The 57,671-nt window shown below is 59.5% G+C and carries 48 protein-coding genes, 2 tRNA genes and 1 riboswitch (1 of these 51 running past the window's edge); of the genes, 27 read left to right on the forward strand and 23 right to left on the reverse strand.

Translation table 11 applies throughout. The annotated features are described in order from the left end of the window. Positions 1–431: 431 nt before the first annotated feature. The 5 genes from deoD to GJE22_RS09125 all read left to right on the forward strand — a co-directional run bounded on the left by deoD (position 432) and on the right by GJE22_RS09125 (position 4,987). Positions 432–1,154, forward strand: coding sequence for a purine-nucleoside phosphorylase (deoD, locus tag GJE22_RS09105; RefSeq protein WP_144688795.1), 723 nt, complete (start codon positions 432–434; stop codon positions 1,152–1,154). A 66-nt stretch (positions 1,155–1,220) separates the two neighbouring features. Continuing rightward, positions 1,221–1,652: a cytidine deaminase gene (gene cdd / locus GJE22_RS09110; protein WP_144688796.1), complete on the forward strand. Its 432-nt coding sequence runs from the start codon at positions 1,221–1,223 to the stop codon at positions 1,650–1,652. A gap of 40 nt (positions 1,653–1,692) precedes the next feature. Then, entirely contained in the window at positions 1,693–3,021 is a 1,329-nt protein-coding gene (locus GJE22_RS09115) for a pyrimidine-nucleoside phosphorylase (protein ID WP_186297453.1), read from the forward strand. Positions 3,022–3,116: 95 nt separating this feature from the next. After that, positions 3,117–3,788 (forward strand): deoxyribose-phosphate aldolase, encoded by a 672-nt coding sequence (deoC, locus tag GJE22_RS09120; RefSeq protein ID WP_144688797.1) that lies wholly within the window; start codon positions 3,117–3,119, stop codon positions 3,786–3,788. Next, a complete protein-coding gene (locus tag GJE22_RS09125) occupies positions 3,785–4,987 on the forward strand; it encodes a phosphopentomutase (RefSeq protein WP_144688798.1) in 1,203 nt (400 codons plus the stop codon). The genes deoC and GJE22_RS09125 overlap by 4 nt, the downstream gene beginning before the upstream one ends. 153 nt (positions 4,988–5,140) lie before the next feature. On the opposite strand, the gene GJE22_RS09130 is transcribed toward GJE22_RS09125, so the two are convergent. Then, positions 5,141–6,100 carry an undecaprenyl-diphosphate phosphatase gene (locus GJE22_RS09130; protein WP_144688799.1) on the reverse strand — a complete coding sequence of 320 codons (960 nt, stop codon included), beginning with the start codon at positions 6,098–6,100 and terminating at the stop codon, positions 5,141–5,143. A 220-nt stretch (positions 6,101–6,320) separates the two neighbouring features. Between GJE22_RS09130 and GJE22_RS09135 the strand changes: the two genes are divergently transcribed. Beyond that, positions 6,321–6,761 (forward strand): universal stress protein, encoded by a 441-nt coding sequence (locus tag GJE22_RS09135; protein WP_144688800.1) that lies wholly within the window; start codon positions 6,321–6,323, stop codon positions 6,759–6,761. A gap of 607 nt (positions 6,762–7,368) precedes the next feature. Here the strand turns inward: GJE22_RS09135 and GJE22_RS09140 are convergent. From GJE22_RS09140 to purH, 4 genes are all read right to left on the reverse strand, one after another. After that, positions 7,369–8,439, reverse strand: a complete 1,071-nt coding sequence (locus tag GJE22_RS09140) for a sensor histidine kinase (protein WP_144688801.1) — start codon at positions 8,437–8,439, stop codon at positions 7,369–7,371. A gap of 9 nt (positions 8,440–8,448) precedes the next feature. Next, a complete protein-coding gene (locus GJE22_RS09145; protein ID WP_144688802.1) occupies positions 8,449–9,114 on the reverse strand; it encodes a response regulator transcription factor in 666 nt (221 codons plus the stop codon). A gap of 154 nt (positions 9,115–9,268) precedes the next feature. Further along, entirely contained in the window at positions 9,269–10,033 is a 765-nt protein-coding gene (locus tag GJE22_RS09150) for a hypothetical protein (protein ID WP_186297454.1), read from the reverse strand. Between the two features lie 217 nt (positions 10,034–10,250). Beyond that, on the reverse strand, positions 10,251–11,885 hold the full coding sequence (purH, locus tag GJE22_RS09155; RefSeq protein ID WP_144688803.1) for a bifunctional phosphoribosylaminoimidazolecarboxamide formyltransferase/IMP cyclohydrolase: 1,635 nt from the start codon (positions 11,883–11,885) through the stop codon (positions 10,251–10,253). A gap of 235 nt (positions 11,886–12,120) precedes the next feature. On the opposite strand from purH, the gene GJE22_RS09160 reads away from it, so the two are divergent. After that, entirely contained in the window at positions 12,121–12,771 is a 651-nt protein-coding gene (locus GJE22_RS09160) for a GNAT family N-acetyltransferase (RefSeq protein ID WP_144688804.1), read from the forward strand. Positions 12,772–12,979: 208 nt separating this feature from the next. On the opposite strand, the gene GJE22_RS09165 is transcribed toward GJE22_RS09160, so the two are convergent. Further along, the gene (locus GJE22_RS09165) at positions 12,980–14,995 is read right to left on the reverse strand and encodes a DUF2207 domain-containing protein (RefSeq protein ID WP_144688805.1); all 2,016 of its coding nucleotides are present in this window, start codon (positions 14,993–14,995) and stop codon (positions 12,980–12,982) included. Between the two features lie 298 nt (positions 14,996–15,293). Between GJE22_RS09165 and GJE22_RS09170 the strand changes: the two genes are divergently transcribed. The 3 genes from GJE22_RS09170 (at position 15,294) to GJE22_RS09180 (ending at position 17,340) form a co-directional block, all read left to right on the forward strand. Beyond that, positions 15,294–15,812 (forward strand): ferritin, encoded by a 519-nt coding sequence (locus GJE22_RS09170; protein ID WP_019128820.1) that lies wholly within the window; start codon positions 15,294–15,296, stop codon positions 15,810–15,812. Positions 15,813–16,177: 365 nt separating this feature from the next. Then, positions 16,178–17,140 carry a tRNA glutamyl-Q(34) synthetase GluQRS gene (gene gluQRS / locus GJE22_RS09175; protein WP_144688806.1) on the forward strand — a complete coding sequence of 321 codons (963 nt, stop codon included), beginning with the start codon at positions 16,178–16,180 and terminating at the stop codon, positions 17,138–17,140. 109 nt (positions 17,141–17,249) lie between these two features. After that, positions 17,250–17,340 (forward strand) — tRNA-Ser (locus tag GJE22_RS09180). Positions 17,341–17,617: 277 nt separating this feature from the next. Here the strand turns inward: GJE22_RS09180 and GJE22_RS09185 are convergent. From GJE22_RS09185 to murQ, 4 genes are all read right to left on the reverse strand, one after another. Continuing rightward, on the reverse strand, positions 17,618–20,029 hold the full coding sequence (locus GJE22_RS09185) for a tetratricopeptide repeat protein (protein WP_144688807.1): 2,412 nt from the start codon (positions 20,027–20,029) through the stop codon (positions 17,618–17,620). A 189-nt stretch (positions 20,030–20,218) separates the two neighbouring features. Beyond that, positions 20,219–20,295: transfer RNA gene (locus GJE22_RS09190), tRNA-Arg, on the reverse strand. Between the two features lie 172 nt (positions 20,296–20,467). Next, entirely contained in the window at positions 20,468–20,818 is a 351-nt protein-coding gene (locus GJE22_RS09195; protein WP_144688808.1) for a hypothetical protein, read from the reverse strand. Positions 20,819–21,027: 209 nt separating this feature from the next. Beyond that, positions 21,028–21,924, reverse strand: a complete 897-nt coding sequence (murQ, locus tag GJE22_RS09200) for an N-acetylmuramic acid 6-phosphate etherase (protein ID WP_144688809.1) — start codon at positions 21,922–21,924, stop codon at positions 21,028–21,030. Positions 21,925–22,166: 242 nt separating this feature from the next. Here murQ and GJE22_RS09205 point away from each other — a divergent pair, with 242 nt between their 5' ends. The 3 genes from GJE22_RS09205 (at position 22,167) to GJE22_RS09215 (ending at position 25,655) form a co-directional block, all read left to right on the forward strand. After that, positions 22,167–23,012, forward strand: coding sequence for a MurR/RpiR family transcriptional regulator (locus GJE22_RS09205; RefSeq protein WP_186297455.1), 846 nt, complete (start codon positions 22,167–22,169; stop codon positions 23,010–23,012). A 185-nt stretch (positions 23,013–23,197) separates the two neighbouring features. Continuing rightward, complete coding sequence (locus GJE22_RS09210) at positions 23,198–24,592, forward strand: PTS transporter subunit EIIC (protein WP_144688811.1); 1,395 nt, start codon at positions 23,198–23,200, stop codon at positions 24,590–24,592. A 214-nt stretch (positions 24,593–24,806) separates the two neighbouring features. After that, complete coding sequence (locus tag GJE22_RS09215; RefSeq protein ID WP_144688812.1) at positions 24,807–25,655, forward strand: HAD-IIB family hydrolase; 849 nt, start codon at positions 24,807–24,809, stop codon at positions 25,653–25,655. A gap of 82 nt (positions 25,656–25,737) precedes the next feature. Here GJE22_RS09215 and GJE22_RS09220 read toward each other — a convergent pair whose 3' ends face one another. From GJE22_RS09220 to GJE22_RS09245, 6 genes are all read right to left on the reverse strand, one after another. Then, a complete protein-coding gene (locus GJE22_RS09220; protein ID WP_144688813.1) occupies positions 25,738–27,186 on the reverse strand; it encodes a hypothetical protein in 1,449 nt (482 codons plus the stop codon). 36 nt (positions 27,187–27,222) lie between these two features. Further along, complete coding sequence (locus tag GJE22_RS09225) at positions 27,223–28,221, reverse strand: class I mannose-6-phosphate isomerase (RefSeq protein WP_195760776.1); 999 nt, start codon at positions 28,219–28,221, stop codon at positions 27,223–27,225. Positions 28,222–28,225: 4 nt separating this feature from the next. Next, on the reverse strand, positions 28,226–28,789 hold the full coding sequence (locus tag GJE22_RS09230) for a glucose-6-phosphate isomerase family protein (protein WP_144688814.1): 564 nt from the start codon (positions 28,787–28,789) through the stop codon (positions 28,226–28,228). Between the two features lie 94 nt (positions 28,790–28,883). Continuing rightward, the gene (locus GJE22_RS09235; protein WP_144688815.1) at positions 28,884–30,749 is read right to left on the reverse strand and encodes a class I mannose-6-phosphate isomerase; all 1,866 of its coding nucleotides are present in this window, start codon (positions 30,747–30,749) and stop codon (positions 28,884–28,886) included. 270 nt (positions 30,750–31,019) lie between these two features. After that, positions 31,020–32,564, reverse strand: coding sequence for a hypothetical protein (locus GJE22_RS09240; protein ID WP_144688816.1), 1,545 nt, complete (start codon positions 32,562–32,564; stop codon positions 31,020–31,022). Further along, positions 32,557–33,495, reverse strand: coding sequence for an ABC transporter ATP-binding protein (locus GJE22_RS09245; RefSeq protein WP_144688817.1), 939 nt, complete (start codon positions 33,493–33,495; stop codon positions 32,557–32,559). The genes GJE22_RS09240 and GJE22_RS09245 overlap by 8 nt, the downstream gene beginning before the upstream one ends. Positions 33,496–33,921: 426 nt before the next feature. On the opposite strand from GJE22_RS09245, the gene GJE22_RS09250 reads away from it, so the two are divergent. From GJE22_RS09250 to GJE22_RS09265, 4 genes are all read left to right on the forward strand, one after another. Beyond that, the gene (locus GJE22_RS09250) at positions 33,922–35,295 is read left to right on the forward strand and encodes an ISL3 family transposase (RefSeq protein WP_154324167.1); all 1,374 of its coding nucleotides are present in this window, start codon (positions 33,922–33,924) and stop codon (positions 35,293–35,295) included. A 93-nt stretch (positions 35,296–35,388) separates the two neighbouring features. Beyond that, entirely contained in the window at positions 35,389–36,183 is a 795-nt protein-coding gene (gene aph(3')-IIIa / locus GJE22_RS09255; protein ID WP_001096887.1) for an aminoglycoside O-phosphotransferase APH(3')-IIIa, read from the forward strand. A 49-nt stretch (positions 36,184–36,232) separates the two neighbouring features. Beyond that, on the forward strand, positions 36,233–37,372 hold the full coding sequence (cfr(C), locus tag GJE22_RS09260) for a 23S rRNA (adenine(2503)-C(8))-methyltransferase Cfr(C) (protein WP_186297456.1): 1,140 nt from the start codon (positions 36,233–36,235) through the stop codon (positions 37,370–37,372). Positions 37,373–37,641: 269 nt separating this feature from the next. Then, positions 37,642–39,015, forward strand: coding sequence for an ISL3 family transposase (locus GJE22_RS09265; RefSeq protein WP_154324167.1), 1,374 nt, complete (start codon positions 37,642–37,644; stop codon positions 39,013–39,015). 134 nt (positions 39,016–39,149) lie between these two features. Here the strand turns inward: GJE22_RS09265 and serS are convergent, their stop codons facing one another. Beyond that, on the reverse strand, positions 39,150–40,433 hold the full coding sequence (gene serS, locus GJE22_RS09270; protein WP_019128814.1) for a serine--tRNA ligase: 1,284 nt from the start codon (positions 40,431–40,433) through the stop codon (positions 39,150–39,152). Between the two features lie 203 nt (positions 40,434–40,636). Here serS and GJE22_RS09935 point away from each other — a divergent pair, with 203 nt between their 5' ends. The 3 genes from GJE22_RS09935 to GJE22_RS09280 all read left to right on the forward strand — a co-directional run bounded on the left by GJE22_RS09935 (position 40,637) and on the right by GJE22_RS09280 (position 42,776). Beyond that, positions 40,637–40,804 carry a DUF6724 family protein gene (locus tag GJE22_RS09935; RefSeq protein ID WP_186297457.1) on the forward strand — a complete coding sequence of 56 codons (168 nt, stop codon included), beginning with the start codon at positions 40,637–40,639 and terminating at the stop codon, positions 40,802–40,804. 197 nt (positions 40,805–41,001) lie between these two features. Then, on the forward strand, positions 41,002–42,216 hold the full coding sequence (locus GJE22_RS09275) for a hypothetical protein (protein ID WP_144688819.1): 1,215 nt from the start codon (positions 41,002–41,004) through the stop codon (positions 42,214–42,216). A 20-nt stretch (positions 42,217–42,236) separates the two neighbouring features. Beyond that, positions 42,237–42,776, forward strand: a complete 540-nt coding sequence (locus GJE22_RS09280; RefSeq protein WP_144688820.1) for a biotin transporter BioY — start codon at positions 42,237–42,239, stop codon at positions 42,774–42,776. A 455-nt stretch (positions 42,777–43,231) separates the two neighbouring features. Here GJE22_RS09280 and GJE22_RS09285 read toward each other — a convergent pair whose 3' ends face one another. The 5 genes from GJE22_RS09285 to GJE22_RS09305 form a co-directional block, all read right to left on the reverse strand. Continuing rightward, positions 43,232–44,191: an SPFH domain-containing protein gene (locus GJE22_RS09285; RefSeq protein ID WP_022348564.1), complete on the reverse strand. Its 960-nt coding sequence runs from the start codon at positions 44,189–44,191 to the stop codon at positions 43,232–43,234. A gap of 269 nt (positions 44,192–44,460) precedes the next feature. Then, the gene (proC, locus tag GJE22_RS09290; protein WP_144688821.1) at positions 44,461–45,252 is read right to left on the reverse strand and encodes a pyrroline-5-carboxylate reductase; all 792 of its coding nucleotides are present in this window, start codon (positions 45,250–45,252) and stop codon (positions 44,461–44,463) included. 137 nt (positions 45,253–45,389) lie between these two features. Further along, a complete protein-coding gene (gene glyA, locus GJE22_RS09295; RefSeq protein WP_144688822.1) occupies positions 45,390–46,649 on the reverse strand; it encodes a serine hydroxymethyltransferase in 1,260 nt (419 codons plus the stop codon). Between the two features lie 557 nt (positions 46,650–47,206). Continuing rightward, positions 47,207–48,166, reverse strand: a complete 960-nt coding sequence (murB, locus tag GJE22_RS09300) for a UDP-N-acetylmuramate dehydrogenase (RefSeq protein ID WP_144688823.1) — start codon at positions 48,164–48,166, stop codon at positions 47,207–47,209. 1 nt (position 48,167) lies between these two features. Next, a complete protein-coding gene (locus GJE22_RS09305) occupies positions 48,168–48,617 on the reverse strand; it encodes a hypothetical protein (RefSeq protein WP_144688824.1) in 450 nt (149 codons plus the stop codon). 168 nt (positions 48,618–48,785) lie between these two features. Between GJE22_RS09305 and GJE22_RS09310 the strand changes: the two genes are divergently transcribed. The 4 genes from GJE22_RS09310 (at position 48,786) to GJE22_RS09325 (ending at position 54,111) form a co-directional block, all read left to right on the forward strand. After that, a complete protein-coding gene (locus GJE22_RS09310) occupies positions 48,786–50,192 on the forward strand; it encodes a hypothetical protein (RefSeq protein ID WP_022348569.1) in 1,407 nt (468 codons plus the stop codon). Between the two features lie 232 nt (positions 50,193–50,424). After that, positions 50,425–50,601: riboswitch (FMN riboswitch) on the forward strand. An 8-nt stretch (positions 50,602–50,609) separates the two neighbouring features. Further along, positions 50,610–51,194, forward strand: coding sequence for an ECF transporter S component (locus GJE22_RS09315; RefSeq protein ID WP_144688825.1), 585 nt, complete (start codon positions 50,610–50,612; stop codon positions 51,192–51,194). Between the two features lie 111 nt (positions 51,195–51,305). After that, positions 51,306–53,324 (forward strand): ABC transporter ATP-binding protein, encoded by a 2,019-nt coding sequence (locus GJE22_RS09320; protein WP_235895867.1) that lies wholly within the window; start codon positions 51,306–51,308, stop codon positions 53,322–53,324. Beyond that, on the forward strand, positions 53,308–54,111 hold the full coding sequence (locus tag GJE22_RS09325) for an energy-coupling factor transporter transmembrane component T family protein (RefSeq protein WP_144688827.1): 804 nt from the start codon (positions 53,308–53,310) through the stop codon (positions 54,109–54,111). The genes GJE22_RS09320 and GJE22_RS09325 overlap by 17 nt, the downstream gene beginning before the upstream one ends. A 428-nt stretch (positions 54,112–54,539) precedes the next feature. Here GJE22_RS09325 and GJE22_RS09330 read toward each other — a convergent pair whose 3' ends face one another. After that, positions 54,540–55,100 (reverse strand): cysteine hydrolase family protein, encoded by a 561-nt coding sequence (locus GJE22_RS09330; protein ID WP_019128803.1) that lies wholly within the window; start codon positions 55,098–55,100, stop codon positions 54,540–54,542. A 605-nt stretch (positions 55,101–55,705) separates the two neighbouring features. Here GJE22_RS09330 and GJE22_RS09340 point away from each other — a divergent pair. From GJE22_RS09340 to GJE22_RS09355, 3 genes are all read left to right on the forward strand, one after another. Next, a complete protein-coding gene (locus GJE22_RS09340; protein ID WP_003431289.1) occupies positions 55,706–55,891 on the forward strand; it encodes a cysteine-rich KTR domain-containing protein in 186 nt (61 codons plus the stop codon). Positions 55,892–55,907: 16 nt separating this feature from the next. Further along, positions 55,908–56,894, forward strand: coding sequence for a 23S rRNA (adenine(2503)-C(2))-methyltransferase RlmN (rlmN, locus tag GJE22_RS09345; protein WP_102365007.1), 987 nt, complete (start codon positions 55,908–55,910; stop codon positions 56,892–56,894). Positions 56,895–57,520: 626 nt separating this feature from the next. Further along, positions 57,521–57,671: the start of a GntR family transcriptional regulator gene (locus GJE22_RS09355; RefSeq protein ID WP_186297458.1), read on the forward strand. Its footprint extends 620 nt past the window's final position; the window shows 151 of its 771 coding nt (coding positions 1–151); the start codon lies at positions 57,521–57,523; its stop codon lies beyond the right edge, outside the window.

The following is a 57,671-nucleotide window of genomic DNA, read 5'->3' on the forward strand; positions in this document are numbered from 1 at the left end:
TCCGCCGCCTCTGCCAGGCTGAACCCCAGGCGGACGGCCTCCACGGCCTCCGCCCTCACTTCATCTGGGTACACTCGGACTCCAATCCGGACACCTATGGGTGTCCAACTTTTTGTCCGAGCCCCCCGAGCGTCCGAATCTTGCCCGAGAACGCTCGTGATGTCCGAAAACCGCCCGAGAATCCCGCGGCGTCCAGATGTCGCCCAAACCTCCCGCGGCGCCCAGATGTCGCCCGGCAAATGCAGCGCAATTACCACAGTGCTATAGATACTCAGGAGAGCGCCACGATGAGCACGTCAAGAGACGCACGCCTGCCGAACGTGCGCGTGCATGCTTCCACGTTCCGAATAATTTCCTAACTCCGGAATACCCCCTGCGAAGATACACTATCGTTACATAGATACTGCCATTCACGTACGAGGAGGGCCGCTATGCCACTCACCCCAACCCCGCACAACAGCGCCGTCGCGGGCGATATCGCCAAGACCGTACTCATGCCCGGCGACCCGCTGCGCGCAAAGTACATCGCCGATACCTACCTCGACGATGTCCGCTGTGTGAACGAGGTACGCAACATGCTCGCCTTTACGGGCACCTATCAGGGCAATCCCGTTACGGTAATGGGCCACGGCATGGGCATGCCGAGCATTGGCATCTACTCGTACGAGCTCTTCAACTTCTACGATGTCGACACCATTATCCGTGTGGGCTCGGCCGGCGGCTACGCCGACGACCTGCAGCTGCGCGACGTGGTGGCCGCCCAGGGCGCATGCACCAACTCGCGGTACGCGCACCAGTTCAACCTCCCCGGCGACTTCGCGCCCATCGCGAGCTTTGACCTGCTGGAGCGCGCGGTTGCCGCCGCTCGTGCGCAGGGCGTGAACATTCGCGTGGGCAACGTGCTCTCGAGCGACACCTTCTACGAAGAGACCACCGACGCCGCGCTCGCGTGGAAGAAGATGGGCGTACTCGCCGTTGAGATGGAGGCGGCCGCGCTCTACATGAACGCCGCACGCGCGGGCAAGAAGGCGCTGTGCCTGCTCACGATCTCCGACAAGCCGCTCACCGGCGAGGGGCTTCCGGCAGATGAGCGCCAGACGAGCTTCAACCAGATGATGGAAGTCGCCCTGGCCCTCACCACTCCCGAGGCGTAGCGCTTCGCCCTACCCGCCGCGCGGCGCCCCTGAAAGCCCGAGCGGCTTCGCATGAAGGGGACCAGCATGACCGATTCCGAACTTGTTGCAGCAGCGCTCGAAGCCCGGGAACGAGCGTATGCGCCGTATTCGCATTTTACGGTCGGGGCCGCACTGCTCTGCACCGATGGCTCCGTCTACGGCGGATGCAATGTCGAGAACGCCGCCCATGCTCCGGGAACCTGCGCAGAGCGCACGGCGTTCCTCCGGGCGGTGTTCGACGGCCACCGTGACTTTGCAGCTATCGCCATCGTGGGAGGCCCTGCGGGCAAGCCTCCCGCCGCACCCTGCGCGCCATGCGGCGTGTGCCGCCAGGTGATGATGGAGTTCTGCCAGCCGAACGCTTTCCGCATCATCCTCGCCGGCAGCCCCGACCAGCCGAAGTCCTATACGCTGGACGAGCTGCTGCCCCTGGGCTTCGGCCCGGAAAACCTCTCCGGCAACCAGCCCGACTGCTGACCGAAACGCCCAAACCCGCCGCGCGGAGAAGGAGCCTCCCATGCGCATGTACGACATCATCGAGCACAAGCGCGACGGCCGCGCGCTCTCCCCCGAGGAAATCAGCTACTTCGTCCAGGGCTATGTAGCAGGCGAGATTCCCGACTATCAGGCGTCGGCGCTCCTCATGGCCATCTTCCTCCGCGGCATGGACGCGCGCGAGACAGCCGCGCTCACCCTCGCCATGGAGCATTCGGGCGATGTGGTGGACCTGAGCGGGCTCGAGGGCATCAAAGTCGACAAGCATTCCACCGGCGGCGTGGGCGATAAGACCTCGCTCGCCGTCGTGCCCATCGTCGCCTCGCTCGGCGTACCCGTCGCCAAGATGAGCGGGCGCGGGCTCGGCCACACGGGAGGCACCCTCGACAAACTCGAAAGCATCCCCGGCCTCACCACCGGCATCGACCGCGAGCGCTTCTTCCACATCGTGCGCGAGCATGGCGCGGCCATCATCGGACAGACGGGAAACCTCGTTCCGGCCGACAAACTCATCTATGCTCTGCGCGACGTCACGGCCACGGTCGATTCCATCCCGCTCATAGCATCGAGCATCATGAGCAAGAAGCTCGCTGCCGGCTCCGACCGCATCCTACTCGACGTCAAAACCGGATCGGGCGCGTTCATGAAAGACCTCGACGCCGCCATCGACCTCGCCCGTGCCATGGTCTCAATCGGCGAGGAAGCCGGGCGCGAAACGGTGGCGCTCATCACCAACATGAACCGCCCGCTCGGGCACGCCATCGGCAACGCGCTTGAGGTCATCGAGGTCGTCGAGACCCTGCGCGGCCACGGCCCCGAAGACCTCGCCCGCGAATGCTGTGCCTTGGCCGCCGAGATGCTCGTCCTCGGTGAGCGCGCGTCCACGATTGACGAAGGCCGCGCCCTGGCTGAGCAGGCCATCGCCAACGGCTCCGCCTTCCGCAAGCTCTGCGAGATAGTCGCCGCCCAAGGAGGAGACGTCGGCTATCTCGAGGATAGGAGCCGCTTCGGGCGGGACGCCATCGCCCATGAGGTAGCGGCGCCCCGCGACGGCTATCTCGGTGCAATCGACACGACCGCCGTGGGTACGGCGAGCGTTGAGCTTGGCGCCGGGCGCGAGAAAAAAGACGATCCCATCGACCACCTTGCCGGCATCACGCTCCTCAAAAACCGAGGAGATGCTGTGCGAGCGGGCGAAACAGTCGCTGTCCTGCACACCGCAGATGCGGAGCACCTGTCTCGCGCGCTCCCCACGTTCCAGGCAGCTCTCACGTTCCAGGAGAATGAGCCCGAACCCGAACCGCTCCTCTTCGCCCGCGTGACCGCACGAGGCGTCGAGCGCTTCGGCTGATCCGCGCCGCTCGCCGTTACCTCGCGCTACGGCTAGCCCACGCCACTCGCCGCCATCTCGCGCTACCATAGCCTCACCCGAATGAAAGGACCGCAATGCACCTCACCCGCGCTTCGCTCGCCACATACATGGACCACACGCTGCTCAAACCGGAGGCAACGGCAGCCGATATCGACCGCATTGTCGCTGAGGCGCGGCAATACGGCACCGCCTCGGTGTGCGTGAACCCATACTGGGTCACTCGGGTGGCGGCAGGGCTCGCAGGCAGCGGCGTCAAGACCTGCACGGTCATCGGCTTCCCGCTCGGAGCGACCTCCACGGCGTCCAAGGTTGCCGAGACGCGCGACGCCACCGCCCACGGCGCGCAGGAAATCGACATGGTCATCAACATCGGCGAGCTCAAGGCCGGCAATGACGATGCCGTTCGCTCCGACATCTCGGCAGTCGCCAACGCCACGCATGGAGCGGGCGCGCTTCTCAAGGTGATCATCGAGACCTGCCTGCTCTCCGACGAGGAGAAGCGCCGCGCCTGCGAACTCTCCGTTGCCGGCGGTGCCGACTTCGTGAAAACCTCGACCGGCTTCTCCACGGGTGGGGCCACCACAGCCGACATCACCCTCATGCGAGAAACCGTTGGCCCAGAGCTGGGCGTCAAGGCCTCCGGCGGCATCCGCACGCTCGAGGCAGCAGAAGCTATGATCGAGGCCGGCGCAACCCGTTTGGGCGTCTCGGCCGCCGTCTCCATCCTCGAGGAGGTCAACGAATGAGATACCAGCGCATCCTCGTCATCGTCATCGATTCTATCGGCGTTGGGTTCGCCCCCGACGCTGACCGTTATAAGAGCGCTGGCGCCGACACCCTCGGGCATATGGCCGAATACTTCGAGCGAGAGCTGGGCCGCCCGCTCAACATCCCCACCATGGCGCAGCTCGGCGTGGCATATACGCACCCCGGCGGCCTTGCCGGCGTGCCTGCACCCCAGGCCCCGCGTGGCGCGCACGGCCGCATGCAGGTCATAAGCCTGGGCAACGATTCGCTCGACGGCCACTGGGAGATGATGTGCCTGCCCACTCGCTTCCATGTGGATTACTTCCCCGAAGGATTCCCCGAAGAGCTCCTCGACAAGCTCCGCGCCTTCTCCGGCCGCGGCATTCTCTGCAATAAACCGTACTCAGGCACGCAGGTCATCTATGATTACGGCGAGGAGCAGTTGCGAACGGGCGACCTCATCGTCTATACCTCGGGCGATTCCGTGCTGCAGATTGCGGCGCATGAGGACGTTATCCCGCTCGATGAGCTGTACCGCATCTGCGAGTACGCCCGCACGCTCATCAATGGGCCCAAGATCACCATGGGGCGCGTAATCGCTCGGCCATACGTGGGAACCTGCAAGGAAGATTTCCAGCGCACGGCGAACCGTCACGATTACGGGCTTATGCCCACGGGCCCCACGGCGCTTACCATGCTTCAAGATGCCGGTTACGACGTCATCTCGGTTGGCAAGACATGGGATCTGTTCTGCGGCCAGGGGTTCGACCGAACCTACCACAACGAGAGCAACATGGATGGCATGGACCACGTGGACGAGGTCATGAGCCAGGACTGGCGAGGGCTGTGCTTCACCAACCTCGTGGACTTCGACGCCGTCTATGGCCATCGTCGCAACGCCCGAGGCGACGGGGAGGCGCTCGAAGCGTTCGACGAACGGCTTGCGCGCGTGATGGACGCCATGCGCCCGAACGACCTGCTCATGGTTACCGCAGATCACGGCAACGACCCCACATACACCGGCACCGACCACACCCGTGAGCTCGTACCGCTGCTCGCATGGTCGCCCTCCATGGCGGCACATGGCACCGACCTGGGACTCCGCTCCACGTGTTCGGATCTGGGGGCTACGGTTCTCGACAACTTCGGTGTCACAGGCAACGGCGAAGGAGAGAGCTTCCTTAATCTCGTGAGCTAGCAAGTAGTGAAAGCAATGATAAAACAGACCAGGTAGCTTTTATCATTTTCATAGCACACGGCCGGGCCGGGACGCTCTCAGCACGTCCCGGCCCGGCCGCTATCGAAACGAAATGACAAATGACAAAACAGACCGGGTAGTTTTTATCACACGTTACACGAGGCCGAACATCGGGCCAATAACGAAAAAGTACGCAAGCACGAGCGCGCCCAGCACGATGCGGTAGATGCCGAAGGCGGTAAAGGTGTGGCGCCGCACGAATCCCATGAGCCACTTGATGGCAACGAGCGAAACCAGGAACGCTACGACGCAGCCAACGACCATGATGGAGATCTCGTTCACCCCGAACGTGCCCCCATCGAGAAACACGTACTTGCCGAGGCGCAGGGCGCTTGCGCCGAACATGACCGGAATGGCCAGGAAGAACGTGAACTCCGCGGCAACAGAGCGCGTCGTACCCAGCAGCAAGCCGCCAATAATGGTCGATCCGGAGCGCGAGGTTCCCGGGATGAGCGAAAGCACCTGGAACACGCCGATGCCCAACGCGGTAGACCATGGCAGATCCTCGAGCCTCGTGATGGAGCCGAAGTCGCCGCCTTCCGTGGGCTCAGTATCTTCGGCCGGACGAGCGAAGTGAGCCCCTGCCGGGCGGCTACCCGGGCGCACGCCCTCAGCCGCCACGCGAACCTCGAGCTTATGAGCGCGCCACCGTTCGATCACGATGAACGCAACGCCGTAGACGATGAGAGCCGCGGCCACCACCGGAGCGTTGTAGAAATGCTCCTCCATGAAGTCGTCGAACAGGATGCCAATCACCGCTGCAGGAATGCACGCAACGATGATCTTCCCCCACAGCGTCCAGGTGGCGCGACGACCCTCCGGGCCTTTGCTCGGGCTAAACGGATTGAGCTGGTGGAAGAAGTACACGCACACCGCCAGGATGGCGCCCAGCTGGATAACGACCTGGAACATGCTCCAGAACTCTTTTGTCACGTTCAGGCTGATGAATTCATCAACGAGAATCATGTGACCCGTCGAAGAGATGGGCAACCACTCGGTGATGCCCTCGACCAGACCGAGAAACGCCGATTTGAGCAGCTCGATGATATCCAACGTATCCCCTTACCGTTCGCGAGCGCGTCAAGGTAGGCGCGCCGTAAAAGTGCATATGACTTCATGCCATTATCGGGCCGCTCGAGCGACGCAGGCGAAAAAAGCGCCGACGTTCACAGAATAATAAGAAGCCGTGCGCATGGGGCAGGGTATAACGGAAATCGAAGCAGCGCGCTCAGACCGAGCCGCTGCGCCGTGCTCGGCAAAAAGGAGGCACACGATGGTAGAAGAAGGCTATGGCAAGGTTTTCGTCGCACTCGACGGTACCGACCAGCAGGATTTTGTGCTCGCGCGCGCCATCAAGGTAGCCGCGAATAATGGAGCGAAACTCTACATCGGGCATGTTATCGACTCGACAGCGCTCGAGTCTGCCGGTGCTTACCCCGTCGACCTGATCAACGGGCTCGAGTCTGCCTTCAGGGACTCCATCGCCGTTGCGGTCGAGGAGGCCAAGGCCAACCCGGATATCCCCAGCGTCGAGATCATGGTGCGCTCCGGCCGCATCCGCGAGACGCTCAAGGATGAGATGCTCGATGTGGTAAAGCCCGACCTCGTCATGTGCGGGGCCCGCGGGCTTTCCTCCATCAAGTACGCCCTCCTTGGGTCGATCTCGACGTTCCTGCTCAGGAGCTCTGACTGCGACATCCTCGTCGTGAAGTAGCGCTGCCCCTCATAGGCGGCGAGGCGCTTGCTTCGCACTCAAACACCCCCGAAAGGCCCGGCTTTGCTGGGCCTTTCTTCGTAAAGCGAACAGGGGGGGGCATACGCTCTGTTGCCACCCCGCCGCCTTTGCAGCCGTTTGCTTGCACGGGCATTGCCTTCTCGGGCGGCATCCGGACGCCTGAGGGGTTCTCGGGCGGCATCCGAACGCCCCGGGCATTCTCGGGCGACAATCGGACGCCCCACGGATTGTCGGGCAAGATCGGTACGCTCCGAGGCCCAAAACTGGCGAGAAGTCGCCCGAAAACCCCTCAGGTGTCCAAATGCTGCCTGAAAACGCATCGGATGTCCGAATGTCGCCCGGCAACCACCCAGCGTCCACGCATTGCCCGGCAACGCCATCGGCACCGGAGCAGAGCTATCTCAAGAGGGAACGTGGCACAAATGTTCATGCCAGTTTTGGGAGCTTCTTTTTGGCGCATCGGCAAACACCCAGGCATCAACGCAGCAAAACCCCAGGATTGCACGAGGGCATCATGCGCTTACCGCCGCCAGATCAAAAAGATATTCCCACTACTGGAACGAACGCATCTCAGGCGTCGGGGGCGCTAGAGGGCTGCCCCTCCCCGATCGACATATTGGAACTTATTCGTAGAAAACGAGAACGTGATCGCGAAGCCCTCGCCCTCCACCGAATCGGCCAAGATCCCAACGCCCATCTTGTCGCACAACCGTTTAACCAGGTAAAGACCGATTCCCGTTGAGCGCTTGCCGCTGCGGCCATTCTCACCGGTAAAGCCCTTGTCAAAAACGCGGGGAAGATCCGCCGCACTCACCCCGCAACCGTTATCGCGCACGGTAAGCTCAACGCGCTCGCTCGCGTTCCCTCGGTCGCGCAGCACGCCGCTAAACTCAAGGCGTGGGTTGTCCCGCCGAGCATATTTGGCTGCGTTCTGAATCACCTGCCCGAAGATAAACTCAATCCACTTCTCATCGGTGAACACCTCGAAGTCGAGATCGTGCATCACCGGTGCCATATGCACGCCGATGAGCGTCGCCGCATTCGCCTTTACCGACGCGGCAACCAAGTCCCCCAGCCGATACTTTCGAATCAAGTAGTCGCGGTCAACGGTTTCGGAGCGAGCGTAGAAAAGCGCCTGCTCGATAAAGCCCTCAACGCGGCACAGCTCGTCGTCGAGCGCACGCAGCTTATCGACCGATTCGACGTGGTCCGCCTCGGCTCGCAGATTGTCGAGCATGAGGTGCGCAGCCGCGAGGGGAGATTTCGCCTCATGGACCCAGGTTTCGATATATTCCTGATACTCCGATGCCTGCCTGCGGTAAGCGTTCACCCCGTCGTTTGCAGCCTTCGAGATGGCGCTCAGGGCATCGTACGTGATGGCACCCTCCAGGTAATCGGGGCGCTCGACCACCTCGGACAGCCAGAGCGGCCGCTGTGCATCGTCGGCACACGAAGCAAGGTCATCGTAGAACGGACGCTTGCGCACCCAATCTGCGGCGAGCGCGAGCGCCAAGCCCAGGCACGAGATGATGGAAACGAGCACGATGACCGCAAGCCCCGCGCCCGAAACAGCGAGGATGAATGCCGAGAGCGCGACCGCCGCAACGACAAGCGCGATGGTGGGCAGGCAGGAGCGGAGATAACCGAGCAGCTTCATAGCATCCGCCTACACCGAGTATCCGCGGCCGCGATGCGTGGCCAGATAATCTTTGACGCCGATCTTCGCGAGCGTCGCCCGTAGGCGGTTGATATTGACCGTAAGCGTGTTGTCGTCGATGAACGCGTCCGAATCCCACAGGTCACGCATGATGTCCTCGCGCGAGACGATGGTGCCCGCCCGTTGCATGAGCAGCGCGAGGATGCGCATCTCGTTCTTGGTGAGTTCGACCGTACCGCCCACCGCCGTTGCCGTGGAACGAGAGAGGTCGAGCGCAACGCCATGGTGCTCGAGGATGCTGCGATCGGCCGCGCCCGTTGTACGCCGCAGCAGTGCCTGGATACGCGCCACGAGCACGCGGGAGCTGTAGGGCTTGGGGATGAAGTCGTCTGCGCCCATGGTCATGCTCATGACCTCGTCGATCTCGGTTACGCGCGAGGTAAGCACGATGATGGGGACCTCCGAAACGGCGCGGAGCTCGCGGCAGATGAACTGGCCGTCGGTGCCGGGCAACGTCAAATCGAGCAGCACGAGATCCGGGCCAGCAGCTTGAATGTCCTCAACAACGTTTTCGAAGGTTTCGCAAAATGCCGCTTCGAAGCCGTTGCGCTCGAGAACCTGCACGAGCTCTCCGCGAATGGACGCATCGTCTTCGACCACATAGATAAGGGGCATGGGGCACACCTTTCTGTAAGCGCCTTCGCCCCGGCAGGATGCGGGAGCGGCTTTGTCCCATTATGCCCCAAGCGCGAACCCCAGGCACGGGCTCGCACCTCGAAAGGCCGAATTGCGCCCGCCCGCCTTTAGTGCGCTCACGAGCATGGCAGCCTTAGCGAGCCCTGTCGCGCAGGGTCTCGAAAGCGTCGCCGAAAAACGCTATATATGCCGTATCGCTGGAAGCGTCGCCGCGCGAATCCATATCTTCGGAAGCATCAGTGTCCACTGGCCGGCAGCTTGGGACCTCGGTCACCGACACCCCTTCCTGCGCACTGCATGCATCGGATGCCCCGCGAGAAGCCGAGGGCAGCGAACCCACTACACCGTGCTCATCGGAAACAAGGAAAGGCACACCCGCGCACCCAGATGCCACGCGGCCAAGGTCGGGCTCGTAGGCAACGGCCAGGCCCTTGGTTTCGGCGAGTTGGCGCACAAAGGTCATGGCCCCACATAGATGCTCCCCGGCGGGAGCCCCTATGGTGAGCGTTCCGGCGCGCATCGCGCAGAGCACCTCGGGAGCGACGCCGGTTTCGGCCGCCTCGTCGCGAGCCTCCCTAGCGCGCGCCGCAAGAGCGACAGCCGATGTATCTGCCAGTGGCTCATACGCGCCCGAGCTCATGGCCGCCTGGCCCTCAACGTCTACGACAAGCATGAGCACGCCGTCGGCAGCAACCGTCACGTCTTCGGCGAGCGACCACTCAATATGCTGCTTGACCCATCCGAGCATGTTTGTCGTGAGCGGCTTTCCCGCCACGCTTCGTTGAGAAAGCGCGCGCATATGCCGGTTGAGCAGGGGCACGTGCCGCCCCGCCAATCGCCAACGGCACACAAGCGCTGGCTCTGCAAGGTGGAACTCCTGCGTTGCGGTATCGCTCATACATCCTCGCATCGTTTCGTCATACACAATGAGACAAAGAAACCTGGCACAACTGTCTCATATATCGCCGAATGGCACAAAGGAAAGGGCAAGGGGCCCAGCATCTTTATCCCAAAGCCAGCGGGAATGAAGAAACCTGGCGCCCTTGCCCCAAATCACCTCAGCGAGTAACTCCGAGGTTCAAATATCGGATTGGGAACAACCCCAATCCGACATGTTAATGACGGAAGTGACGAGTGCCGGTGAAGATCATCGCGATGTCGTGATCGTCGCAGGCCTTAATGGACTCGTCGTCGCGCACCGAACCGCCCGGCTGGATGATCGCGGTGACGCCATGCTCCGCCAGCACGTCAACGTTGTCGCGAAACGGGAAGAAGGCGTCGCTCGCGGCAACGAAGCCCGTAGGCTCAACACCCATGCGCTCGCAGGCGTCCTCGGCGCGCTCGCAGGCGAGGAGCGCCGAATCCACGCGGTTGGGCTGGCCCGGCCCCATGCCGATGCCCGCCTGGTCCTTTGCCACAAGGATGGCGTTGGACTTCACGGTCTTCACCACGTTCCAGGCAAAGAGCAGGTCGCGCATCTCCTGATCGGTCGGCTTACGCGAGGTGGGACAGGTGAACTCGGACGGATCCTCATCGACCGTGTCCACGCACTGCACCAGCATACCGCCGTCGACGGAGCGCAGCTCGAGCTTGGCGTGGCCCTCGGCGCCGCCGGTGGCGAGCACGCGCAGGTTCTGGCGGCGGCTCAGGCGCTCAAGCGCCTCGGGGGTATAGCTCGGCGCGATGAGTACCTCGACGAACTGCTTGTTCACGTCGGCGAAATGCTCGACGAGCGAAAGCGGCACCTCGCGGTTCACAGCGATAATGCCACCGAAGGCACTCTTGGGGTCGCACGCAAACGCGCGATCGTATGCGGTCGTCACGTCATCGGCAACAGCGGAGCCGCAGGGGTTCTGATGCTTCAAGATCACCACAGCGGGCTCATCGAACTCGCGCACCGCGTTCCATGCCGCATCGGCGTCGAGGAAGTTGTTGTACGAGAGCTCCTTGCCTTGGATCTGCTCAGCGCCCACCAGCGGATTGGGCGAGCTGCCGAGCTGCTCGAAATCGCTCCCGAAGCGGAAGACCGCTGCCGTCTGGTGCGGGTTCTCGCCATAGCGCAGATCCTGCACCTTGGTGAGCTGCATGCCGAACACGCTCGGGATATCGAACGGATCATCCGGGTCGATGGCCTCGTCCTGCAGCTCAAGATAGGTGTTGAGCCACATGGAGATGGCGGTATCGTACGCAGCCGTACGCGTGTAAACCTTCGCTGCAAGGCGACGGCGCGTGTTCTTGGTGGTCGCGCCACCATGGACGTGCATCTCCTCGAGGATGGCATCATAATCTGCCGGATCGCACACCACGGTCACGGAATCGTTGTTCTTCGCGGCCGAGCGAAGCATGCTGGGGCCGCCGATATCGATATGCTCGATGGCATCTTCGAAGGTCACATCGGGCTGGGCGACGGTCTTCTCGAACTCGTACAGGTTCACGCAGACGAGGTCGATCATCTTGATGCCGTGCTCTTCCGCCTCGGCCATATGCTTCTTGGAATCGCGACGCGCGAGCAGACCGCCGTGAACCTTGGGGTGCAGCGTCTTGACGCGCCCGTCCATCATCTCGGGGAACCCGGTGAACTCCTCGATTGGCGTAACGGAGATGCCCGCCTCCTCGAGAACCTTTGCCGTGCCTCCCGTCGAGATAACCTCGACGCCGAAGTTCTCGACGAGCGCATGCGCGAACTCGACGATGCCCGTTTTATCGGTCACCGAAATGAGCGCACGCTCGATCCTGCCTTCTGAACCCATTAGCCCTCCTTGCCGCAGCGCCGATTGCCCAGGCAACCATGCAACAGTAGATATCCCAATAATGTAGCGCAACGAGCGGACGTTAGCGTACTCATATGGCGTTGTTCTGAAGAAAAAGCCGGGTAACCGGGAAGCGAAACTACCTCTGTCGGCAGGGTATGTATCAACATGCTGCGCCCTGACCCAGTATCCACTTCGCAACCGCAGGTCAGGGCAGGTAAAGAAGGAGCCACCTGTGGTTTCACACGTTCAATACCGGTCATTCATGGATGAGGATTTTGAAGATATCGCCGAGATGCTCCGCCGCGTCTGGCACGACCGTTCCCGCAACGAGCTCTATAACACCCTCGAAGCGCGCTGCGATTTAGCCCACTGTCTCTCCATTTCGACGTTTTCGCTGGTAGCGGTGGTAAACGACGAAGCCATGGGTATCGTGCTTGCCCGGGATCCCCATGGTAGCCAGGCCCGCTATAGCGCCATCGACGCCAGCGCATGGGAACGGCTTGAGAACGACCTGCACCACGACATGGCACGAATCGATCCTGTGGCCATCCGTGAATTTGATGCCGCGATCAAAGCCGAGCAACGTGCGAACGAAAAGCTGGCCGCCGCTTGCTCCGTTGAGCAAGCGGGGCAGATCACGCTCCTTGCCGTGAGCCACCGGGCCCGCGGCTTAGGGATAGGCAGCGCGCTGCTCGATGCGGCATGCTCCTTCTGCCAAGATGCCGGTGCCGAACAGGCATACCTCTTCACCGATACCGATTGCTCTTGGCAATTCTATGAGCGCCACGGCCTCAAGCGAGCCGCCGCGCACCAACCAGAACAAAGCGAACGAGCACTGCTTCCCAGCGAGATGTATCTCTATACCGCAGACCTTGCCCATTAACCAAGCGCAACAGACAGAGGGCGGAACAGGCAAGCGCGCTACGGAGCACCAAGACCTCACGAGATATCGCCGCCTCGCAAGACACCAACACTTCGCGAAACGCCGCTGCCGCCGCAAGGTACCGCTCTCGCAGGGTGCCGTCCCAGCAAAGCGCCGTTCTCCGCCGAGCGCCGGCACCCTGCAGAGCACCGCCAGCCGCGTGACGCCGCTAGAACGAGCCGCCTCCGCCGCCGCCAACGCCGCCTCCGCCGCCGCCCGAAAATCCTCCGCCAAATCCCGATCCAGAACTATTCGCGCTGCTTGCAAGCGCCGCCGGGCTAATGGCGCTATTCGTATCTGCACGGTCAAGAGGGCTCGTATGGTGCCGCCCGTGCGGGATGTACCACCAATACATGGGGTAATATCCGCCGGCAACCACCGCTTCGGAGGGGATGAGCCGAGCAAGGTCCCTCACGAGCTCGGAGTCGAGCCCAAGCGCGACGGCATAGACCAAGATGTCGCCCCACTGCGCCGGATCGGAAGGGGCGGCGCAATCGCGCGCCTCATACTCTTTGAGCCACCGCACGAAAGCGTCGCAGCGAGCCCGGAGCTCAGCGCCCTCGGGCGTCAACCGTTTAAGCGTGCACCCCAACACCATGCCGATAAGGGTGAGCACCACCGAGATGGCCATAGGAATCCACAACTCGCCAACGACGCCAACAACAAGAACGCCCACCAGAATCGCTCCGCCGGCAACCAGCGAGACCACCGATCCGGTCTTGCCGGTCGATGCGATGAGCGCGCGCTCGCTGAGCGCGGCATCCACCTCACCAGTGAAATCGTCCACGAGCTCTCGATAGCGCTCAGGATTATCGCCCGCGTAGTCGGACATCGAATCGAAGCTCACCGCGGGCCGGTTGGAACGGAAGAAGAGCCGCAACGCCGCGCCATCGATACTCGCCTCCTCACGGCGAGCGGGATCGAGAAGCCTGAGGCCATATGCCCGCGAAGGGGGCCGATCGCCATTCTCGGGTTCATCTTCCGCGATAGGACCGTCTTCGGCAGCAGGCGGTTGAGAACCGGGGCCGTCGATACCTACCGCACCCTCAGCGGTTAGCTTGATAAGCGTCGAAGCGAAGGCCCGTTCGTTCACGGTCCCTCCCTGATCGAACGCGGCGATGACCGCAGGATGATCATGGCTCGGAAGCTCGTCGAGGTATGTATCGCCGAAATGGGGCGTGGGCGAGCGATGGGTCGCCTTGACGACCGCGAGCACCAGTGCGAAGGCGCCCGATACGACCACCATCACGATGCTTTGCACCATGCGCTCGAACCGTTGCTGCTCACGACGCTCATTGGCCTCCCGTGCCCATGTCTCCTCCTCGGAAACGATGGTCGAAAGCCGCTCTTCGCTGGACCCTGTTCCACTCGCCACCAATTCGGGCACCCACGCGAGGGGGAACGCGATCCGCGCCTCGGCATAGGTGCCACTCGACACGACCGGAACACTGTAGCGAACCTCGGGCACCGTTGCGTCGGGTTCGACGGTGCCGTCGAGCGGGCCATGCCCCCACGCGCGGAAGTTTTCTCCACGAACCGCCCGCTCCGCATCCTGCGAGCCGTTAGGGAAGGAAATGACGAGCATCACGTCCTGCGAGTTCTCCTCCCAATCGGGGCCGATAAACTGCCAGTACAGCTCTGCGGTATCGGCCCATGCCATCACTGCCCCTTGGAGCGTATAGCTCACCGTGACCTGCTGCACGCCATCTTCGCTATGGGGCTCGTAGACCATGAGCTGGACCGTGCCATCGCTGCGCTCGACCGTATACACCCCGCTATCGCCGAGCGAGGCGGAGGAGACTTGGCTAAAGGACGTCCCCCGTGCATCGCCCTCTGCGCCAACGCGAACATCCGTCACGGTAATGCGCGAAAGACCGCCCTGCTCGTTATACGATTCCGGAATATTCCAGTAGACGCCGTTGCCGTCGTCGCTAAACTCGAATACTCGCGTCTCGGTCACGTACACATCGCCTGAGGCCTGCACGTCGGCAGAAATGCGCACGTGAGGATAGCTGTCCGCAAAAGCCAGCGCTGGGAGCGCCAAGATGATCGCACAGACAATTGCACATGCCGTCATGGCAAGCGCTACCGCCTTGTGACCCTGCCCGGCTCCGTGCCGGTGCCCCCGACCGGCCCCGTATCTCACGATAGCTTCGCGCTTCACCATGATGTTGATAGGTTCCATGGCACCGCCCCACACGTGTCCTACAGTTGGGCAAAGTATAGCAAGGCAACCGGACAGAAACGTCCCGTCTGCGGCGAGCGGACATGCGCCGGTGAGTTGGCGTGTGCCAACAGGAAACAGGTGCGTGCTGGCTACGGAGCGCTGCCGTGCAGGTCAAGGCGACCACAAAGCTCCCCGGGGGCCAAGATGTGTTGGAGTTGAGGGGGACCGCGGCACGCGTATGGATTCGACCGTTTGGGTATATCTTACGCGACAGCATACGTACCCCTCCCCACAGGGCGAGCAGAAAGAGGCAGCCATGGCCATGAACGAGAGCGTCTCGTCGGTCCTCAACGAGCAGATCAACAAGGAGCTTTACTCCGCTTACCTGTACCTGACCTTCGCCGATTATTACGAGGACCGCGGCCTCAAGGGCTTTGCCAACTGGTATGAAATCCAGGCGAAGGAAGAGATGGATCATGCCATGGCCATCCGCCGGTACCTGCTCGACAACGACTTCACGCCCACCATGGAGGCCATCGCCAAGCCGGACAAGACGTTCCAGAACGATCTAGAGCCGCTTGAAGCGGGCCTGGAGCACGAGGAGTACGTGACGAGCCTCATCCATCACTGCTATGAGGTGGCTCATGAGGTCCACGATGTGCGCACGATGAAGTTCCTCGATTGGTTCGTATCCGAGCAGGGCGAAGAGGAGACCAACGCGCGCGACATGATCACGAACATGAAGCTCTTCGGCAGCGATCCCAAGGGCCTCTACGACCTCGATCGCGAGTACCAGGCACGCGTCTACACGCAGCTTACGGCGCTGCCGCTGTAGCGCACCCGGTTGCGCCCTTGCCCCGAACGCAACTCGAGGGGCAGGTCGTGCGAACCTGAACGAGCAGGAGCAGCTCGTTACCGCCAGCAGGCGCACACTCCGCGTGAGATGCCATCGTCTGGTAGCTTTCATTGCCCCCCTTTTCCGAAGGGCCCCGCATCGCAAGGTGTGGGGCCCTTGTGGTTGCAGTAACATCGACGCCTCGTGATTACGGAGAACACCAAATGCCGAGGGCATTGCGACATGGAGCGTCACAGCCCCCTTGTGGATGCGGAACTTCACGGGTCTTGCGTGCGCATCTGCACCCTTATGGCTTTGGAACGTCGCCTGCCCGCCCCCGACCGCAGTCGCGTATACTCGTGCGCATGGATATCGAACATGGACAAAGCAAACTCGTCGGACGCTTCGCCCCGACCCCGTCGGGACGCATGCACCTCGGCAATATATATGCCTCGCTGCTCGCCTGGCTTTCCATCAGGAGCGCAAACGGAACGCTTCTCCTGCGCATCGAAGACCTAGACGAACGCACCCGCAGCGGCCCTTGGACGAGCCTACTGCTCGACGATTTGCGCTGGCTGGGGCTCTATTGGGAAGGCGAACCCGTCTTTCAGCACGATCGAGAAGAGCTATATCGCAACGCGGTGGAGCGCCTTACAGCAGCCGGCCTCACCTACCCGTGCTTCTGCACCAGAGCCGAGCTCCACGCCGCAAGCGCACCCCACGCGAGCGATGGAACCCCGGTATATGCGGGAACGTGCAGGAATCTCACCCCTGCGGAAGTTGCCGCCCGAAGCGCCGTAAGGCCGCCCGCAACGCGCCTTCGAGTTCCTGCGTGCGAATCACCCGAAGGGACCATCTCGTTTGCCGACCGCGTCTTCGGACGGCAACGGCAGATCCTCGCCCTGGATTGCGGAGATTTCCTCATTCGGCGCAGCGACGGGGTCTTCGCCTATCAGCTTGCCGTTGTGGTTGACGATGCAGCGATGAAAGTGAACGAGATCGTTCGCGGGTGCGACCTGCTAAGCTCCACGCCGCGGCAAATCTACCTTCAGCGTCTGCTCGGATACGATGAACCGAGGTATGGCCATATTCCCCTTCTGCTTGCGTCAGACGGAAGGCGTCTCGCCAAGCGCGACCACGATCTCGATATGGGAGAGCTTCGCCAGCGCTTCGGTACAGCCGAGCATCTTCTGGGATGGGTCGCCCATCTGGCCGGAATCACCCCCGATGACAAGCCGCGTAGCGCCGAAGAGTTGGTCGCCTTCTTCTCATGGGATAAGCTACGGGAACACCATGAGAATATCGTGATCAGGCGCGCAAGCCTCTAGACCGCCACGCAGCACCCCTGCGCATTCCGTTTCTTGCGCAATTCTCAAGAGGCTGAAGTTCATCCTTGTCTTCAGGCCTGAAGATACGCTAGTATAGTTAGCTGCTAACGGAGAGCTGACCGAGAGGCCGAAGGTGCTCGCCTGCTAAGCGAGTATTCCCCACAAGGGAATCTGGGGTTCGAATCCCCAGCTCTCCGCCAGCCGAATCGCAGAGCCCGTGTCCCTAGGGATACGGGCTTTTTGCTGCCGAATGCGGGGATTCGAACCCCGAGAGGGCGCGGAGCTGAGGAAACGCGGGGCGTTTTCCAGCGGAGCGCGCAAGGTGCCGCAGGCGCCGCAGCGGCGGGCGGCGCGAAGCGCCGCCTCGAATCCCCAGCTCTCCGCCAGTCAAACAAGACAAGCCCGGTTTCCTTTGGGAGCCGGGCTTCTTGCTATCGAGCGCGTTGGGCGGGGGGCGCTTGGATATGGCTAAACTCGCTACGGCAGTAGCGACCGATGCACAGCACTGAGCTCGTCGCGCGCCGTGATGCGCCACATATGGTAGACGCAGCGACTAGCAAGGTAGTGAAAACCGTTATCTGTAAGAAGCACCGTCGCATCGGCAACCTGGCTTGCCGTCTCGGGGCTCGGAGGCACGGGAACACCCATCTGCTCGGCCCGAGCTGCTGCCTCGCGCAACGTCGGACGCTCCGAGCGGCCCATTTCCGCCAACAGCTGCGAAAGCTCTTCATCGGCCATGGGGGTGATGTGTTCATCGCGCGGCACCAACCGATAGCACGCCATTGCCGTCTCACGATCCCCCAGCACCCAATAGGCAAAAGCCACACGATAAAAGAGGTACGCAATGGAGCTTCGATCATAGGCAACGCGCAAGCCATTCTTGGCCACGTCGATAACCTCTTGGAAGCGCTCAAGCCGTGCAAGCACGTTCACCAGCATTGAATATGATTGCATCGAGGTCGTCGCCAGGTCGAGAAGCTTTCTAGCCTCGGGCAGCGCGCGCTCGAACGCCCCTGCGCCCATATACAGGTCGCAAAGTTCATACCGAGCGAAGAACAGGGCATCGGGGGCACGGTTGATGCGCACGGAGCGGTCTTCTTCGAGCACGGGCAGAAGGATGCGCCCGAGATGGTTCTCGCAGAACCGTGTGATGATTGGCCGGTCGCTCATGAACTCCACAGCGGCACACCGCGCCTCGAGCTCTTCGATGAGCTCCGTATAACCCCGCTCCGCGCGAGCAGGGTCAGACGGCGCAGATGCTCGCAGCTCGTTACATCGAGCCATATATGGATCATCCGGCACCTCCATGACCTCGAGCTCGTCAATCGAATCGGCGAGCAGCAAATCCTGTAGGGCACGGGGCAACGGACGCGTGTCCTCACGTGGAGCCGCCTGCAGAGAAGCCGGGATATCCCGCTGCATGCGTTCGGGAGTAACCGAACGAGACAACCGCTCCGTTGCCGTTTCGCATGAAAGCGGGGCACCGTCGAGCTCACTTGCAAGCGGCATAAGGTGCGTTGTGAACTCCGTACGGTCGAACGCAACGGAAAGCGAGGCGTCGCGCATGGCGTCCCACTTCTCTACCACGAACCGCCTCATGCTCAAGCTCGACGAAAATGCTGCAGCAGCTAGCACCAGCGCCATTCGATTGGCGTACTCGGTGGCATATCGAGCCCGTTCATCGTTGTCGATGGACACCCAAGCACCCTCGAGCACATCGAATCGTGATGCCGGCATACTCGAAGCTTGAGGCACACCGAACCGAACGCGGAGCTCCCGGGCAGCACTATCGAAGCGGTAATCGTACTCAAGGCGCACAATGAGCCCCAAGCGCTCGCATGAAGAGGCGAAGCGCGTCCGCACGTCCCATTCCCCTCCAGGCCGCGCGGCGATATGCCCCGGCTGAATCCATGCATTTGCAGAAATCGCATCATCCATCAGCCGCTTGACCCACGATGTAATACCGGAGAACGCCGCCTGGTCGTAAGCGGAGCAAGCTTCTTCCGAGGGTGATGCGCTCGCTGCGCAATGCGCAAACCCCAGCATCCCCAGCACGCGATGCAGGCGGTTGATAGCCGCCTCAACCGCATAGATGGCATCTGCTTCCCCCGCAGAAAAGGCCGTATGATCGAAGTTGATGTAATAGGCGTCCATGCGCTCGATATACGCGAGCGCAATCGAACTCCGCTGCATAAGCGTCCGGAGGAAATCGACATCAATCTCGCCGAAAACGCGGCGCGCAAAGCGCTCGATGCCCGAGGACCGATCATGTTCGCCTATCTGATACACCACGGCGTCGATGGCATCTGGAAGGGGTAGCCGGGAAAAGGCCCCCATGATGTCAACGGGCTCGTCGAGCGGATATGCCCTCATGTCGATAGAGATGGAAGGGCCTTTTCCTACATTCCGCCGCTCAGAATCAAACACGCAATACCGTAGGTACATCGATGCCATAAACGGACGATACGTTAGGCTGCGTGACGTGTTCCATGTCTCGGAGTCACTCACCTCGCGCATGGTCCCTTTAAACGAACCGCGATACTTGCTCAAGGGTTGTAGCGAAGCCCCTTCCCCGCGTATGAGCACCGTTCCAGAATACCCACGCTCATCGGGTGTAACGGCGAAATCCGGGCACGCTGCAGGCGCAAGCGTGATGGGCTGATCCACAGGAAACACCGCGCCCTGGTCATCGATGTAGGCAAGGAACGAGATGCTCCGCGCGTTGTTGAACTTCACGACATAACACGATCCGTGCGCCGGCATGGGAAAGGAGCTCCACACAACCCCGTACGTCGTACCCTCTTCCTGCCCAGGAAGCGAAGGCAGATGCTGACGCTGTGCCAAGACAGAAAGCTTGTAAACCTGTGTCTCCGATGCTTGTTCTGCCATGGCAACCTCCTCGCCTCACGGCCACCAAGGCACGCGGGCACGGATGCCTCCCAAGATGGCTTGTCATCTTTCATTGTGAGCACATGGAACACGAAGCGATGCGACGTTTTCGTATCAGGTCGGTTTAAGCCGCCGAACGTATGCGCTAACAGAAAAAGGGCGCTCCGAGGAGCGCCCTTCAATCTCAACTGGTGCGGCGTATAGGATTCGAACCTATGACGTTCTGATTCGTAGTCAGACCCTCTATCCAGCTGAGGTAACGCCGCAACGCGCTAACTATAATGGCATTCTCCCCCGGGTGCGTCAAGAGATTTTTTTAAAAAAGTTATCTCCTGCATGATGTTGCATTGTCAAAGTACGAAACTCGCTGGTAGATTACGCGGGACCCGCGATAATGATTAGAATCGGCGCATATTCGGCACGCGCCCATCCCCTTTTCTATCGAACGATGGGGTGCTCAGATACCTCATACGCCACCCCTAAGCGCCGCATGAGGGCACGGATGCGTATAGATGCGTCGTATCCGCTGTATGCCGCCGCAAGCAAGTTGCTAAGTTGCTGCACGTCCTCTGCATGGAGATACTCCAGCATGGGCGCGATGGCCCGCGGCGAAACGGTCACCTCCACTTTATGCGGAGACTCCTCGAAGCACCACGCCGTAAGCTCGCCCTCGCTCATCTGGTGAATTACCAGCCCGCCCTCCTTCGTCGCCCTGCAGGAGATGCGCAGCGCCTCTTCATCTTCTTCGCTTTCGAACAGCAGAACCTCATCGTTGCCCTCGTGCCTCATAGCGTCCATCTCCTTTCTCCAGCTCCCTTCCCTGGTTCCATTTTAATGATTAATTAGAACATTTGTTCGTGGAACTTTTGTTCGTATATTTGGGAGATGTCCGCACGATGTGCTATAGGAAAAACGGGCCTCCGGCAAACCTCGAGCAGCCGAAGGATCGTGCCGTCTCTTACTAGGCATACCCTGCTAGGAAAAACTCTTCGAATGAGCTACCTATCTATTGCCTTTCGTACGTGGCCTCCTGCCACAGCCAACTGTTCACGTGCCTGAACGGCGCTAAGCCCGCAGAGCACCATGACGATGGCGGTCTTCACCTCGCCGCCCGCTTCGTCGAGCGCATCCCAGGCCACCTGATCCGTACAGCCGGTTGCGCTCACAACGATTCCCTTGGCGCGCTCGCGCAGCTTCTCGTTGGTCTGCTGGACATCGACCATCAGATTCTGGTAGGCCTTGCCCGAGCGCACCATGCATCCGGTCGATATCATGTTAAGGATGAGCTTTTGTGCTGTACCTGCCTTGAGCCTCGTTGACCCGGTAAGCACCTCGGGACCCACCACCGCCTCGATAGCGAGGTTGGCATGTGCCCCCACCTGCGACGAAGCATTACACGCGATTCCGATCGTACGGCACCCTACCGAGCGCGCGTAGTCAATCGCGCCGATTACATACGGCGTGCGGCCGCTAGCGGCAAGGCCGACGACCAAATCTCGCGGGTCAAGGTCAATGGCTCGCAAGTCCTCAACGCCCAAATCCGCATCGTCCTCGGCCCCTTCGACGGCGGAAACGAATGCTCCGCTGCCGCCTGCCATGATTCCCACAACGGTAGAGGACGAGACGCCAAACGTAGGCGGGCACTCAACCGCATCGAGCACGCCCAATCGGCCACTGGTTCCAGCGCCCATATATATGATTCGCCCGCCCTGGGCCAAACTCTCTTGCGCCCAGTCGATAGCCTGTGCCACCAAGGGCAAAACCATCCCCACTGCCTCAACGGCATGGGCATCCTCCCGGTTCATGGCTTGTGCAATCTGAAGCGAGCTCATCTCGTCCAGATTCATGGTGTTCGGGTTACGCGACTCGGTGGTAAGCGTGGAGAGATCGACCATGATGTTTCCTCTCGATGAGAAATGTGGCAGAGAACGTGCGACCATCATGCCATGTTCTTCCAAATTGCAATTAGATTTCATTCTCTGATTTCTATAAACGGTATGCTCCCCTCCGCCTACGGGGGTATGCGATGCGCACGTCGCCAGCACACAGGCAAGCCCTTCCCCCGAGATATGCCAGCGAAGATGTTATGATTGCTGCGAAGAAACAAAAGGAAACCAGTTCAAACAATGGTGCTTGTATGGAATGTTTCGAAACGATCCAGGTAAATATGCCCACGTATTCGCGATCGCAGCGCACGATCGCCCAGTACATCATCGACCATCCTTCGCGCGCGCTCTCGCTCAGCATCCACGATATGGCCGCCGAAATCGGCACGTCTGCCTCGTCCATCACGCGCTTCTGCCGCAAACTTGGCTATGATTCCCTTCGTGACATGCGCGTGAGTCTGGCGGCCTCGTCGGACCACCGGGCTGCCGAAGATTTCCAAGAAGCCATGAGCATCGTCGGGTCGCCCGAGCGTCTTGCCTCCGATTACCTGCAGCACATTACCGACGTTTGCAGCAAGACCCTCGAGGTCAACAGCATGGAAACCCTACAGGAAGCAGCGAGGCTCATTGCTCAAGCCGAATCGGTCTACCTCTTCGGCATCGGCGCCTCGGCGCTTGCCGTAAGCAACCTTCTGGGAAAACTGGTAAAGCTCAAGGTTCGCTGCATCTACAGCGCCGATTCCGATATGAACGTCCAGATGGCGGACTCGGCCGGCGCGAACGATGTAGCCATCGCCTTCTCGTACTCAGGCTTCACCACCGACGTGGTCAAGGGCGCGCGCAACGCCCACGACAATGGATGCCCGCTGATTACGGTCACCCATCAGGGCGACTCTCCCCTGCAGTCCATCTCCGACTACGCGCTCCTTTGCCCTGCTGTCGAGCAGCTCACGCGCGTAACTACGCTTTTCTCGAATTACGCCCAGGCCATCATCGTCGACATCCTCTTCCTGCTCGTGGCGCGCCAACTCGATATCAACCCGCGCGAGCTGTTGCAGGAATACCGTTCCATCATGCAGAGCCCCGATGCCCTGTAGGGACGCAATAGCGGCACACAGCAACGCCTCTCAACGACTGCTTCAACCGTTCACAAGGAAAAATGATGCCGTTCGCCGCCTGCTAGGAAATTTCGTACTTGTGTACCAAAAATGAAATTATATTTTAGATAAGAGTTTCAGTACCGGTATTACTCTGCACACGGCTCCCGATAAAGGAGGGTTTCATGAGTCAGCCGATTGCGTCGAAGCTCCTTGAGCTTCTGGGTGGAGCAGGCAACATCGCCGAGCTAGAAAACTGCATGACGCGCGTACGTGTCCAGGTAAAGCAAGAAGATCTGGTAAATGTCGAGGAAATCAAGAAGCTGTCTGAAGTCCTTACCGTCATGAAAGACGATACGGGATTCCAAATCGTTGTGGGCCCGGGCGCCGCAAGCCGCATTTGCGACCAGATGAAGGAGCTCGGCATCGAGGTGATGGAACAGCAGACTGAGGACCATGCTGTTATCCACAAGCATGATGCTAAGGGACTCTTCGCGTACATCTCGAAGGTATTCCTACCGCTGATTCCGGTCTTTGCCGGCGCCGGTCTGCTCTTCGGCCTCAAGCAGATTTTTGTAGGCGCCTACGACGTTGCGGGCATCGAGTTCTTCAACCCGGCTAACGTTGCCGACGGCGGATCGGTGTTCATGGGCGCGCTCAACGTACTCGCCGGTACGTTCTTCACCTATCTGAACATCGCCGTGGCTATGTCTGCTTGTAAGAATCTTGGCGGCAACCCGTATCTTGGCCTTGTGGGCGGCGGCATCGTCATCAGCGTTGGCGCGCTCGAGGGCGCCGCGACCGGCATCCCGGGCGTTGTCTTCCAGAGTGGCCGCGGTGGCGTCATGGCAGCTTTCGCTGCTGGCGCACTCATGGCGATCGTGGAGAAGTGGGTTAAGAAGCGCACGCCCGATTCGCTGGCAATCCATGTGCCGAGCCTTGTGTCGATCATCGTCGTTGGCCTGCTTACCCTCTTTGTGCTGCAGCCCGTCTTCGGATTCGTCCTGGATCTCATCACCGGCAGCCTCATGTGGCTCTTTGAAAATGCCGGCCCGCTCGGCGGCGCAGCCCTCTCGTTCTCGTGGCTCTTCCTGGTCATGCTGGGCATCCACCATGGCTTTACGCCCATCAACACCGCCCTCATCCAGAGCGTTGGCTACACCCCGCTGTATCCCTTTGGATCCCTTGCGGGCGGCGGCCAGGTAGGCGCTTCGCTCGCCCTCATGGTCAAGTATCGCAGCAATAAGAACCTCGTCAGCGCCATTAAGGGCGGATTGCCCGCAGGCATCCTGGGCATCGGCGAACCACTTATCTACGGCGTCTCGCTCCCCTTGGGCCGTATCTTCCCCCTCGCCTGCCTGGGCGGTGCAGTCGGCGGCGCGGTCATGGGCTTCTTCACCCAAGGCTCGGTAGCCGTGAACGTCTCCGGTATCCTCGGCGTGCTCGTGAACATCAGCCCGCTTGTATACTTCGCAGGCTATGCAATCTCAGTTGTCGCAGGCTTTGCCCTCGTCTACTTCGTGGGCGCCAAGCAGAGCGCGCTCGATGCCTTCGAGGGGCATGACCTCGATTCGCACTAACCCGTTCATGGCACATAGGCAAGCATTCCTAGCTTCCCTCTGGAAAGGCCCCGGTTCTCCGGGGTCTTTCCCGTTGGCTTTGCCGCAGCGTAGCACGAAGATGAGCTGCGCGGGAATCTACCAGCAATGCGGCTGCCGCAGGTGAGGTTTAAGCACCCCACTAAGCCATCCGGGAATCCGCGTCCTATCCTCAACCCCATTAGAAAGGAAGCACATGGGCCAACAGGAGATCGGCTCCCCGCAGCTCATCATTGATGGGCGCGCCATCAAAGCCGCCCTCTTCGATCTTGACGGGACTCTTCTCACCAGCCAGGGTCACGCTGACCCACGCACCGTCGACTCTATCAAGCGCCTTCGCGCGGCGGGCGTGCTCACGGGCCTCTGCACGGGCCGAGGCGTCGCGAACATCGAAGCTCACCTCGAACCCTGGGGCCTTATCGGATGCCTCGATGCCTACGTTGCCTCTGGCGGCGTGGACATCGTCGATGTAACCCTTACCAGGCACGAACGCCGAGCTCTGCTGGCAGGGGCCGTCATCGATACCATCATCGAGCACTTCGCCGATGTTCCGGCAACCCCCGCAGTCACTATAGACGGCGTGGTGCATGCGCTGGAAGCGAGCCTGACCGTTTGCTGGTTCTCAGAACGCGAGCACATGCCGTATGTCGTGGCACCACGGCAACGCTTATCGTGCGAAGGCCAGCCAAAACTCACCTTCATGCTCGACCCCTCGCATATGGATGAAGTCTGCGCTGCAGCGGCAACGCTTCCCCCCGACCTAGAAGCTTCCGGCCATCCCACGGCCCCCTACCTCTTTGAATTCACCAACCCAGAGGTTTCCAAGGAAGCCGCTCTCGCGGTTCTCATGGGATGGCACGGTTGGAGCCTAGACGAGCTCCTGGTATTTGGCGATGAAGAGAACGATATAAGCATGCTCAAGGCTGCAGGGGTAGGCGTTGCTATGGCCAATGGCTGCGACGCCGCGCGCAGTGCGGCAGACTTCGTGACGCATGGTAACGACGAAAACGGAATCGGCGCCTTCATAGACCGCTATCTGCCGTAGGAATCTAGCAGGCACCAAAAAACCGCGCCGGGGCATGAGCAACATCCCCGGCGCGGTATTGCGCTTCGCTGCTTTGATGCGTCTACGGAATAGGATCGAGCACCACAAGGCAGAATGCGTTCTCGCCCAGAGGCAGACTCATCTCCCAGCAGCCATCCTGAGCCTCCACGGTTTCGCAAGCGGTCGCTTCGAGCTCTGTGCAAGCATGGTTGGCGACCCAGTTGTTATGGGCTCCATCTACCAGATAGCGCGTGCACGCATACCGCTTGGCAGGCAAGCCATTCACGCTCAGCTCGTGCACGTCCTCGCCCTCGCCAGGGTGAGAGAGCAGCACGCAGATGCGCCCTGTGGCGCTATCAATCGTTGCAACATGCCGGTTGTAGGTATATCCCTCGATCAGCAACTCGGTATCGCCTAGCATCGCGAAAAACTTCATCGTGTGGCCGCTCGGCGTTGGCACGTAGCGCCCCGCACCCTCGTCCATCACAAACATGGTACGACCCAGCTGCTGATTGGGATTATGGAAGGTACACCAAGGGAACATCCGGAGGTTCTCGCAGTACGAGCCCAAGATCATGCCCCGGATCTCTCCGCACGCGTTTTGCAAATTATGCGGACGGCCCGCATCGCCCTCGCCCACGCGCAAACCGTACTCGGTCATCATGAGCGGCAAATCCGGCAAACCCAATTCATGCACAAGCGCCTCGTGCCGCACGTAAAACTCGAGAATGCGGCAAGGGTTGGTGTGGTACTCGTGCATCGAGTAGAAATCGATCGTGCGATCTTCGTCGGCAGCAAGCCGCTTCAGGAAATCACTCCAGAAGCCCCAGTTCTTCACGCCAGCAGTAAGGCCCATGGTTCCCGTGAGCAGCGGAATCGCATAGTCGTGGCGCTCGTTAAGCCGGCGGATGGCACGATAACCGCACTGGAAGAGCGGATAGAACTCATCCACGGTAAGCTCTCCAAAGTTGGGAATATCGACCTCGTTCATAAGCTCGATGTAACGGATGTTGGGACAGAGCTCCTTGTAATGCTCGATGACCCGCTCAACCACTTCCTCATACTTCTCGTAGCTGATCACATGCTCCACAGCCACCTCGCGCTCGTAGCGCCTGATGTTGAGCATCACGCTCTCAGCGCATTCAGCGTGGCTGCGGAGGTAATCTTCCTCATGCACGCCGAGCGGCGAGGGCACCGTGAGGGGCCAATCGTAGTGGAAGTGATAATGCTCGCTATCGCCCTCGAACTTGTTGACGCCGATGAGGTAGTTCCAATCATACGTATCGGTGCGATAGTCCCACACCTCGTCAAGGGTCACGAACAAGCGAATAATCTGGAGTTTACCCAGATAGGCCTCCATCGCAGGAGGAAAATCTGGACCGGGCGTGTAGCGCAACGTGGTGTTTTGATAGCGCTCCACGTGCGGCCAAGAGCGCACGGAGCAGCTCGCGTCCACAGAAACCTGGGTCCACACGCGATCGCCGGCATTGGGCACGACGCGCCGCGGGCGGCCACTTGATGATTCGGGCATCTTTGGTCCTTTCATTGATCCAGGCGAGATGCGACCCTATTCCGCACACCTTTCCACGGGGTGCCAGCTCCTGAGGACTCGGCATGCGCCACGAACCTCATACGTGCGCACTGAAGCCGGGATGATTACCGACCGTGTATAAGGTAACGCGTACTCGCGCGCGTCAACCACGATGGTTGCATCATGCTTTACGCAGGTAATCACCTCATAGTGGTTATTCTTGTGCACGGTATAGCTTCCCACCACGTCAATCACATCGCTCGCAAACAGCCGATGCCTCACACCCGGGCGCGAAAGGCTCTCGGTGCGCTCCTCATAAGCCCCCAGGCGTACCGGCTCCGGAGCGAGCGACGTGTCCAATACGTCGAAGGCCTTGTCGATATCGAGCTTGCGCCCTCGACCGTAGTCGCAGATGCGATAGGTGATTCCGCCAAAGCTGCCCACCTCGATAGCCAGCATGTTCTTTCCGCAGGCATGCATGGCTCCGCAGGGTATGAGAATGAAGTCGCCTTCGCTCACGGGAACCTTGCGCGCATAGTCACCCACCGCATCGCGTTCGGCCGCTTCTCGCAGCACGTTGACATCGGTTGTCGTGGTGCCCGCCACCACATACGCACCTGGGTCTGCTTCGAGAATGTACCACGACTCGGACTTCTCTCGATCGCCTTCGACCTCACAAGCATAGGGCTCGCCTGGATGGACCTGGATGGACAGGTCTTCGACGGGATCCATATATGCCATGCGAATGAGCTGGTCTTCTGGGTCATCGCCCATCAGCTCTTCATGATGGTTTGCAATAGCCCAACGCAGGTCGTGCCCGGCCCACGGGCCACCCTCGATCTGGTTGCTGGGCGCCCCGGCATAGGCGCAGACCTCGCGCGCTATGCCATAGGGCTTGCCCTCTGGAGGCTCCAGCCCTCGGATACCCGATAGACGCCCTCCCGCCCAAATCGTCGATAGATAGTATGGCTCGGGATAGATGACATCGACCGGAGCATCCTCGGAAGACGCTCCCTGCGAGCGCTGATCGCCCATGGCCTTACGCCTCCTCCCACACGATCTTCCCGTCGCGCTTGAAGCAACGATACGGAAAGACCTGGGCCTCTACCACAGCGTGATCTTGCTTCGTTGCCGGAAGGCTGCACGCGGCGACCGCCAGCACGGTATCGCCCGTATTGATGAGCCTGTGCCCGTACACGCCGCTGATGTAATGAAGCGAGCCCGGATATACCTTCTCGGCGTAGAAATCGTCCTTGCCATCCCAAAACAGCAGGAAGCCCTCGCCCCCCAGCCCGTAGTAGTATTCGTCGCACGCGGGATCGATATGAAAATGCCCATGCGTCATGGCGCACTCGCCGTCGACCGTGAAGGGCTCAATATAGGTGGTTCCCCACTGAAGGTTGCCCATTACGAAATCCTCGCGATGAAAGTTCTGATTGGCAACGCGATAGGCAAGCTCGTCGCTGTCTTCGATGGAAGCGGGGTTCTTGTACACGCCCGTAAGAGCAGACTTTTTCTTCTCGCGCCAAACTACATGTTGGCCAGAGAGCTCGCACGCCCCGGTAAACTCCTGAATGCCTTTGGGCTCGCGAATGATATCCATAGTATGCCTCCTTGTTTGATGATTGAAGCAACGCCAACGTAACCCATCCGAAGGAAGCGGGCGCCCAGACGGTCCGGACGCCCGCGCAGAAACGTTACCGCTCGGCCTGCATGAGCTCCTGATAGCCCTCGCGAAGCATGGTTTTATGCACGACGCAGGGCTGATAGCCGGTATTCTCGATCACGTAATCGTCAATCGAGGCAGGCACTACCACAACGTCAAGATAGCGCTGGTCGTAGTAGAACTCGGGATGCGACTTGGAATACACGCGAATGTTCTCTCCGTCCACGAGCGTAAGCACCGTGAATTGTCCGTTGTTCGAGAACTCGGCGGTGGCGCCGGCATCCATGAACAGGTTCTTGGTCATGTAGTACATGAGGTCCGTCTTGCCTACGATGAACTGTTCCCAGCCCTCGCCCGAACCGTCGGGAATGGGCTCGATGGCAACGTTCTCATTCACCCACGAGGTATCGCGCTCGAACTTGAGCGCCTTCTCACCCATGGCGAGGTGAATGGGGCGGGGCGCGCCATCGGCATCAATGCGGTTATAGTCGTACATCTTATAGGTATACGAGCCCATGGTGAGCGATCCGAGCTCCAAGATGAGCTGGCCGCGGCCGGAGGCGTGAATGGTTCCGCCGGGAATCATCACCTGGCGTCCAGGCACGGAATCAATGTGATTCACGTAATGCTCGTAGTCCACCTCTTCGCCCGTCTCTTGCGACGAACGCGCTGCCCCGATGAACTCATGCGGATCGATGCCCTCGTTGAACCCGATGAAGGTCTTAGCGCGATGCGCGGTAGCGACCACATAGTAGGCTTCGTCTTGGCTTCCGTGCTCACCGTACATGCTACGGCACAGCTCGCCGTCTGGATGGCACTGCACCGACATGTTGCCGTTGGAGTGATAGGTGTCGTCGTAGTTGAAGCGGATGGGGAAATACGTTCCGAACGTCTTGACGCTTTCCTCGCCCACGATGCGCTCGGCCTTGGCCTGCACGAAGGTAGAGAACGGGAACTCCACCAGATGCTCGCCCGCCTCGATGAGCACGCTGACCTCCATGGGAATGAGGTCGAAAATCCATGCGATGTTCTTGGGGCCCTCGGGCAGCTTGCGCGCCTTACGCATGTATTCGCCGCCCCAGATGCCCTCAAGATAGACAGGCTTGGTACGGAAGGGCTGGTTGGCAAGGGAATCGAGCATCGCGAGAGCGGTCTCGCCCGTCATAAGCACGAAATCACGCGGCTGGTTAGCGCTCACGTAGTAATCGATAAGGCCCTGACGCAGCAGACGCTTGCGGTTTTTGACGATAACCTCGAAGTCTACGTAGTAGTTTCTGCGCATGAGCTCTTTGAAGGGGCGCGGGGAGGTGTCGCCGATATTCACCAGCCTACCCTCACGAGCGCGGACCGCCGCGTTCTTCGGCGTGACATCCAAATAGATGCGCACGTCGGTAACCTCGTCGAAGCTGGTTGCCATGCTACCCAGGCCGCTCAACAGCAGCACCGTTCCCTGGGGAACATGCGCCATGCTCTCAGTAAGCTGGGCACCTCGCACGGGATCGATAAAATCGGCGATATCGCCCTCGTACAACCGGCCGAACAGCAACACGGGGTCAAGCTCGAAATCTTGGGGCAGAGAATCGGCGACCATCTGGTCAAGCTCTTCAACAGGCTTGTAGACCTCGGACATGCTATGTTGAATGACCGGAACACCAAGCTGGAGGAGCTCTTGGGCCACAGCACCCACGAGATCGCTGAAGCCTGCGGAAGCATAGCCATCAAACGCTGCGGTCACGCCACACTCGCCGCTAGCCACGCGAGCAGCCAGGTCCGCTGCAATGCGCTTGCCAGATGCAACCGTGCCAAACGTGAGGTCGTCGACGAGAGATTCATCGAGCTGTGGGCGGTTGATCGCAGTTTGGTCGTCGTAATCGAGCGGTTTAAACATAAAGCTCATGATGCACTCCTTTTATTGCGGACTTTTGCATACTGCTCCTCTAGGAACGTAACGCTTCTCCTCCGTTCTCTCCCGCGCTTCACCGTAAGGCGTTCCAAAATTGAAATTCTTATATGTAATAATATTTCATTTTTGAATTTCACAGAGCCTCCCCTGCGATAAAACCACAAACGGTCGATTCTCCCTGCCGAGCGGCGGGCTATGCGAGCGCGGGGCCCGCAGTGATATCCAGGCTCATGGATGTAACGAGCTGAGAAGCTCTCATCTAGGCTATTTCCCGTTTTCGAGCAGAGCGATGAATGCCAGATCCACAACGACAAGGCCGTATATCACGGCTACGGGAGCCCAAAGCGCCAGCAAGCCAGCAGCGGCGAGCAGCAACACGAGCCCGACCACGGAGGTTACGCCAACGCGTATGAAGGTCACTTCGACACCGTCAAGCGCTGCAACAAGCGAAAATCCCGTACCCAAGAGCACGGAAATGGCAGCCTCCACCATCGTGAACGACCCCGGCGCACATGCATTCACCAGGAGCATAGTAATGAATGAGCATGCCTCGAGTATCCCAAGCGCCGGCAAGGCGTCGAGCACGGCGAGCACGAGGTTCGAAAGAGGAATCCGATCGCGAACGAGCGTTACTCGCATATCCTCACGAAACGCCAGAGATAGCTCGCGCAAGAAAGATAGGGAGGCGAGCGCCATGAACATGCCGTATGCCCAAGCGACAATCACAACAGGCGAGGACGCGTGGGCAAGCGTCCATGCGCTCAGCGGCACGATAAGCACACCCATGGCAACGATTCCCAGCAGGCTCTCGAACTGCCGCACATGCGAAAGCGCAGCGCGGGTAATCGCCGCGGCGGGCCCACTCGCAAGACGAAACGTCGGACGCAAGCGACGATGCGCGATACGGTAACGGCGGCGCAGCTCGCGATACTGGTCGGGAGCCTGGAACGCAAGGCGTCGCACGCCAAAAAGCGCGGCATCCGCTGCCCCCTCCTCGATCGCACAGGCCAGGTCGGCCCGATTTGCCCCGCACACAAGCGCAGCAGCGCTGCAAGCAACCGCAAGCGCAAAGACCCCCACAGCCACCCCAGGAACTGCAGCGTGCACACCATTTGCTGCGCTGAAGGCATCGAGGGAAGCCCTCCATCCCGCATCTGAAACAGCAAACGCGGCGCCTGCACACAGCAAAAGCTCGAGCGCAAGGACGCCTATGCTCCAAGCCGCTCGCCTGGACCCGCGCTTTGCGAAAGCTAGGCGAGCATAGCCAGCGGCGCGCGCAATCAGAAGAGCCGCTGCAACGGCGCAAGCCACGGTGCTAGATAGCGCAAGCGCATGGAGCTGCATTCCAGCTGCGGCACAGCCGCTACACAAGAGCCAAACACCAAGCGAGGTTGCAAAGCTGAACGCGAGCGTCCGCGGCATCGCATCGATCAGGGCAACGAGCCCGACGGAGCGAACATAAGGGACCAGAAGCCATAAGTCCGGACTGATAAGGCGCAGCGGAGAACGCCAGAGCGCCGAGACCGTCGAGCGAACGAGCACAGCCAGGAGAGCGAACACGAGCAACGCTCCCGTTATGTCAAGCAGAATTGCCCCGCCAAACACATAGGCTTCCTCGACACTCGACACCGCAAACATCCAGGCGCTCGCCGTCCACGCCCCAAGCAGCACGAGGAGATATAGGTAGTACAGCTTGTCGATGAGATCGGCCTTGGACTCGATGTCCGCGCCAAACATGTAACCCCAATAAGCGCAGGCACTTCGTATGTGGCGAACCTTGAGCCACACCAACAGCGATATCTCATGCATGAGAGCCCCCATCGCCCACAGCAGTCGCGCAAGGCCCCGCAACTCCACCGGGGCACGACCCCGCGTCGCGCGTGCCTGGCTCCCCGTCGCAACCGTCCGGCCCCGCGCCGAGCTCGACCGGGCCTGCATCGTGCGCGCCCGGGCCTGAGGCTCCTCCCGCGACCACGCTGTCATGCGCGTCTACTTCACGCAGGCGGCCGTCGCGCAGGTCGTACACCACATCCGGAGCGACGCCAGGTAGTTCGTGATGGCAGCTCAAGAGCACGGCCGCCCCGTCGCGAGCCGCCTCTTGCACCAGCTTCCCCAAAAGCACCCGCGCATCGGGGTCGAGCGGCCCCGTTGGCTCATCCATGAGCACGAGCTTCGGCTTCATCATGAGTGCGATGACCAGCGCGAGCTTCTGCCGCATGCCGCGCGAAAACGCAGACGGATAGGCATTGCAGAACTCTGCAATGCCGAACGCTTCCAGCATGCGCTCCGCCCTATCCACCACCTCACGTTCCGCACGGTTTGCCCGCAGCACGAAGTCGATGTGCTCTCGCGCCGTCAGGTCCTCATAGAACGCAGGAACATCGGCAACGAAAGCAATCTGCCGGCGGATGGCGCGAGACCGTCCCGTAAAACGCTCGCCCAGCACATCGATCTGGCCGGAGCGCGGAGACATCCATCCCGCCAGGCACTTGAGCAGCGTCGTCTTGCCCGCTCCGTTCGGACCGGTCAGATAACCAATCTCCCCCGCATAGAGGGCTACATCAACCTGATCCCAAACGCGCTCGGAGCCATACCCGAACGAGAGGCCGTACGCGTCGAGAACCGGAAGCTCGTCGCGTGGGGCATCATCGGCGCGTGGGGCATCACCATGCTCCAAGGCCTCGGACCGGGCGCCCACGCCCTCCGCCTTGGCTGCCTTATCGCCCGCATCGACCACCATATTGGCTCCTCTCGACATCGTTGGCGCGATTATACTCGCCTATCGAGCAAAGAAGCGGGTTGTTTGCGTCGTCTCTCCCCGAACACAGAGCGAGCGCCTCATCAACCGCAACGGCTCAAAAACAGAGCCTCGACCAGGGCGCATTGAGCGTCCCTCTCTTAACCGTGACAGCCTTCTTCGACTTGGCCCGACCTCGCGCGAGCGCGCCACCCATACGGCCGCGCCACCCATACACGAACCGGTAAACCATGTACCAGCGAATTCTTTAGGCTCTTCGGTGGTTTCTGTGGGAGAGATTCCGGCATAGGCCCAGCTCAGCGGGCGAAAACAACGATCTGGAACTGAAACGGCCCCGGGAGGGGCCGTTTCCGCGTCATCCGCCTATGATTGCTAAGCCAAATTCAGACAACCGAAGAGGTGTGACGCATGAAGAGTCTACTACTTCTCGCCCTCGGTCTGGCCCGCACGGTCGTCCTGGGCGCGCGCATCGAGGCCGAGCGCATCGTCGTGAGCGTCCGGCCCTACAAGCGCGAGCAGCGCCGCTGCCCCGTATGCGGCAGGGCCTGCGACTTCTACGACATGGCGAACCGCGGGGCCCCCAGGCTGTGGAGGGCGATGGACCTGGCGCGCTCGGCCTGCTACCTGGAGTACGCGCCCTGCAGGGTGCGCTGCCCGGAGCACGGCGTGCGCACCGAGGCCGTCCCCTGGGCGCGGCACGGGGCGCGCTTCACGCGCGACTTCGAGGACTGGGTGGCGTGGCTGGCGGTCCGCTGCACCGCCTCGGCGGTCTCCGAGCTCGCCCGCGTCGAGTGGCACGGCGTGGGCGGCGTGTGCAGGCGCGTCTACGCCGAGCTGGAGGCCGCGCGCGGCGCCTCGAGGTTCGACGGCGTGCGCCGCATCGGCATCGACGAGACGTCGTACAAGAAGGGCCACAAGTACGTCACGGTGGTCGTCGACCACGACCGCGGCTGCCTCATCTGGGCGCACGAGGGCACCGGCAAGGACGTGCTCAACCTGTTCCTCGACGAGCTCACGCGCGAGCAGAGGCGCGCCATGGAGGTGGTGGCCGCCGACGGCGCGAGGCGGATAGGGCAGCTGGTCAAGCGCCGCTGCCCCAACGCGAGGTGGGTCATGGACCCCTTCCACGTGGTCCAGTGGATGAACGGCGCGCTCGACGCCGTGCGCTGCGGGGAGTGGAACGCCGCCAGGGCCGCCGCCAGGGCCGCCAGGCCCAGGCCCGAGGGCAAGCGCGGCAGGCCTGCCAAAGGCGAGCTGCCGCCCGAGGAGGTCAGGGCGCTCGGGGAGGAGGCGGCCTCCATCAAGGGCAGCCGCTACGCGCTCGTGAAGAACCCCGAGGACCTCACCGACGGCCAGAGGGCGAGGCTCGAGGCGCTCAAGAAGAGGGCCGGCTCGCGGCTGGTCAGGGCCTGGGAGCTCAAGGAGGACCTGCGGGCCGTCTTCCGGGCAGCCGACGGCTCCGAGGCCGCCGAGCTGCTCGACGACTGGATGCACAGGGCCGCCTGCTGCAAGATCGCCAAGGTCGTCGCCGTGGAGAAGAAGGTGCGCCGCCGGCGCGACGACATCATCGCCGCAGTCGAGCTCGGCATCGGCAACGGGCGCGTAGAGGCTGTCAACAACAAGATCAAGGTGACGGTGAGGATGGGCTACGGCTTCCGCAACACCGACAACCTCGTGGCCCTGCTCATGCTCAGGTGCGGCGACTGCCAGCCCCAGCTCCCGGGTCGCCCGGTGAAGGCGAGGAAGAAGGGCGTGAAGGGAGCGAAGAGCGTTGCTGCCTAGGCTAGCCCCTTGTCACACAAACTACCGAAGCCTCTTATAATTAGCTTCTTGGGGTATCTTTAAATACTGTAGAAAAGAGGAAGGAAATAATAAATGGCTAAAATGAGAATATCACCGGAATTGAAAAAACTGATCGAAAAATACCGCTGCGTAAAAGATACGGAAGGAATGTCTCCTGCTAAGGTATATAAGCTGGTGGGAGAAAATGAAAACCTATATTTAAAAATGACGGACAGCCGGTATAAAGGGACCACCTATGATGTGGAACGGGAAAAGGACATGATGCTATGGCTGGAAGGAAAGCTGCCTGTTCCAAAGGTCCTGCACTTTGAACGGCATGATGGCTGGAGCAATCTGCTCATGAGTGAGGCCGATGGCGTCCTTTGCTCGGAAGAGTATGAAGATGAACAAAGCCCTGAAAAGATTATCGAGCTGTATGCGGAGTGCATCAGGCTCTTTCACTCCATCGACATATCGGATTGTCCCTATACGAATAGCTTAGACAGCCGCTTAGCCGAATTGGATTACTTACTGAATAACGATCTGGCCGATGTGGATTGCGAAAACTGGGAAGAAGACACTCCATTTAAAGATCCGCGCGAGCTGTATGATTTTTTAAAGACGGAAAAGCCCGAAGAGGAACTTGTCTTTTCCCACGGCGACCTGGGAGACAGCAACATCTTTGTGAAAGATGGCAAAGTAAGTGGCTTTATTGATCTTGGGAGAAGCGGCAGGGCGGACAAGTGGTATGACATTGCCTTCTGCGTCCGGTCGATCAGGGAGGATATCGGGGAAGAACAGTATGTCGAGCTATTTTTTGACTTACTGGGGATCAAGCCTGATTGGGAGAAAATAAAATATTATATTTTACTGGATGAATTGTTTTAGTACCAAGACAGGAAAGATTGCGATTAAATAAGCAGGAGAAAATATAATTATGTCCAAGTATAAAAAAATGAAACAGCTCATAGCGGATATGCGCTTACCTGAGTATCGTTATAAGCAACTGCTTGATGCTGTGTTCCTACAAGGAATTATGCGTTTTGAAGATATGAAGTTGCTTCCAAAAACGCTGCGCGAAAAGTTGGTGGAGCAGTTTGGTGAAACTGTTGTGGAGATCAAGGCGATCCATCATGAGAAATCAATGCAAACTGACAAGGTGCTGTTTGAACTGTCGGACGGAAACCGTGTGGAAACGGTGGGCCTGTTTTATAAAGAGGGCTGGAACTCCTTTTGCATTTCATCTCAAAGCGGTTGCGGCTTCGGTTGTAAGTTTTGCGCAACAGGGACTTTGGGATTACGCAGAAACTTGACTGTGGATGAAATTACCGACCAAATCCTATATTTTATGCAACAAGGATGCAGTATCAACAGTATCTCTTTTATGGGAATGGGAGAGCCGTTCGCTAATCCACAAGTTTTTGAAGCCCTGCATGATCTGACCGCCCCGGAACTGTTCGGGCTGTCCCAGCGACGCATCACCATTTCGACTATCGGTATCGTGCCGGGTATTCAAAAATTGACAAGAGAATATCCGCAAGTCAATCTGGCCTATTCCCTCCACGCACCTACTGACCGTCTGAGGGAAACGCTCATGCCAATAACTAAAACATACCCCCTTGGTCAGGTACTGGATACATTAGATCAGCACATTCGGCAAACAAATCGCAAGGTGTTTTTGGCATACATCATGCTAAAGGATGTCAATGACAGCGACAGACACGCAGAGCAACTTACCAAGTTGTTATTCAAACACAAAAAGTATTTGCCACTATACCATTTAGATTTAATCCCATACAATCAAACGACAGTTACGGAAACTATGGTGCCCTCAAGCCACACACGAATAAAGGCCTTTTGCCGTATCATTCATAATGCAGGAATTAGCGTCAATATCCGAACGCAATTTGGCTCCGATATTAACGCTGCTTGTGGCCAGTTGGCGGGGGCCTACCGTGACGATCAAAAACAAGGAGAGAGAACAATGTCCGCTAGAGATGTAAAGAGTTTTGGTGAAGAGGTTTGTGAGTATGGCTTTTATAACCAGGGTGCAATGAGAAGCACTAACAGCAGCTAGCTTAAGAACGCATAGGATATACTTTTTATGGAAGTCACAGAGGAGGAATAAAATTTGAACAGGATTAACAGAGTAACCTCTATTCTTATTCAGCTGCAATCAAAAAAAAATGGCTCTTCGGTGGTTTCTGTGGGAGAGATTCCGGCATAGGCCCAGCTCAGCGGGCGAAAACAACGATCTGGAACTGAAACGGCCCCGGGAGGGGCCGTTTCCGCGTCATCCGCCTATGATTGCTAAGCCAAATTCAGACAACCGAAGAGGTGTGACGCATGAAGAGTCTACTACTTCTCGCCCTCGGTCTGGCCCGCACGGTCGTCCTGGGCGCGCGCATCGAGGCCGAGCGCATCGTCGTGAGCGTCCGGCCCTACAAGCGCGAGCAGCGCCGCTGCCCCGTATGCGGCAGGGCCTGCGACTTCTACGACATGGCGAACCGCGGGGCCCCCAGGCTGTGGAGGGCGATGGACCTGGCGCGCTCGGCCTGCTACCTGGAGTACGCGCCCTGCAGGGTGCGCTGCCCGGAGCACGGCGTGCGCACCGAGGCCGTCCCCTGGGCGCGGCACGGGGCGCGCTTCACGCGCGACTTCGAGGACTGGGTGGCGTGGCTGGCGGTCCGCTGCACCGCCTCGGCGGTCTCCGAGCTCGCCCGCGTCGAGTGGCACGGCGTGGGCGGCGTGTGCAGGCGCGTCTACGCCGAGCTGGAGGCCGCGCGCGGCGCCTCGAGGTTCGACGGCGTGCGCCGCATCGGCATCGACGAGACGTCGTACAAGAAGGGCCACAAGTACGTCACGGTGGTCGTCGACCACGACCGCGGCTGCCTCATCTGGGCGCACGAGGGCACCGGCAAGGACGTGCTCAACCTGTTCCTCGACGAGCTCACGCGCGAGCAGAGGCGCGCCATGGAGGTGGTGGCCGCCGACGGCGCGAGGCGGATAGGGCAGCTGGTCAAGCGCCGCTGCCCCAACGCGAGGTGGGTCATGGACCCCTTCCACGTGGTCCAGTGGATGAACGGCGCGCTCGACGCCGTGCGCTGCGGGGAGTGGAACGCCGCCAGGGCCGCCGCCAGGGCCGCCAGGCCCAGGCCCGAGGGCAAGCGCGGCAGGCCTGCCAAAGGCGAGCTGCCGCCCGAGGAGGTCAGGGCGCTCGGGGAGGAGGCGGCCTCCATCAAGGGCAGCCGCTACGCGCTCGTGAAGAACCCCGAGGACCTCACCGACGGCCAGAGGGCGAGGCTCGAGGCGCTCAAGAAGAGGGCCGGCTCGCGGCTGGTCAGGGCCTGGGAGCTCAAGGAGGACCTGCGGGCCGTCTTCCGGGCAGCCGACGGCTCCGAGGCCGCCGAGCTGCTCGACGACTGGATGCACAGGGCCGCCTGCTGCAAGATCGCCAAGGTCGTCGCCGTGGAGAAGAAGGTGCGCCGCCGGCGCGACGACATCATCGCCGCAGTCGAGCTCGGCATCGGCAACGGGCGCGTAGAGGCTGTCAACAACAAGATCAAGGTGACGGTGAGGATGGGCTACGGCTTCCGCAACACCGACAACCTCGTGGCCCTGCTCATGCTCAGGTGCGGCGACTGCCAGCCCCAGCTCCCGGGTCGCCCGGTGAAGGCGAGGAAGAAGGGCGTGAAGGGAGCGAAGAGCGTTGCTGCCTAGGCTAGCCCCTTGTCACACAAACTACCGAAGCCTCATTCTTTAGCACACGGCCCGCCCTGACGTGCAGAGCGGGCCGAAACCAAATCAAATTTGAAATACAACGCGAGGCGCAGAGCCCCTAGCCGAGCGCTTCCCTAGCGGATGACCTCCATGCCGCCCATATACGGACGCAGCACCTCGGGCACCGTGATGGAGCCATCGGCATTCTGGTAGTTTTCCATGATGGCCGCCATCGTACGACCCGTGGGCAGGCCGGAGCCGTTCAGCGTATGCACGAAGCGCGTGCCCTTGAAGTTCTCGGGGTCGCGATACTTGATGTTCGCGCGACGAGCCTGGAAGTCGCCGCAGTTGGAGCACGACGAAATCTCCTTGTAGCTGTTGTAGCTCGGCAGCCAAACCTCGATATCGTAGGTCTGGCGAGCGGAGAAGCCCAGGTCGCCCGTGCAAAGGCTGATCACGCGGTACGGGAGCCCCAGCTGCTGCAAGATGTACTCCGCCTCGGCGGTCATGCTCTCGAGCTCGTCGTCAGACTGCTCGGGCGTCGCAAACTTGACCATCTCCACCTTGGTGAACTGGTGCTGGCGGATGATGCCGCGCGTATCGCGGCCAGCGCTGCCAGCCTCCTCACGGAAGCACGGGGTGCCCGCGGTGTAGCGCAAAGGCAGCTCTTTCGCATCGAGCACCTCGCCGGCATGCAGGTTGGTGAGCGCGACCTCGGCCGTGGGAATGAGGAACTGGTCCTCGCCCGTGTGATAGGCGTCGTCCTCGAACTTGGGCAGCTGGCCCGTGCCGTACATAATCTCGCGGTTCACGATGACGGGCGGAATGAACTCCTTGAACCCACGCTCGAGGTGCGTATTCAGGAAGAAGTTCTGGAGCGCGCGATCCAGGCGAGCGCCTGCGCCCGCGAGCACCGTAAAGCGCGCGCCCGACAGCTTCGAGCCACGATCGAAATCAAGGATGCCCAGATCGGTACCCAGATCCCAGTGCGGCTTGGCCTCGAAGCCCTCTGCAGCGAAGTCGCGCGGGGTGCCCCAGCGGCGACGCTCGGGGTTCTCGCTCTCATCCTTGCCCACGGGAGTAGCGGGGCAGGGAATGTTGGGCAGGTGCGCCATGAAATCCGCCACTTCGGAATCGAGTGCGCTGCGACGGTTGGCAAGGCCTTCGATCCGCTCGTTCACGCGGCGCACAGCCTCTTTGGCCGCCTCTGCCTCGTCGCGCTTGCCCTCGCGCATGAGCTCGCCGATCTTTTTGGACTCGGCGTTGCGCGTGGCCTGCAGCTGCTCGACCTCGGCGATAACGGAACGACGCTCCTCGTCGAGCGCGAAGAAATGCTCACGGTCCCACGAGGTCTGGCGATTCGCCATCGCGGCATCCACCGCGTCGGGGTTCTCGCGTACGAATTTGATGTCGAGCATGATCCCTCCGGTTTCGTGCGTGCTCTATCGTGCTTCATGCCGTGCGACGCCAGCGCCATGCGTACCGGCTTGGTAAGCATTCGCCTTGAAACGCCCGGCCGTGCTTTGGCAAGTATATACTTATTGAACACCGTTCGTGGCGGGTTCGCGCCCGAAACGAGCGTAAGCACAGCATTCCAACCGATGATGCGAGAGAGCACAGCATGGATACCATCTTTTCGTTCCTGTTCGGTACGCGCGAGGGGCTCGCGGTACTGTTCTTCGGCGGCATCGTAATCGTTGCCATCGTCGCCTTCCTGCTTGAGAAGCGCACGAGCAAGCTCTATGTCGATCGCGGCCCCAAGCAGGATGACGACGACAGCCTGTTCTAGCAGGCAGGACAGCGGCCCGTTCACGTAGAGGAGGCAGCTTGTTCTAGCAGGCCCCGGGCAGTGTCCGAGCAAGTCCATCTCTCGGCACCTCGCGCCCCGCTACGCCCGTCCGCCTGCCGAGCGGCCATCCTGTTCGCAAGCGGCAGGCAACGCGCCCTGGAATCACCAGACTCGATAACGGAAGGTTGGCTGAACTCATGGCTTGGAAACTTCATCCCTCCGACGAGCCTATGATTGACCCGTTCAACGCTCCAGATCCGGTCATGCCAACCGATGAGCCCTCCCTCGAGGCGCCGGATTCGAGCGATGGTTCCGAGCGCCTGCGCAAGCATGAGCTGCAGCGGCGCCTCGAACGGGCGCGTGCGGAGGCATCCCGTGGCCATCGCGCGCCCGAGCACCGGTCCTCCTTGTACACGTCGCCGACCGAATCCTCGCAGGGGCCCGTGGACGCCCCGGCGCCCTCATCTGCAACGTCCTCGGCAGCGCAACGGACTGCACCGGATACAGCCGATGAATCCAGCTGGCTCGGCACCTCATCTTCTTCATCGAGCCGGAAGCGTCGCTCCGGCCACCGCGATCGCCACACCTGGCACCGCACCGCAGAAGCCCGACGAGCCGCCGCGCGCCAAGCCAACCCGGGCAACCGTGCCCACGTTCGCAGGCTCATGATTTACATCATCGTCATCGTTATCATCCTGAGCGGTGCCATCGGACCCCTCTTCGTTGCCTGCAGCGCGGTAACCGGGGACTTATTCGACCAGGTTTTCGATAGCGGCACCGCAAGCGATGCCGACATCTACGACGACTACGACGATACCGATGCCGATTCCCCAGATTACGAGATTACGGGAACGCTCGCGAGCGATGCCGAAGAGTCTGCGACGATGCTTACACAAGAACGGCTGGATTCCGCAATCGCAGGCACCAACGAAGAAACGCTTCAAATTGCGGAAGACGCTTTCACGCAAGCGTTCGAAACCTATTCGGGCCTCACGCCCGATGAGGCTGGCATCGATGCGCGCGCGGTTGCAGAGCGAGTGCTTGCGAACCTCTCATACAACGACCTTATCGCTTACGCCTACACCGAGACCTCCGACGCAGGCTACGATATCGATTGCACGGTCTACTACAGCATCGAAACGCCGCAGATAGACGATATCGCCTACGATCTGCGCTGGAATACCCCAAGCTCCATCTGGGAGACGTACCGCGAGACCGGCGTGTTGGACGAGGAGAGCCGAGAAGCCCTCGCCGCCGAGCTGGAGAGCATCCTGGCTGACCTGGGGTCTAACCGCACGGAATATTCAACCTACCTCGAGTTCACGGGCACGGCGCAACAAGATGGATCCGGTCTTGAACTTGAACTCGACCAAGATGTTTGGGAGAGCGAAATGGGCTGGATCATCGGCTAACTCAGAAAGGTTATAACTGCATGTCGACACTTCGTATCGCTCGCTGCGGACTCTGCATCGCCCTGCTCGCCGTCGCGTCTTCGATAAGCATTCCCCTGGGGCCTGTTCCCTTCACCCTGCAGACGCTCGTGCTCGCCATGCTTCCCATCGCGCTCGGCGGCCGCGATGCCGTCGTTACCGTAGCCCTCTACCTCGTACTCGGCTCGCTCGGGCTGCCCGTGTTCTCCGGATTTTCGGGCGGCATCGCATCGCTCGTTGGTCCTACGGGCGGCTTCCTCTGGGGGTTCCTCGTTGGAACGGCTTTCGCCGCCCTCATCCTCGGCGTAGAGCGCATGCCTGAGCGGGCACGCGAGGCATTGGCCGTCACGTCGATGCTGCTCATCTCGTATCTACTTGGAACGCTTCAGCTCATGGTGCTCATGGGCCTTGACATCGTCGGCGCACTCGCCATTGCCGTCTTGCCGTTCATCGTGCCCGACATTGTCAAGCTCGTCGTTGGCGTGCAGGTAGGCCGCATCGTGCGCCGAGCGACCTCTCGCACGCGCAACGCGCAGGCCTAGGCGCCGATGCGCCCAGCCCTGCAGTTCTCAAGCCTAGCCCCGACCGATTTCGTTGCTCAGAACGCCTTGCCCCTAGCGCTCCGACATCAATTATCAACTTTTGGGCACTCGAAGGGGATACACCAAACTATCCGGCATTATGAACAATACGAAACCGCAGGTCACAAACGTCCGCGCTGTTTTTCTACTGCGCCGCAGGCCGTTCTAGTGCCCAAAAGTTGCAAAGTTGATAGCCCACGGCAAGGAAGCTACCCCGGCACCACCGAAGATGGCGCTTCGCAAGCCGGTTTCGATCGGACCTGTCAAGCAGACACCGCCGTAGCCTCAAAGAAGCCGCAGGTCACAGAAGTAACCTGCGGCTTCTGGCATAGCGACGTAAACAGAATCGTTCTAGAGCGGAACGACTGCCTGCAGCACACTTCGGCCCTGCGGCTGTTTTAGTGCCGCGCGCTCCCCTAGTCCTTCTTTACGGGCGTGGGCGGAACGTTGCCGGCATCGTTTGTCTCCGCCGCCGCCACCATCTGCTCGAACATGCTTGCGCTCTCCTTAAAGTTGGAGGGAAGCACCACCGTTGAGCTCTTGCCGGTACGCGCGAACTCGGTCATCATCTCGGTCCACTGCGTGTACATAAAGAGCAGGTTCGCCTCGTTGTTGGAGACGCCCGTCTCCTGGATGCTCTCGAGCGAGTCCTTGATACCCACGGCAATCGCCTTGCGCTGGTTAGCAATGCCCTCGCCGGCCTTCTCCATGGCCTCGGCCTCGGCGCGCGCCTCGGTCACGCGGCGAATGCGATCGGCCTCGGCAAGATCCTGCGCCGCCGCCTTAGTGCGCTGGGCGGCGTTGATCTGGTTCATGGAATCCTCGACCTCGGCGGGCAGCGCGATGCGCGTGATGAGGGTCGAGACGAGCGTGAAGCCGTAGGCGGCCATCTGCTCGGAAACCGTGGCATTTACGTCTTGGGCGATGTCGTCCTTCTTGGCGAAGACCTCATCGAGCGTATAGACGGGGATCGAGCTGCGCAGGGCATCGGTAATGAAGTCGCGCATCTGGGCGACCGGCTGCTGCAGCATGTAGTAGCTCTTGTAGACGCCGGAATCCGCCGGGCCCGCGCCCATCTCGTAGCTCACGTGGTACTGCGCCGAAACCTCGAGCCCGATGGTAACGTTGTCCTCGGTCTTGGCATCGATATCGAATCCGTTCTTCATGGTGCGCAGGCTCACCGTCGCCGCCTTGCGGTCGATGAAGGGAATCTTCGCATGCAGACCAGAGCCAACGATCTTGTTGAAGCGCCCAAGTCGCTCGATGATAACCGCGTGCTGCTGCTTGACCACGAACAGGGTATCGGCAAGAAGCACCACAACGATGATGACAATGACGGCAAGACCGATAAAGCCGCCGATGAACTCTCCCAACATAGCCCCCTCCTTGAGCAAGCCGGTTGCATTGCGCCTAGCATATCAGGTTTGTGCACTACTGCGGGCACAACGCGGTAAAGACTCGGAAATGATAGCCAAGCGGTGCCGGGCACCTGCGGCAAAGCGGGCGGCGCCGGGCCCCTGCGACGAAGCCGAGCGGCGGCAGCCCCTGGGCGACGCCGAGCGGCACCGGGCCCTTTCGGTCAATCCAGATGGCCCCAGCACCCCTCCGTGCGGCAAAGCCGGGCGGCGCCGGGCCCTATACTCCGCTAGCCCTCGATGGCATCAATTGCCTTGATGAACGCCGAGCGCATGCCCGCAGCCTCAAGCGCCGCCACGCCCTTGATGGTCGTGCCACCGGGCGAGCACACGGCGTCCTTCATGGCGCCCGGATGCTGCCCGGTTGCAAGCTGCAGCTTCGCCGTTCCGGCAACCATCTGACTTACCATCTCGTACGCCGTAGCGCGCGGGATGCCGTACTTCACCGCGGCGTCGCCAAGTGCCTCGATGACCATGGCGATGAACGCAGGCGAGCACCCACCGATCGTGCCCGCGATGGAAAGCAGGTGGCTATCGACCTCGACCACCGTTCCAAGCGCGCCGAGAAGCTCGTGTACGAGCAATGCCTCCTCGCCCGAAAGCGTCGTCTTGCGTTCGCAGGCAATCACACCTTCGCAGATGGCAACGGGAGTGTTGGGGACGGTCGAGATATGGTGCGCGCCCGGCAGGATGTGCTCGTAGCCCTTGCTGTCCCAGCCAGCCGCGACCGAGATGATCGTCTTGTTAGCAAGCGCTCCGGCCAGCTCGGGCAGCACGTCTTCGATGAGGTACGGCTTGATGGCCACGACCACGACGTCAACGGCGCGCACGAGCTCCTCCCCCGACGCACACGCATGCATCCCGCGCGACTCCGTGCGCTCGCAGAGGGCCTCGTAGCGGTTCGCGCACGCATAGAGCCGATCGCCGGGAACAACTCCCGAAGCAATCCAACCATCCGCCATGGCACTTGCCATGTTGCCGAACCCAATGAAACCGACTTTTACATCATCAGTTGTTGGCATGTTCTTCTCCATATCCCTTGTGGCGCAAAGGGCCTATCCCTCGCCCCCACTGAAACAACTACATTGAAACAACTATACCCGGTGCATTTGTTTCACGAGGCAACGCGCTGGTCGACTTGCCTCGCATTTCTCCCCATTCATCGCATAACGAGCTCCGGATAGAGCGGGTGACGCTCGAGCAGTTCTGCGGTGCGAGCGTGAACCTCGGTCAAGGCCGCCTCGTTTTCGGCATGGAAGACTGCGTGCGCGATGAGCTCGCCAATCTCGCGGAACTCCTCAGCCGTGAAGCCGCGCGTGGTAGCAGCAGCCGATCCCACACGAATGCCGCTCGTTACGAAGGGCGAGCGCGGCTCACCCGGAATGGCGTTCTTGTTGACCGTAAGCCCCACGCTATCGAGCAGGCGCTCAGCATCCTTGCCGGTAACGCCGGCCGGCGTAAGGTCCACAAGGCACAGGTGGTTATCCGTGCCGCCCGAAACGAGGCGCAGGCCACCTGCCACGAGCCCCTCGCCCAACGCCACCGCGTTCTCGACCACGTGGTCGATATACGCGTGGAATTCCGGCTGCAGCGCCTCGCCGAACGCGACCGCCTTACCCGCAATCACGTGCATGAGCGGACCGCCCTGTGTCCCAGGAAACACCGCCTTGTCGATGGCACGCGCAAGCTCGCCGTCGTTCGTGAGAATGAAGCCGCCGCGCGGCCCGCGCAGCGTCTTATGGGTGGTCGAGGTCACCACGTCCGCATGGGGAAAGGGGCTTGGATGCGCGCCCGTGGCAACAAGGCCCGCGATATGCGCCATATCGACCATGAGCTTGGCACCCACGCCGTGTGCGATCGCAGCCAACCGCTCAAAATCGATAGTGCGCGGATAGGCAGAGGCGCCGCCCACGATGAGCTTCGGTCGCTCAGCGCGCGCCAGGCGCTCGAGGCCTTCGTAGTCGATGGTCTCGGTCGCAGGATCGAGCCCATAGGACAGGAAACGGTAGAGCCGTCCCGAGAAATTCGCCGGCGAGCCATGTGTGAGGTGCCCACCCTGGTCGAGGCTCATGCCAATAACCGTGTCGCCCGGCTCGATAAGCGCCATGTACGCAGCAAGGTTAGCGTTGGCACCAGAATGAGGCTGCACATTGGCGAAGCCGCAATTGAACAGCTCGCAGGCACGTTCGCGGGCAAGGTTCTCGACAATATCGACCTTTTCACAGCCGCCGTAATAGCGCTTGCCCGGATAGCCCTCGGCATACTTGTTGGTGAGCACACTACCCATGGCCTCCATGACAGCGGGAGAGACGATGTTCTCGGATGCGATGAGCTCGATGGTGCCCCGCTGACGGCCAAGCTCTTGCTCAAGGGCCGAGAACACCTCGGGGTCGGTCTGGGCGACGTGGTCATAGGTCATGGGCTGGCTCCCCTCGGGTAGGCGATGCGATGACAGCAATGCATCCACCATAGCGCCGCCGCACGCGCAAGGCGAGCGTTATTCGGCCAACGCGCCCGCGCAGCCAGAACGCATAAAAAATGCCTGGCCAGTTGCATAGCTCTGAGGCCAGCACGGTGCGTTGTCGGCTTCCAGCCGTTTCGCCAGCGAGATGACACACGATTATTCGAGCCCTTGGCCAAAATAATACGATTGGTGGTTGCAGAAGCGGACCTGCACCTAGAAAACCGGGGCTCAATGCCCCTCATAGAGATCATCGCCGCCGCAAAACGGCCATGCCGGCACTCCTTTGCTTCGAGATGCCCCGAAACCTTGCCATCGAAAGGTCGACGCTTACCACCAGTCGTACGTTTTTGGCCATGAACTCCGTATGACACGAGCCTTGCGGCAACAACGGTGTCGCACCTCAGCCCAAGCGGCTCGTCGAAGTGCCCGAGGTTGCCGCGAAAGAGGAGGGAGCACGCCTCGCGTGCGGAGACCGACGATTGAGCGTCAAGATCGGGTGCCTCGACGAGCCGTTACCAGTCGCCGACGCGGTGGACTTCGGGCTCGAGCTCTACCCCAAACTGCGCGCGCACCTCATCTTGGATATGCTCGATGAGCGCGGAGACATCGGCTGCCGAGGCGCCCCCCGTGTTTACCACGAAACCGCAATGCTTCTCGGACACCTGCGCCCCGCCCACGCGCGCGCCGCGCAGACCCGCGTCCATGATGAGCTTGCCGGCGAAATACCCCTCGGGCCGCTTGAACGTAGAGCCCGCCGAGGGCATCTCGAGCGGCTGCTTCTCCTCGCGGCGGCGCTGGTAGTCGTCCATGCGTCCGCGAATAGACGCTTCCGTATCCGGTATGAGGGCGAACGTTGCCTCGAGCACCACGAGGCCCTCGCTCGCCACGCGGCTCTTACGATAGCCGAATCCCAGTTCATCGCGGGTGAATGTCCTGACTGCACCCTTCTCGCGGCTGCCGTCGGGAAGATCGCGGCCCGGTATGTAGGCCGTAAGCGACTCAATAAGCTCGCCTGTCGTGCCGTCGTAGGCACCCGCATTCTGGTGGCAGGCGCCTCCGACGCTCGCGGGGATGCCCCAAAGCGGCTCGAGGCCCGAAAGGCCCGCATCTGCCGCCGCAAGCGCCACATCGCGCAGGAGCGCGCCCGCCTGCGCCACCACGCGCGTGCCCTCGACGCGCACGTTGCCGCAATTCTTGCCGAGCAGCACCACGACACCGCGAATGCCGTGGTCGCTCACGAGCAGGTCGGATCCGTTGCCCACCACCGTTACGGGGACCCCGGCGATGGCGCACACATTAAGCGCGCCAACCACGCCTTCGATGGTACTCGGTTCAACGACCACATCGGCCGGCCCACCGATCTTGAACGTCGTATGCGCGCTCATGGGCTCCGCGATGAGCACCGCATCCTCGCCCGCCGCCGCACCTAAAGCGCAGATGATCTCGTCGCTGACCTCGCTGTATTCGTGCATGTTAACCATCCACCCCACCGGAATCGTTACCTGTAAGTATGCACAATAAATCATTGATCAAGGCGTTTTGCGGATCCAAAAACGGAAATGGCCATGACAAATAATATGTACCTAGATTAGGGTTCTTGAATTCGTAATCTACCAGCAATTGTTTACATTCTGCTATTCTCTGTTGAAGCATCTCCTTTGCTTCCTGATCGTTGTATACAAACGCGTCGTGCGTCAGAGAGCGAAGTGATGTGAAATCTAGATTCCCTAGCACGCCGCTTTGAAATGGGAGGTCCGATATGCTGGCATAGCTGACTTCCAAGGCATCCACACGCAGGCATAACCATTGGCCGTCAATACCGTAACCTGAACTCAATGCGTAATCAAAATAAACAATAAAGGCGCTTATCGAATTAAGCGCTCTCTCCTTAGCTGCATAACGCTCGAAGCTTACTCCTGCCACAACTCCACATAAGAGAAGTGTAAGGATTATCACAACAGGAAGCCGTTTGCTTCGCATAACCCACCTCTCGTCGTTTTGTCGTCAAACCCGATTTAGCGAAATAGTAATTTCAAGTCAATAAGTTCTGCAGGACTTCCCATACCGCCCTATATTACCGAAGGGGTTGCTATGGCAATTCAATGGATAAAAAGGTTCTGCCCCGTTGTCCTCGCTATTGTATCGCTTCTATTTATTCCTAATTACGCCAATGCATTAGAAACCAAGTCGATGACGCTATCGCCAACTGCAGTGTCAATGACCGAAACTCTTCTTACGGACCCCTCTCCAACGGATAAATTCAAAGACAGCACGCTGACGCTTACGATAGTTGGAAAAGAATTCGAATTCTCGGACACCGAAAAAGATGGCCGCAATCTGCCCAATCTATCAGGAGCGTTTAGTCGCTTGAGCTTTGATAACGGAGACACCATTTACTCTGGGGTATCTACATCGCAGAAGGCAAATGCAGATTCAATAGAATTAATTCGTGTAACTGTACGCAACGGCACTGATAACATAGAGCTGGTCATATTCGACACAGCTGATGAAAAGTACTATTTTCTGAATCTGGCGCAGCCTGAAAACCAAGCCGCCCTATATGACTACCTTGCTTCCGAGCCCTCAATACCTACCCTTGAGGGAAAAGACGCTCTAGCCAGCTACAGCGTCAAAGCCCTTACTAACGCCCATTCAAACAATGAGTTGAATTCTCTTAGTTCTGGGAGCAAGGGAGCGTCGTATAATTCCGCTTCATGGGATTGCCCCTCATTCTATCGTTCAGAAGCGGCCCGCGCTTCCACATATAATGGATATAGAGATTTATTGTCTGCACTGCAAACGCAGGGACGGGTCAAGCTGTCCGCTTTCGCCTCGAAAGTAGATACGTCTTTCTTCAAGGGCGGAGGGTGGCACCATGTCAACTCATTTTCGGGAGCACAATACGCCTTCTCCTCGTATAGCTCCTCAAATGGTTCCACAGAGTATTTAACCCAGGTTGCTCTGGTTGACTTCTTCGTTAATAACGACAGCTACGAGGACAAGGTCTATTTCGGCATGCAGGGTCTTTACCATGGCGGCCTTGTCGCAAGTTACGACAAAGACACGGACTATTTGTCGCTACTATTTGCCGATATGGGACTAGCTCTTAATGATTTCCAAATCGGTTATAATGGACTGACGAACAAGGCGGTTGTCGTTCAATCGCTAGCCATTATTGATATTAGAAACAGCTATCAAGTTGACCTTTATAAGGCGATCTCAAACCCCTCTTCCATCGTCAGCGATGTATTCGCTTTCCTACAATTTGAAGGAACTTTAAACAGTACCGAGGGAAGAATATTTGATAGCACATACGAAGCACAAGTAAATCGCTACGGTAACGGAAAGGTTATTAGAGGAATAGCCATTAACGGCAAGGGCGGCTACCTCAATCAAAAAAATCAATACATAATGTTCGACAGCACTATCCAACTATACAATGGAGCTAGCACGACTTGGAAACATGGATTTTCTTACAGCGCGTCCGCAAACATATAGCATCCGGCATACCATATGATTAGTCTCGGGGCCAAGAGGGGCATTCCCTTCTTGGCCCCGACTTATTATGCCTGGATTCATCACAACACGCAGCAATCTCCCAGCTACTCTACATGCTCACGTCATGGGTTCCTGCACGTTCTTGCAAGATATCAACCGCGTATTTTGGCAAAGCCCTTTAACCCCAAAATAAACACAGAGTACTCCGCATTACGCTGGTATAGTAGGCACCGCATAGTTTCAGGGTTGGGTGCAATTCCCTACCGGCGGTAACTGGCGGGTCGGCGCAAGCCGGCCGGACCGCGCGTCTGCATAAGTCAGCGCGCGCCAGAAGCCCGCGACCCGCGCAAGCGGCTGACCTGGTGAGATTCCAGGGCCGACGGTACAGTCCGGATGGAAGAAACGGAGGCGACTGCCATGAGCAGCTCATCCACCACACACGTCAATACCAAAAAGATCGCACTCGCGGCCCTTTTCACCGCCGCGTCGCTCGTGCTGAGCTTCGTGCAGATTCCCATCTTTCCGGCGGCGCCGTGGCTCATGTACGATCCCTCGGGTATCGTCTGCCTTATCGCGGCGCTCGCCTTCGGGCCCAAGCTGGGCGCTGCGGTCGCCATCATCTCGTGGGTGCCGCGCGTCTTCCTCGACCCGTTCGGCGCACCCATGGGCATGCTCTCGACCTGTGCGTTCATCATTCCCGCCGCGCTCATCTACGCGCGCAGCCGCACGCGCACGAGTTCGCTTGCGGGCATGGTCGCAGGCGCAGCACTCTCCATCGTGGTCGCCTGCGTCGCGAACCTCTTCGTGACGCCGCTCTACGCAGGCGTGACCATGCAGGACGTGGTCTACATGATCGTGCCGATTCTCCTGCCCTTCAACACGCTCAAGATGGTCATCAACGTCGTGGCCGGCCAGGTACTGCTCGCACCCTGCATGAATGTGCTGGGGGAACAGGCCGGCTCTCCCGGGCACGGCGGCTCCACGCACACCTCGGCCGCGTAGATGCTCGACGGGCGGCGTACTTCGGTGCCCCGCCCTCGGTGCCCCAAGATGGTGCACGTAGCGTGCGCATACGACCATTCCCTACCGTCCCTTTTGCTCAGGCGTTTCATCGTGCAGACTCACTCTTCGACAATCATCGCCGGATCCACTGCCGACCCCGAGGCCGCCCCCATCATCGAGCTCCACAACGTGCACTTCTCGTATGCAGGAGCCGGTGAAGAGGCCCTTCGCGGCGTCACGCTCAGCGTGGCGGCGGGCGAGCATCTCTGCGTCCTCGGCAGCAACGGGTCGGGTAAATCAACGCTCGCGCAGCTCATTAATGCACTGCTCGCGCCCACGGACGGATCGGCTCGCGTGTGCGGCATCGATGCCGCAGCGCAGCCGGAGCGAGCGCTTGAACTGCGCCGCCAGGTCGCGATGGTGTTTCAGCACCCCGATGACCAGATGGTGACGAGCGTCGTTGCAGACGACGTTGCCTTTGGACCCGAGAACCTCGGCGTGCCGCAGCCGCGAATCGCCGCGCGCGTTGAGGAGGCGCTGGCGGCGGTGGACATGCTCGACTACGCCCAGGCAGACCCGGCCGACCTTTCGGGCGGTCAGCGCCAGCGCATCGCCATCGCGGGCGCGCTTGCCATGCATCCCCGCGTACTCGTGCTCGATGAACCAGCCGCCATGCTGGATGTTGCGGGCAGACGCGCCATTCAGCGCATCACACGCGACCTCAATGAGCGGGGCATCACCATCGTGCACATCACGCACTTTATGGACGATGCCCTGGTTGCGGGACGCGTGGCTGTTATGGATAAGGGGCGCATCGCCCTCGAGGGCACGCCGGAGGAGGTGTTTGCCCAGCGTGATGCCATTCACTCGCTTGGGCTTGAGCCGCCGTTTACCCTGCAGCTTGCCCACCGGCTGGAGGCCGTACTGCCCGAACTCCCCGCAGCGAGCGATGCCGAAGAGCTCGCCCGCGCGATTGTGCATGCTGCGACAGCGAACACGTCAACACGTTCGGGTGCACCTCGTCCGACGATGCCCGCACGTTCTGACGCGCATCGCACAGCAGCGCCCGCGCCTTCGGGCGGAAATAGCTCATTTGGTTCCGATTTTTCACCTGAAAATTCGCACTTCACGCCCGAACGTGAGCAGGAGGCGCAGGCAGCAACCCCGAGCGCAGCTCAAACGGCAGCTATCGAGTTCCGCGACGTCACGTTTTCGTACGCAGATGAGCAGAACGCTCGTAAACGGCTCGGGTTCCTCGCGCGCCTGCGAAAGCGCCGCGGCCGCCATGCAACCCCCCACGATCCGTGCGGGCCACTTGCCCTCGACAGCGTTTCGTTCACCGTCCCCGCTGGTAGCCTTACCGCACTCATCGGCCATACGGGCTCGGGCAAGTCGACCACCGTCGAGCTTGCGTGCGCGCTCAAAGTGCCCAACGTGGGGGCCGTGCGCGTTAACGGTATCGACACCGCCGACCTTTCGCGCCGCAGCGAGCTCAGATCGCAGGTGGGCTACGTGGCACAACTGCCTGAGCGCCAGCTTTTTGCCCAAACCGTCTTTGACGACGTCGCATTTGGCCCCCGCAACCTCGCGCTTTCGGATGCCGAAGTATCCGATCGCGTCAACGAAGCGCTCGCGCTTGTTGGACTCGCCGCTACGCCCGAACTTCTCGGACGCTCCCCCTTCGCGCTCTCCGGCGGGCAGCAACGCGCCGTCGCCATCGCCGGCGTGCTCGCCATGCGCACTCCCATCCTCGTGCTCGATGAGCCCATGGCGGGACTCGACCCCGCCGGCCAGCGCCGCATGCGCAAGCTGATTGCGCGGCTCAAGCGCGAAGGCCGGACCATCCTTGTCGTCACGCACAGCATGGACGACGTAGCCGAGCTCGCAGACCACGTTGTTGCGCTCGAACACGGCCACCTCGCCGCAGTTGGCACGCCACGGCAGGTGTTCGCCCAAGCCGCCAAGCATGTGCCCGGCGTGCCCGCTGCGCTCGCTTTCTCACAACGGCTTGAGGAGCACGGAGTGACGCTGGGCAGCAATCCGCTCACCCTCGATGAGCTCGTAGATTGCCTCGCAAAGCACCTTGGCGGTGCTTTCTCCGAGGAGGTGCGCCATGGCCGTCCGCATTAGCATAGGCAGATATTATTCGGCGGATTCCCCCATCCACCGCCTCGACCCGCGTCTCAAGCTCATCGCCGCCATCATCTACATGGCGAGCTGCCTCTTTGTATCGAATGTTCCCACGCTGCTGCTCGCGGGCGCGCTCATCGTGCTCGCCATGGCACTTGCCCGGGCCCCGCTTGGCCGCGTTCTTTCGCAGATCAAGCCTGCCATGTACTTTCTCGTTATTACCTCCCTGTTCAACCTGTTTTTTGTTCACACCGGCACTGTGCTTGCAACCATTGGGCCGTTTTCGTTTACCACCGGAGGAATTAGCTCGGCGGTTTTCTATACGCTGCGATTCCTATTGTTGCTGCTCATGGGGTCGCTGCTTATGCTCACCACGCAACCGATGGCCATCACCGACGCCGTCGAGCGCCTTTTCTCTCCGCTCGAGCGGCTCGGCGTACCGGTGAGCCAGGCAACGCTTATCCTCTCGATTGCACTGCGTTTTGTACCGGTGCTCAGCCAGGATGCTCAGAATATCGTCGTTGCGCAAACGGCCCGCGGGGCACAGCTCGAAGGCAAAGGGGCGCTCAGCTACACACGGGCCTGCGTGCCCCTCTTGGTGCCCCTCTTTGCAAGCGCCGTGCGTCACGCCGACAACCTCGGTCGCGCTATGGACGCCCGCTGCTACACCGGCGGGCCGGAGCGCACGCACTACCACGTCATGCGCTTCGCCCGCCGCGACGCCGTTGCCGCCGCAGTTCTCGCGCTCTACCTTGTTGCGCTTGCCGCGGCAAGCGTCTTCGCCTAAGCACAACGGAAGGCGTAGGGTGGACTCCGCCGCCATTCAACCGAACCGCGTCCAACGGTCCGCCGTTTGCACGTTTCAGGCGTCACATGCGGCAGAAAAAGAAGTTCGAGGCTCGAATCAGTACCTTTATACCGACCCCTCGTAAAGACCCCTACGTTTCTGAAAAGAAACTGCAGGTCGCGCATGTTCAAGAGCTCCGTTTTCTCAAGCATCCACCCAAAAGGTACTGATTCGAGCGTTGAACTATTCAAAACGAAAATATGGGGGCGCGCGGCGGCCCCATTTCCCGCCACGTGCCCGCGCTTTGCATCAATGGCCCCGTCCGTGCAGGCAGCCACACGCCAATGGCCCCACCGGCGAGAGCGAACTGCTCCTCGCTTCGCCGCCAGAACGGGCCGCCACAAGCTTAGCCCGCCGCGAGAGCGCCGCTACGCCCCGAGCGCCGCGACCAAATCCTGCGTCGAGCAGAGCTCGGAACCGTAGCATTTCTTGAAATGCTCAAGCGCGCCCTCCTGCGTGCCGCAAAGGAAGGTCTTGGTAGCATCCGCGACCACAATGGAGGCGTAGTTGTTGAAGTACGCATCAGCGAGCGTGTGAAGCACGCAGATGTTCGTATCGGCGCCCACCGCAATAACGGTTTTCGCGCCGAGCTCACGCAGCGTAAGGTCGAGGTCTGTCTGGAAGAAGCCCGAGTAGCGGCGCTTCGGAATCGTGATGTCGCCTTCGGCCTGTTCAACCTCGCGAATCACGCGTACCTCGCCCGCAACACCATGCTCGCCCCAGAGCTCGAGCTCTCGATCGATGCCTCGCACATGAGCATCGTTGCAATAGATTACCGGGATGCCTGCCCCGTGGCACGCTGAAACCACTGCGGCAACGTTGTCGCGATAGGCCTTGTCGTTGGCATCCGGATCATAGATGGAATCGTCTCCGACCGCCTCGATCGCATCGATGACCAGCAACGCCGTTGCAGTTTTGTCGATATTCATTCATGAACCCTTTCCTTCGGAATGCGAGGTCATGGTCCATGGTACCCGCTCCACGAGCATCTATGTTTGCTTGAACGGATGTTGAAACCTGATGGACCCAGGTTATGACGGGGCGAGCCCGCAAGCGACATCCCTCCGCCTTTCTCGCGGCTTTTATAGCTGCCCCGAAAGCCTTAAAGTCGTACAATGGTACGGGTCTTTTTGCCATTTTCATTCACCCTATTACATTTTACAGTTCACCTTTCTTTTTGGATATGTCCACACAATTCATATCATTAGGTTAAATACTTCCTGTTGTGTATTGACAGTAGACTGATTTTCTGATAAAATAAAATGTATGTAAAAGGAGGCGGCGTTTATGTTGCATAGCATGCGTATTAGATAAGCATTGAAAAAAGGATTTTCCCATTTTCAACATGGGCTTTTTTGTCATGCTTATTTTGCGGATGCTATACAAAAAACTAACGACGTATAGATATAGTATAGACATAGTGCAAGCTATGCCTTAGTTTTGTTGTACTGCTCTGTGCATTATAAATGCAGGTCAATGCTCATGTTGAGGATTGACCTGCATTTTTTTGTGTAAAAAGGACGAGTGAAATATAATGCTTAAAAAATATTGGATAAAATGTCCGATTTGTAACGGAAAGACGAGAGTTCAAGTATTTCATAATACTGTATTAAAAGATTTTCCTCTTTTCTGCCCTAAATGCAAATTGACGCATATCATTGATGTAGAAAAATTAGAGATTGTAATCAAAAATACAGAAAAACAAACTTTTATTATTTAGAAGAAAGGATATAAAAATGAAACGTTTACCTAAATATACGCCTGCGGAAGTACGGAATGATCCATACGGATTTACTTACAAAGAAATGTCGGAAGTTATTGGCGAGAATGAAGCAAAAGCCTTATATAAAGAATTATATAAGCAATTACCACGCAAAAAAAATCTATCAATGTTGGTAAAAAATATTTACAAAAGCAGTGATACTGAAAAGTATGTTTACGAACTGAAAGACAACAAATACATTGAAACGGTTTTTATCAAGCGGCGAGATGGTGGAACTGTTTGCGTGAGCACACAAGTCGGTTGTCCTGTTGGTTGTATTTTTTGTGAGTCCGGGCGAAATGGCTTTGTTCGTAATCTAACATCGTCAGAAATCGTACAACAGATTATATTGTTGCGTCGAAAAGTAAACCGTATCGTTTTTATGGGTATGGGAGAGCCTTTATTCAATTATGACAACTTGATAAAAGCAATCCATATTCTCCGAGATAGATATGGGCTCAACTTTCCAACCGACGGCATTACCATATCAACAGTTGGTCCGGTCGATCAATTAAAAAAATTGCGCGAGGAACATCTTAAAATTCAGTTGACAATATCTTTACACGCAGCAACACAATCTGCAAGAAATCGTATTATTCCTCACATGCGCATATATGCTATTGAAGATGTTGTTAAGCAAGCCTTATCCTATTCTGAAAGGCATAATCGCAAAATTGTCTTTGCGTATTTGCTTTTACCGGGTATAAATGACCGGCCCTCAGATGTAAGACAACTTGCAAAATGGTTTCGGGGCAAAAAAGTTATGATTAACGTGTTACAATACAACCCAACAAGCAATTCAAGAATTAAAGCACCACAGAAACGGGAAATAGTTGCATTCAAACATCAATTAGAGCAAGCAGGACTTGAAGTTACTATGAGAGTTTCTCATGGCAGAGAGATTAACGCGGCTTGTGGACAGTTAGCTAACACATATAATAAATTCAAAAAAAATGATTAAAAGTGCCAGACGCATAGACGCAGAGCCGATAACGCATTAGGTCAAAAAACCTATGTGTTATCGGCTTTTTTATTTAATATTGAGCAAAAGCCGCTGTTCCCTATTATAGAATGGATTGCGGGTAGTGTATTAAAGTCGCCCTTTTTTAAGGATACGGCGGTTTCAGGCGCCAAACTTTTGTCCGAAAAACTGCGGCAGATATGCTTTGTGGGCTTCGAGCAGCCCATCAATCACCGCATTCGCAGCTGCGTCCGAATCGCAAAGCGGGTTAGCCACGAGCGCCGCCACGAGTAAATCGCGGTTACCCGTAACCGCCGCTTCGGCAACCAAACGCTCGAACGACTTGATTGATCAAAGCGAGTATATCGCGTCTTAAAAAGAATTATAGCGCTTTTATTTGAATTGCAAGGATGATTTTGCTCTTTTTGAGGCCCATATTTCGTTTTAGGTCAGCTTGTCTATCTATATTTCATAGCGTACCTGCAGTTTTATTTCCACTAAATAAAGCGCTATACTTTTGGGTAAAAGCAGGATACTTTGCTTTCATGGTATACAGAAACCGTTTGCAGTCGGATAACGACCGCTCACGGAGCCTATATCGGCGCAGTCTGACGAAGGAGGTTTTGATGCTGAAGTACCAGGCGATCGCCTCGGATATCCAGCAAAGCATCGAGGACGGCTCGCTCAAGCCCAATGACAAGCTCCCGACCGTCGTCGAGCTCTGCGATATATACAACGTAAGCAAGATTACCATCAAACGCGCCTTCGACCTGCTCA

Source organism: Enorma shizhengliae (assembly GCF_009676995.1).
GTDB lineage: Bacteria > Actinomycetota > Coriobacteriia > Coriobacteriales > Coriobacteriaceae > Enorma > Enorma massiliensis.

Coding starts and splice junctions, on each gene's coding strand:
- GJE22_RS09315 (WP_144688825.1), top strand. CDS start 50,610: ATGAGCAGCTCATCCACCACACACGTCAATACCAAAAAGATCGCACTC.
- GJE22_RS09185 (WP_144688807.1), bottom strand. CDS start 20,029: ATGGCAGAACAAGCATCGGAGACACAGGTTTACAAGCTTTCTGTCTTG.
- GJE22_RS09935 (WP_186297457.1), top strand. CDS start 40,637: ATGGATACCATCTTTTCGTTCCTGTTCGGTACGCGCGAGGGGCTCGCG.
- GJE22_RS09265 (WP_154324167.1), top strand. CDS start 37,642: ATGAAGAGTCTACTACTTCTCGCCCTCGGTCTGGCCCGCACGGTCGTC.
- GJE22_RS09235 (WP_144688815.1), bottom strand. CDS start 30,749: ATGAGCTTTATGTTTAAACCGCTCGATTACGACGACCAAACTGCGATC.
- murB (WP_144688823.1), bottom strand. CDS start 48,166: ATGCACGAATACAGCGAGGTCAGCGACGAGATCATCTGCGCTTTAGGT.
- GJE22_RS09140 (WP_144688801.1), bottom strand. CDS start 8,439: ATGAAGCTGCTCGGTTATCTCCGCTCCTGCCTGCCCACCATCGCGCTT.
- GJE22_RS09280 (WP_144688820.1), top strand. CDS start 42,237: ATGTCGACACTTCGTATCGCTCGCTGCGGACTCTGCATCGCCCTGCTC.
- GJE22_RS09165 (WP_144688805.1), bottom strand. CDS start 14,995: ATGGAACCTATCAACATCATGGTGAAGCGCGAAGCTATCGTGAGATAC.
- GJE22_RS09220 (WP_144688813.1), bottom strand. CDS start 27,186: ATGCCCGAATCATCAAGTGGCCGCCCGCGGCGCGTCGTGCCCAATGCC.
- GJE22_RS09275 (WP_144688819.1), top strand. CDS start 41,002: ATGGCTTGGAAACTTCATCCCTCCGACGAGCCTATGATTGACCCGTTC.
- rlmN (WP_102365007.1), top strand. CDS start 55,908: ATGAAACGTTTACCTAAATATACGCCTGCGGAAGTACGGAATGATCCA.
- GJE22_RS09150 (WP_186297454.1), bottom strand. CDS start 10,033: ATGAGCGATACCGCAACGCAGGAGTTCCACCTTGCAGAGCCAGCGCTT.
- serS (WP_019128814.1), bottom strand. CDS start 40,433: ATGCTCGACATCAAATTCGTACGCGAGAACCCCGACGCGGTGGATGCC.
- GJE22_RS09340 (WP_003431289.1), top strand. CDS start 55,706: ATGCTTAAAAAATATTGGATAAAATGTCCGATTTGTAACGGAAAGACG.
- GJE22_RS09170 (WP_019128820.1), top strand. CDS start 15,294: ATGGCCATGAACGAGAGCGTCTCGTCGGTCCTCAACGAGCAGATCAAC.
- GJE22_RS09325 (WP_144688827.1), top strand. CDS start 53,308: ATGGCCGTCCGCATTAGCATAGGCAGATATTATTCGGCGGATTCCCCC.
- gluQRS (WP_144688806.1), top strand. CDS start 16,178: ATGGATATCGAACATGGACAAAGCAAACTCGTCGGACGCTTCGCCCCG.
- GJE22_RS09215 (WP_144688812.1), top strand. CDS start 24,807: ATGGGCCAACAGGAGATCGGCTCCCCGCAGCTCATCATTGATGGGCGC.
- GJE22_RS09210 (WP_144688811.1), top strand. CDS start 23,198: ATGAGTCAGCCGATTGCGTCGAAGCTCCTTGAGCTTCTGGGTGGAGCA.
- deoC (WP_144688797.1), top strand. CDS start 3,117: ATGCACCTCACCCGCGCTTCGCTCGCCACATACATGGACCACACGCTG.
- cdd (WP_144688796.1), top strand. CDS start 1,221: ATGACCGATTCCGAACTTGTTGCAGCAGCGCTCGAAGCCCGGGAACGA.
- GJE22_RS09135 (WP_144688800.1), top strand. CDS start 6,321: ATGGTAGAAGAAGGCTATGGCAAGGTTTTCGTCGCACTCGACGGTACC.
- GJE22_RS09230 (WP_144688814.1), bottom strand. CDS start 28,789: ATGGATATCATTCGCGAGCCCAAAGGCATTCAGGAGTTTACCGGGGCG.
- deoD (WP_144688795.1), top strand. CDS start 432: ATGCCACTCACCCCAACCCCGCACAACAGCGCCGTCGCGGGCGATATC.
- GJE22_RS09205 (WP_186297455.1), top strand. CDS start 22,167: ATGGAATGTTTCGAAACGATCCAGGTAAATATGCCCACGTATTCGCGA.
- GJE22_RS09115 (WP_186297453.1), top strand. CDS start 1,693: ATGCGCATGTACGACATCATCGAGCACAAGCGCGACGGCCGCGCGCTC.
- GJE22_RS09310 (WP_022348569.1), top strand. CDS start 48,786: ATGGCAATTCAATGGATAAAAAGGTTCTGCCCCGTTGTCCTCGCTATT.
- GJE22_RS09245 (WP_144688817.1), bottom strand. CDS start 33,495: ATGGTGGTCGATGCGGGCGATAAGGCAGCCAAGGCGGAGGGCGTGGGC.
- murQ (WP_144688809.1), bottom strand. CDS start 21,924: ATGGTCGATCTCTCCACGCTTACCACCGAGTCGCGTAACCCGAACACC.
- GJE22_RS09240 (WP_144688816.1), bottom strand. CDS start 32,564: ATGCATGAGATATCGCTGTTGGTGTGGCTCAAGGTTCGCCACATACGA.
- GJE22_RS09195 (WP_144688808.1), bottom strand. CDS start 20,818: ATGAGGCACGAGGGCAACGATGAGGTTCTGCTGTTCGAAAGCGAAGAA.
- GJE22_RS09330 (WP_019128803.1), bottom strand. CDS start 55,100: ATGAATATCGACAAAACTGCAACGGCGTTGCTGGTCATCGATGCGATC.
- GJE22_RS09145 (WP_144688802.1), bottom strand. CDS start 9,114: ATGCCCCTTATCTATGTGGTCGAAGACGATGCGTCCATTCGCGGAGAG.
- purH (WP_144688803.1), bottom strand. CDS start 11,885: ATGGGTTCAGAAGGCAGGATCGAGCGTGCGCTCATTTCGGTGACCGAT.
- GJE22_RS09250 (WP_154324167.1), top strand. CDS start 33,922: ATGAAGAGTCTACTACTTCTCGCCCTCGGTCTGGCCCGCACGGTCGTC.
- proC (WP_144688821.1), bottom strand. CDS start 45,252: ATGCCAACAACTGATGATGTAAAAGTCGGTTTCATTGGGTTCGGCAAC.
- GJE22_RS09285 (WP_022348564.1), bottom strand. CDS start 44,191: ATGTTGGGAGAGTTCATCGGCGGCTTTATCGGTCTTGCCGTCATTGTC.
- GJE22_RS09125 (WP_144688798.1), top strand. CDS start 3,785: ATGAGATACCAGCGCATCCTCGTCATCGTCATCGATTCTATCGGCGTT.
- GJE22_RS09225 (WP_195760776.1), bottom strand. CDS start 28,221: ATGGGCGATCAGCGCTCGCAGGGAGCGTCTTCCGAGGATGCTCCGGTC.
- glyA (WP_144688822.1), bottom strand. CDS start 46,649: ATGACCTATGACCACGTCGCCCAGACCGACCCCGAGGTGTTCTCGGCC.